50 protein-coding genes, 5 tRNA genes and 1 pseudogene (2 of these 56 only partly in view) are annotated in these 57,671 nt (G+C 52.2%); 42 read left to right on the top strand and 14 right to left on the bottom strand.

What is annotated here, in order from left to right:
• The 3 genes from FCN15_RS06680 to FCN15_RS06670 form a co-directional block, all read right to left on the bottom strand.
• On the bottom strand, positions 1-5 hold the start of the coding sequence (locus FCN15_RS06680; protein WP_138494219.1) for a methyl-accepting chemotaxis protein. The gene continues 2,038 nt to the left of window position 1, outside the view; 5 of the gene's 2,043 nt are visible here — the first part of the coding sequence; it begins with the start codon at positions 3-5; the stop codon falls past the left edge of the window.
• A gap of 188 nt (positions 6-193) precedes the next feature.
• On the bottom strand, positions 194-2,860 hold the full coding sequence (locus FCN15_RS06675; RefSeq protein ID WP_138494218.1) for a DUF4084 domain-containing protein: 2,667 nt from the start codon (positions 2,858-2,860) through the stop codon (positions 194-196).
• A 243-nt stretch (positions 2,861-3,103) separates the two neighbouring features.
• Positions 3,104-8,224 (bottom strand): alpha-amylase family glycosyl hydrolase, encoded by a 5,121-nt coding sequence (locus FCN15_RS06670; protein ID WP_138494217.1) that lies wholly within the window; start codon positions 8,222-8,224, stop codon positions 3,104-3,106.
• 527 nt (positions 8,225-8,751) lie between these two features.
• Here FCN15_RS06670 and FCN15_RS06665 point away from each other — a divergent pair.
• From FCN15_RS06665 to narI, 8 genes are read left to right on the top strand one after another with little or no spacing between them, the layout of a single operon-like run.
• The gene (locus FCN15_RS06665; protein WP_138494216.1) at positions 8,752-10,248 is read left to right on the top strand and encodes a nitrate/nitrite transporter; all 1,497 of its coding nucleotides are present in this window, start codon (positions 8,752-8,754) and stop codon (positions 10,246-10,248) included.
• A 2-nt stretch (positions 10,249-10,250) separates the two neighbouring features.
• The gene (locus FCN15_RS06660) at positions 10,251-10,718 is read left to right on the top strand and encodes a hemerythrin domain-containing protein (protein ID WP_138494215.1); all 468 of its coding nucleotides are present in this window, start codon (positions 10,251-10,253) and stop codon (positions 10,716-10,718) included.
• Positions 10,696-11,049, top strand: coding sequence for a hypothetical protein (locus FCN15_RS06655; RefSeq protein ID WP_138494214.1), 354 nt, complete (start codon positions 10,696-10,698; stop codon positions 11,047-11,049). Before FCN15_RS06660 ends, FCN15_RS06655 begins: the two co-directional genes overlap by 23 nt.
• Positions 11,050-11,061: 12 nt before the next feature.
• Positions 11,062-11,313 carry a hypothetical protein gene (locus FCN15_RS06650; protein ID WP_138494213.1) on the top strand — a complete coding sequence of 84 codons (252 nt, stop codon included), beginning with the start codon at positions 11,062-11,064 and terminating at the stop codon, positions 11,311-11,313.
• 28 nt (positions 11,314-11,341) lie between these two features.
• Positions 11,342-15,025 carry a nitrate reductase subunit alpha gene (locus FCN15_RS06645; RefSeq protein WP_138494212.1) on the top strand — a complete coding sequence of 1,228 codons (3,684 nt, stop codon included), beginning with the start codon at positions 11,342-11,344 and terminating at the stop codon, positions 15,023-15,025.
• Complete coding sequence (narH, locus tag FCN15_RS06640) at positions 15,015-16,514, top strand: nitrate reductase subunit beta (protein WP_138494211.1); 1,500 nt, start codon at positions 15,015-15,017, stop codon at positions 16,512-16,514. Before FCN15_RS06645 ends, narH begins: the two co-directional genes overlap by 11 nt.
• Positions 16,511-17,167 (top strand): nitrate reductase molybdenum cofactor assembly chaperone, encoded by a 657-nt coding sequence (gene narJ / locus FCN15_RS06635; RefSeq protein WP_138494210.1) that lies wholly within the window; start codon positions 16,511-16,513, stop codon positions 17,165-17,167. The genes narH and narJ overlap by 4 nt, the downstream gene beginning before the upstream one ends.
• Before the next feature lie 13 nt (positions 17,168-17,180).
• Positions 17,181-17,879 (top strand): respiratory nitrate reductase subunit gamma, encoded by a 699-nt coding sequence (gene narI, locus FCN15_RS06630; RefSeq protein ID WP_138494209.1) that lies wholly within the window; start codon positions 17,181-17,183, stop codon positions 17,877-17,879.
• A 202-nt stretch (positions 17,880-18,081) separates the two neighbouring features.
• On the opposite strand, the gene FCN15_RS06625 is transcribed toward narI, so the two are convergent.
• The gene (locus FCN15_RS06625) at positions 18,082-18,933 is read right to left on the bottom strand and encodes a sulfurtransferase (protein WP_138494208.1); all 852 of its coding nucleotides are present in this window, start codon (positions 18,931-18,933) and stop codon (positions 18,082-18,084) included.
• A gap of 19 nt (positions 18,934-18,952) precedes the next feature.
• Positions 18,953-19,165 (bottom strand): hypothetical protein, encoded by a 213-nt coding sequence (locus FCN15_RS06620; RefSeq protein ID WP_138494207.1) that lies wholly within the window; start codon positions 19,163-19,165, stop codon positions 18,953-18,955.
• Between the two features lie 261 nt (positions 19,166-19,426).
• Here FCN15_RS06620 and FCN15_RS06615 point away from each other — a divergent pair, with 261 nt between their 5' ends.
• The gene (locus tag FCN15_RS06615) at positions 19,427-20,836 is read left to right on the top strand and encodes a deoxyguanosinetriphosphate triphosphohydrolase family protein (protein WP_138494206.1); all 1,410 of its coding nucleotides are present in this window, start codon (positions 19,427-19,429) and stop codon (positions 20,834-20,836) included.
• A 127-nt stretch (positions 20,837-20,963) separates the two neighbouring features.
• Here the strand turns inward: FCN15_RS06615 and FCN15_RS06610 are convergent, their stop codons facing one another.
• The gene (locus tag FCN15_RS06610; protein WP_138494205.1) at positions 20,964-21,533 is read right to left on the bottom strand and encodes a thymidine kinase; all 570 of its coding nucleotides are present in this window, start codon (positions 21,531-21,533) and stop codon (positions 20,964-20,966) included.
• A gap of 201 nt (positions 21,534-21,734) precedes the next feature.
• Here FCN15_RS06610 and FCN15_RS06605 point away from each other — a divergent pair, with 201 nt between their 5' ends.
• From FCN15_RS06605 to FCN15_RS06575, 7 genes are all read left to right on the top strand, one after another.
• A complete protein-coding gene (locus tag FCN15_RS06605) occupies positions 21,735-23,207 on the top strand; it encodes a carboxylesterase/lipase family protein (protein ID WP_138494204.1) in 1,473 nt (490 codons plus the stop codon).
• A 117-nt stretch (positions 23,208-23,324) separates the two neighbouring features.
• Entirely contained in the window at positions 23,325-24,956 is a 1,632-nt protein-coding gene (locus FCN15_RS06600) for a formate--tetrahydrofolate ligase (RefSeq protein WP_138494203.1), read from the top strand.
• Positions 24,957-25,227: 271 nt separating this feature from the next.
• Complete coding sequence (locus FCN15_RS06595) at positions 25,228-26,310, top strand: outer membrane lipoprotein-sorting protein (RefSeq protein ID WP_138494202.1); 1,083 nt, start codon at positions 25,228-25,230, stop codon at positions 26,308-26,310.
• 209 nt (positions 26,311-26,519) lie between these two features.
• Positions 26,520-27,704: an alanine racemase gene (gene alr / locus FCN15_RS06590; RefSeq protein ID WP_138494201.1), complete on the top strand. Its 1,185-nt coding sequence runs from the start codon at positions 26,520-26,522 to the stop codon at positions 27,702-27,704.
• A 285-nt stretch (positions 27,705-27,989) separates the two neighbouring features.
• Positions 27,990-28,271: a CopG family ribbon-helix-helix protein gene (locus FCN15_RS06585; protein ID WP_138494200.1), complete on the top strand. Its 282-nt coding sequence runs from the start codon at positions 27,990-27,992 to the stop codon at positions 28,269-28,271.
• A gap of 3 nt (positions 28,272-28,274) precedes the next feature.
• Positions 28,275-28,625 carry a type II toxin-antitoxin system PemK/MazF family toxin gene (locus FCN15_RS06580; RefSeq protein ID WP_138494199.1) on the top strand — a complete coding sequence of 117 codons (351 nt, stop codon included), beginning with the start codon at positions 28,275-28,277 and terminating at the stop codon, positions 28,623-28,625.
• Between the two features lie 191 nt (positions 28,626-28,816).
• Positions 28,817-31,060, top strand: coding sequence for a Tex family protein (locus tag FCN15_RS06575; protein ID WP_275259476.1), 2,244 nt, complete (start codon positions 28,817-28,819; stop codon positions 31,058-31,060).
• A gap of 128 nt (positions 31,061-31,188) precedes the next feature.
• Here the strand turns inward: FCN15_RS06575 and cmpA are convergent, their stop codons facing one another.
• Both cmpA and FCN15_RS06565 read right to left on the bottom strand, forming a co-directional pair.
• The gene (gene cmpA / locus FCN15_RS06570; protein WP_138494197.1) at positions 31,189-31,332 is read right to left on the bottom strand and encodes a cortex morphogenetic protein CmpA; all 144 of its coding nucleotides are present in this window, start codon (positions 31,330-31,332) and stop codon (positions 31,189-31,191) included.
• Positions 31,333-31,400: 68 nt separating this feature from the next.
• Positions 31,401-31,778 carry a hydrolase/acyltransferase gene (locus tag FCN15_RS06565; RefSeq protein ID WP_138494196.1) on the bottom strand — a complete coding sequence of 126 codons (378 nt, stop codon included), beginning with the start codon at positions 31,776-31,778 and terminating at the stop codon, positions 31,401-31,403.
• A 101-nt stretch (positions 31,779-31,879) separates the two neighbouring features.
• On the opposite strand from FCN15_RS06565, the gene FCN15_RS06560 reads away from it, so the two are divergent.
• The 4 genes from FCN15_RS06560 to FCN15_RS06545 all read left to right on the top strand — a co-directional run bounded on the left by FCN15_RS06560 (position 31,880) and on the right by FCN15_RS06545 (position 32,864).
• Positions 31,880-32,356, top strand: coding sequence for a SprT family protein (locus FCN15_RS06560; RefSeq protein WP_138494195.1), 477 nt, complete (start codon positions 31,880-31,882; stop codon positions 32,354-32,356).
• 62 nt (positions 32,357-32,418) lie between these two features.
• On the top strand, positions 32,419-32,643 hold the full coding sequence (locus tag FCN15_RS06555) for a hypothetical protein (protein ID WP_138494194.1): 225 nt from the start codon (positions 32,419-32,421) through the stop codon (positions 32,641-32,643).
• A gap of 47 nt (positions 32,644-32,690) precedes the next feature.
• A tRNA-Asn gene (locus FCN15_RS06550) sits at positions 32,691-32,766 on the top strand.
• A gap of 9 nt (positions 32,767-32,775) precedes the next feature.
• Positions 32,776-32,864 (top strand) — tRNA-Ser (locus tag FCN15_RS06545).
• A gap of 111 nt (positions 32,865-32,975) precedes the next feature.
• Here the strand turns inward: FCN15_RS06545 and FCN15_RS06540 are convergent.
• Entirely contained in the window at positions 32,976-33,842 is an 867-nt protein-coding gene (locus FCN15_RS06540; RefSeq protein WP_138494295.1) for a Cof-type HAD-IIB family hydrolase, read from the bottom strand.
• Positions 33,842-34,634: pseudogene (locus FCN15_RS06535) on the bottom strand (DeoR/GlpR family DNA-binding transcription regulator). Before FCN15_RS06535 ends, FCN15_RS06540 begins: the two are co-directional and overlap by 1 nt.
• 229 nt (positions 34,635-34,863) lie before the next feature.
• On the opposite strand from FCN15_RS06535, the gene FCN15_RS06530 reads away from it, so the two are divergent.
• Both FCN15_RS06530 and FCN15_RS06525 read left to right on the top strand, forming a co-directional pair.
• Positions 34,864-34,938 (top strand) — tRNA-Glu (locus tag FCN15_RS06530).
• A 5-nt stretch (positions 34,939-34,943) separates the two neighbouring features.
• Positions 34,944-35,026 (top strand) — tRNA-Leu (locus tag FCN15_RS06525).
• Between the two features lie 169 nt (positions 35,027-35,195).
• Here the strand turns inward: FCN15_RS06525 and FCN15_RS06520 are convergent.
• The gene (locus FCN15_RS06520) at positions 35,196-35,699 is read right to left on the bottom strand and encodes a hypothetical protein (RefSeq protein WP_162515302.1); all 504 of its coding nucleotides are present in this window, start codon (positions 35,697-35,699) and stop codon (positions 35,196-35,198) included.
• Positions 35,700-35,979: 280 nt separating this feature from the next.
• Between FCN15_RS06520 and FCN15_RS06515 the strand changes: the two genes are divergently transcribed.
• Positions 35,980-36,351: a helix-turn-helix domain-containing protein gene (locus FCN15_RS06515; protein WP_138494192.1), complete on the top strand. Its 372-nt coding sequence runs from the start codon at positions 35,980-35,982 to the stop codon at positions 36,349-36,351.
• 94 nt (positions 36,352-36,445) lie between these two features.
• A tRNA-Leu gene (locus tag FCN15_RS06510) sits at positions 36,446-36,528 on the top strand.
• 179 nt (positions 36,529-36,707) lie between these two features.
• Here the strand turns inward: FCN15_RS06510 and FCN15_RS06505 are convergent.
• Positions 36,708-38,057 (bottom strand): Nramp family divalent metal transporter, encoded by a 1,350-nt coding sequence (locus tag FCN15_RS06505; RefSeq protein ID WP_138494191.1) that lies wholly within the window; start codon positions 38,055-38,057, stop codon positions 36,708-36,710.
• Between the two features lie 306 nt (positions 38,058-38,363).
• Here FCN15_RS06505 and FCN15_RS06500 point away from each other — a divergent pair, with 306 nt between their 5' ends.
• From FCN15_RS06500 to FCN15_RS06435, 14 genes are all read left to right on the top strand, one after another.
• On the top strand, positions 38,364-38,786 hold the full coding sequence (locus FCN15_RS06500) for an organic hydroperoxide resistance protein (protein WP_138494190.1): 423 nt from the start codon (positions 38,364-38,366) through the stop codon (positions 38,784-38,786).
• A 176-nt stretch (positions 38,787-38,962) separates the two neighbouring features.
• Positions 38,963-39,244 carry a hypothetical protein gene (locus FCN15_RS06495; RefSeq protein ID WP_138494189.1) on the top strand — a complete coding sequence of 94 codons (282 nt, stop codon included), beginning with the start codon at positions 38,963-38,965 and terminating at the stop codon, positions 39,242-39,244.
• 154 nt (positions 39,245-39,398) lie between these two features.
• The gene (locus FCN15_RS06490) at positions 39,399-39,803 is read left to right on the top strand and encodes a hypothetical protein (RefSeq protein WP_138494188.1); all 405 of its coding nucleotides are present in this window, start codon (positions 39,399-39,401) and stop codon (positions 39,801-39,803) included.
• Positions 39,804-39,827: 24 nt separating this feature from the next.
• Positions 39,828-40,295: a thiol-disulfide oxidoreductase DCC family protein gene (locus FCN15_RS06485; protein ID WP_138494187.1), complete on the top strand. Its 468-nt coding sequence runs from the start codon at positions 39,828-39,830 to the stop codon at positions 40,293-40,295.
• A 152-nt stretch (positions 40,296-40,447) separates the two neighbouring features.
• Positions 40,448-41,614 (top strand): P-loop NTPase family protein, encoded by a 1,167-nt coding sequence (locus tag FCN15_RS06480; protein WP_138494186.1) that lies wholly within the window; start codon positions 40,448-40,450, stop codon positions 41,612-41,614.
• Positions 41,607-42,890, top strand: a complete 1,284-nt coding sequence (locus tag FCN15_RS06475) for a TadA family conjugal transfer-associated ATPase (RefSeq protein WP_138494294.1) — start codon at positions 41,607-41,609, stop codon at positions 42,888-42,890. Before FCN15_RS06480 ends, FCN15_RS06475 begins: the two co-directional genes overlap by 8 nt.
• Positions 42,865-43,695, top strand: coding sequence for a type II secretion system F family protein (locus FCN15_RS06470; protein ID WP_238996539.1), 831 nt, complete (start codon positions 42,865-42,867; stop codon positions 43,693-43,695). The genes FCN15_RS06475 and FCN15_RS06470 overlap by 26 nt, the downstream gene beginning before the upstream one ends.
• An 11-nt stretch (positions 43,696-43,706) precedes the next feature.
• Entirely contained in the window at positions 43,707-44,579 is an 873-nt protein-coding gene (locus FCN15_RS06465) for a type II secretion system F family protein (protein ID WP_138494185.1), read from the top strand.
• Positions 44,580-44,610: 31 nt separating this feature from the next.
• Positions 44,611-44,805: a Flp1 family type IVb pilin gene (locus tag FCN15_RS06460; RefSeq protein WP_138494184.1), complete on the top strand. Its 195-nt coding sequence runs from the start codon at positions 44,611-44,613 to the stop codon at positions 44,803-44,805.
• A complete protein-coding gene (locus tag FCN15_RS06455) occupies positions 44,805-45,467 on the top strand; it encodes a pilus assembly protein (RefSeq protein ID WP_138494183.1) in 663 nt (220 codons plus the stop codon). The genes FCN15_RS06460 and FCN15_RS06455 overlap by 1 nt, the downstream gene beginning before the upstream one ends.
• 97 nt (positions 45,468-45,564) lie before the next feature.
• Complete coding sequence (locus tag FCN15_RS06450) at positions 45,565-47,802, top strand: TadE/TadG family type IV pilus assembly protein (RefSeq protein WP_138494182.1); 2,238 nt, start codon at positions 45,565-45,567, stop codon at positions 47,800-47,802.
• On the top strand, positions 47,771-48,886 hold the full coding sequence (locus FCN15_RS06445) for a pilus assembly protein (RefSeq protein WP_238996538.1): 1,116 nt from the start codon (positions 47,771-47,773) through the stop codon (positions 48,884-48,886). The genes FCN15_RS06450 and FCN15_RS06445 overlap by 32 nt, the downstream gene beginning before the upstream one ends.
• A 45-nt stretch (positions 48,887-48,931) precedes the next feature.
• The gene (locus FCN15_RS06440) at positions 48,932-49,444 is read left to right on the top strand and encodes an A24 family peptidase (RefSeq protein ID WP_138494181.1); all 513 of its coding nucleotides are present in this window, start codon (positions 48,932-48,934) and stop codon (positions 49,442-49,444) included.
• Between the two features lie 11 nt (positions 49,445-49,455).
• The gene (locus FCN15_RS06435; RefSeq protein WP_138494180.1) at positions 49,456-51,228 is read left to right on the top strand and encodes a DUF6382 domain-containing protein; all 1,773 of its coding nucleotides are present in this window, start codon (positions 49,456-49,458) and stop codon (positions 51,226-51,228) included.
• A 42-nt stretch (positions 51,229-51,270) separates the two neighbouring features.
• Here the strand turns inward: FCN15_RS06435 and FCN15_RS06430 are convergent, their stop codons facing one another.
• Positions 51,271-52,176 (bottom strand): TIGR01777 family oxidoreductase, encoded by a 906-nt coding sequence (locus tag FCN15_RS06430; RefSeq protein ID WP_138494179.1) that lies wholly within the window; start codon positions 52,174-52,176, stop codon positions 51,271-51,273.
• 338 nt (positions 52,177-52,514) lie between these two features.
• On the opposite strand from FCN15_RS06430, the gene FCN15_RS06425 reads away from it, so the two are divergent.
• The 4 genes from FCN15_RS06425 to tkt all read left to right on the top strand — a co-directional run bounded on the left by FCN15_RS06425 (position 52,515) and on the right by tkt (position 57,089).
• Positions 52,515-53,624, top strand: a complete 1,110-nt coding sequence (locus tag FCN15_RS06425) for a deoxyribonuclease IV (protein ID WP_138494178.1) — start codon at positions 52,515-52,517, stop codon at positions 53,622-53,624.
• Positions 53,625-53,764: 140 nt separating this feature from the next.
• Positions 53,765-54,748 carry a formyltetrahydrofolate deformylase gene (gene purU, locus FCN15_RS06420; protein WP_275259475.1) on the top strand — a complete coding sequence of 328 codons (984 nt, stop codon included), beginning with the start codon at positions 53,765-53,767 and terminating at the stop codon, positions 54,746-54,748.
• Positions 54,749-54,840: 92 nt separating this feature from the next.
• Positions 54,841-55,068, top strand: coding sequence for a hypothetical protein (locus FCN15_RS19135; protein WP_162515301.1), 228 nt, complete (start codon positions 54,841-54,843; stop codon positions 55,066-55,068).
• The gene (gene tkt, locus FCN15_RS06415) at positions 55,065-57,089 is read left to right on the top strand and encodes a transketolase (RefSeq protein ID WP_138494177.1); all 2,025 of its coding nucleotides are present in this window, start codon (positions 55,065-55,067) and stop codon (positions 57,087-57,089) included. The genes FCN15_RS19135 and tkt overlap by 4 nt, the downstream gene beginning before the upstream one ends.
• A gap of 160 nt (positions 57,090-57,249) precedes the next feature.
• Here the strand turns inward: tkt and FCN15_RS06410 are convergent, their stop codons facing one another.
• A protein-coding gene (locus tag FCN15_RS06410; protein ID WP_138494176.1) for an NAD(P)-dependent oxidoreductase crosses the window boundary here: on the bottom strand, positions 57,250-57,671 show its 3' end. 481 nt of this gene lie beyond the right edge of the window; the window shows 422 of its 903 coding nt (coding positions 482-903); its start codon lies beyond the right edge, outside the window; it ends in the stop codon at positions 57,250-57,252.

Here is a 57,671-nt window from a genome sequence, read left to right as displayed (position 1 = left end):
TTCATTTCTTCGACACGCCTCTCTGTGAAAATGACATATTATTATTTCTTTCGACAAAATTCGAGTATTTGTGTAGAGGAGGAGCCGGGTAAATTATTCCATTTGCTTATTGGATGTTCCGAGGGATGGAATAGGGGACTTTCAGCTGAAAAAAAAGAAAAAAGCCCGCGGCCGGCGCGGACTTTGCATACGTTTAATTGTGGGTCAGCCTGTACTCGAGCTCCTCGGCACTGATTGGTCTTCCAAACAGATAGCCCTGCATTTCGCTGCACTGGATTTGTTTAAGCAGAGCGGCCTGGCGCTCCGTCTCAACCCCTTCAGCGATCACCTCGATATTCAGCTGCGAGGCAAGATAGATGATGGAAGAGACAACGGTCTGACTTGTGACACCCGACTCAATCTTCTGGGCAAATTCAGGGGCTAGCTTCAGCTTGTCCAGGGGAAAGCTCTCCAGATAGGAGAGGCTGGAGAACCCGCTTCCGAAATCGTCAAGCGAAAGCTGAACCCCGTATGCCTTCAGCTTCTTCAGCTTAGGAATGGCATCTGCCTGCATAACTGTAGACTCCGTCAGCTCCAGGCTCAGGAAGGCAGGATCAAGCTCCGTTTCCTGCAAAATAGTCCCGATCATCTCCACCAGATCCTGCTGCCGGAACTGAATCCGCGAGAGGTTCACCGCAATCTTAAGATGATGGTCTTTCGAGTGCCAGATCTTGACCTGTTCACAGGCTGTACGCAGGACCCATTCCCCGATCGGCACGATATACCCCGAGCTTTCGGCCAGCGGAATGAACTCACCAGGGTAGAGCAGGCCGTACTCCGGATGATTCCAGCGGAGAAGAGCCTCCGCACCGGTCATTTTGCCGGTTAGGGCGTCAATCTGAGGCTGATAATGCAGCAGCAGCTCCCGGTTGTCCAAAGCATGGGCCAGATCCCGCTCCAGTCTGAGAAACCGCTGAGCATAGGGATCAATTTCACTGTAAAGCCTGTAGCTGCCCTTGCCGCTGTATTTCACTTCATATAAGGCAATATCCGCCTGCTTCATCAGCGTAACGGGCGTATCCCCATCCAGCGGGTAGAGCGATATACCGATACTTGGCATATTGTTGATTTCTTGGCCCCTGATCCAGTAGGGCTTGCTCAGGACATACAGAATATTTTCCGCGATGGCTTTGACCTCTTTCACTCCAGGGATTCCCTTGATCAGGATGGTGAACTCGTCACCTCCCTGGCGCGCAATGGAGCAGCTGCTGTCTCTCTCTTCGAGGCATTCCCGCAGCCGCTTGGCCACCGAGACAAGCAGGGCATCGCCAAAATCATGTCCAAACGTATCGTTGATCGTCTTGAACCGGTCCAAATCAATGAAGATGACGGCGAACATTTCATGGGCAGCTGCCTGCTCTGCCGCCTCAGTTAACCGGTTCTCGAAGGAAGCGCGGTTAAGCAGTCCGGTCAAAGAATCGTGATAAGCCAGGTATGTAATTTTCTTCTCATTTAATTTGTTTACTGTAATGTCCTTCCCGATCCCGAAAATACCGACAATACGGCCTCTGACTTTAATCGGCACACTGGTCAGGCTGAGCGCATAAGAGGAACCGTCTCTGCTGCGGATGGTAATTTCATCGCTTTGCGGTTCGCCCTGCTTGAGCTTGTCCATCCGGCCCATAAGCTTCGGAAGATCCTGCTCATCAGCAAATTCCCAAATTGAGCTGCCCATCAATTCGTCCAGAGGATAGCCGAGAAGCTGGGTGGTGGCTGAATTTGCGCTTGTGAACCGCCCTTCAAGATCAAGTGAATACACCGCGTCAGGGTTATAGTCGAACAGGGAGCGGTAAAGCTGCTCGCTTGCCTCCAGCTCGTCCGTTTTGGCATACAGGTCGTGAAGCAGGCGGCGGTTCTCCCGGATGATCAGCATCTGGCGCAGAATAATAAAGAGAATAGAGAGTCCGGTACCGATGGAAATGGCGTCCACGCCGTTAGGCTCATCGATCATTAAGACGAACAAGATGATGACACTTAAATAGGGCAGTACAGTCCGGGATAATTCCATCTTCGGCAGCTCAACCTGCTGATTCGTCCCAGCTTCCTCTGCAGCCGGTTCCCAGGCTCTCTCCAGCAGTCCGGCATAACCGATAAGAAGGAGGCAGAGGATAAACAGCGGGTCCACCAGGCTTCCGGAAAAATACTCGTCAACAGACAGCATGTAGAGATACGAGCTGTCCGCACCGGCTTGCAGAATGACGCTGAAGAAGATCAGCATCTGCTGCTTCTTGTAAAAATACGGATTCGCCCCCCAGAAGAGGGCAAAGCCGCACACCAGCAGTCCCAGATCGCTGGCCGGATAAGCCAGATTGATCAGCAGGGTAATGCGATCCGATTCGCCTTCCCCGAGCACCGGGCCGATCAGGTAGTGCCAGCTGAACGTGAAAGCGATTGTCATCGTCGTCAGCAGATCGAAGATCATCTTGTACAGCCTGGATCTGCTGCGCAGTCTGGTGAACATATGGGCAAATGCTGCCAGATAGAAAGCGACTTGAAGCAGGTAGAAGATATCGACCAGATTAGATTCATATCCCTCTGTTCTGAGGATCTGCTCGTTATACCACCAGATCATTTCGGCAATCGTGTACTGGAAGGAGCCGATGGCGAGAAGCGTCCAGAACACTCTTTTGCTGCGCCTGGCGTTCTTCGCTCCGATGGACAGCCATACGGCAGAGATCAGGCTGCCTGAAACGGATAAGAGATCTCCTCCCCACGACGCCATGTGCTCATTATTCCGCCAGACGATGATCCAGACATAATATACGCCCACAAAGGCGATCAGAAAGAGAAAGGGTAACAATCTTCTATTGTACTGTGTCATAGCTGCATTCCATCTCCCATACAAAAAAGCCCGCGGCCAAGCGCGGGCTTTTTGTCCATTACAATTATGGCATTTTCCGCAGTGTAAGCGTCATTCACATGTTGGTTCATGGAACGGAAAAATCAAACCATTCAGGTTATTTTTCTCATTATACACTGGGGTTGTTAAAATATGCTAGACGAATATATCACAGCTCATGTAAATATCCGGCACATCAGATATTGAACCTTTCTCCGTAAAAGCTTATTTCAGCAAACGCGCCAGAACAGCGGCTGCTTCTGCCCGGGTCAGCATAGCTTTAGGAGCCAGCTTGCCTTCGCTGCTGCCGTTCAGGATGCCGGCCTGCAGGGCCGTATTAAAAGCATCTTTGGCCCAGCTGCTGATTTGGGCGTTATCCGCATAAGAGCTGGTGAGATCGGTCTCCGATTGGGAGGCCGCCGCTTTGCCGCTCAGGGTCAGGGCGCGGGCCGTCATGACTGCCATTTCCTCGCGTGTAATCTGCCCGTTAGGGTTAAAGAGATTTCCACTCTGCCCGGTAACCAGCTTCATCGTATAGGCTTGTGCAATGGAGTCCGCATACCAGCTTCCGGCTTTAACGTCTGTGAACGGACTTGCATTCGTAACCTGCACGTCTTGGTTCAGGGCTCTGACGAGCATAGCCGTGAATTCGGCGCGGGTGATGCTGGCGCTTGGATGGAACTGGTTGTTGTCCCCAAGCACGATTTGTTTGGCGGCCAGGCTGCGGATATCGTTATAGGCCCAGAAGCCGGAAGCAACGTCAGTGAAGCTCTTATCATATTCCACAACCGCATAGGTGCTGAAGTGGCGGACTTCACCTGTGATCGTATTTCCGCTGACGGTTCCTTGTACATATTCCACTGATCCGTTATCGGCCAAATAATAGATTCCTGCCAGATTCTTGTCAGCATCCGCATTCACAGCAAGCGTCAAGCTTACCGGCGGGTTGAACTTCGGCAGATTCAGCTGGGTGCCGTCTTTGAGCACAACGGACAAAGCAAACTCGTAGGCTCCGCCCGCAAGCTTCAGATCTGCCGCGGATGAACCGGATGCCTGGTCAAGCAGCGAGTTTATTCTGCTGCTGTCGCCTGGTGTATAGGTGAAGGACAATTGGGCTCCGTCCCTTTGTTCCTGCGGCACCTGGTTTTGCGCAGCGGTCAGAAGACCGGCAGGCAGAAGCAGGGTGAAGCCGTTTGCCTTCAGGGTAAGCGATTTGCCGCTTAGAAGATCAGCTGCGTTAACCGGGAGCAGAACCTTGCCGAGTCCGGAGTTTGCTGCAGTGTCCAGATCCAGCACTGCAGAATCTGCATTGGCTTCGGCAGCCAGCTGGTTCAGCTGGTCTCCGCTTACATTCAGAACCTGGTCTCCGGCAGAATCAGTGGTCGTAGTGGCTGCTGAACTGCTGCCCGAACTTCCTGATCCGCTGTTCCCGTTATTTCCTGAGGAGGCTGCCGTGTTCACGGTCAAAATGGCAGTGCCGCCTTGTTCCCGTGATGGAAGCTGAACGCTGATCTGTTTGTTTGCGTCTACGGTATATACAACATTGTTATACAAATCTTTGATTGTGGAACCAGCGGCATAAGGCACGGACAGAACCGCTGTCTTCTCGGCGGCAGTCGTATTCAAGCCTACATACACGCTGCTGCCATTGTAGCTGCGTTTGAAGACCAGATATCCGTCGCTGTCGCTTCCGGCCACCTTGGTGTGCGTTCCTTTGGCAAAGACCTTCGAATAAGCGGCGCGGATATTCAGCAGCTTCTCATAATGGTCATGAAGCAGCTGTTCTCCGGTTAAACGGTCCCAGCCCATATCGTAACGGTTCAGGTTGCCTGCAGCCGTACCGGACTGTCCAAGCTCTTCACCGTAATAGATGACCGGCTGCCCTTTAACTGTAATTTGCAGGGCGGCTGCAATCATCTGCAGGCTTTCGTCGCCGCCTGCGGCAGTTGCAAGGAATCCGTCCTCGTCATGGCTGCTGAGGAACTGTCCCATCGTAGCTGTGTTGTCCATCTGATCATTGCGATCTTCGAGATAAGACTCGACAGCGTCTATATTGCCATTGATAAAGTCATTGGCTGTGTTCTTAAACTGGAAGTCCAGCAGGGAATCCATTTCACCGCTGCGGAGCTTGCCGCCGGTCGAATCGACGCTTGCCCCGTAGTATTCACCGATCATTTTGAAATCCGGATCGATGGTTGTAAGGGCGTTCTTGAAGGCCTTCCAGGTCGTATCATCGACGTGCTTCACGGTATCGACGCGGAAGTAATCAATCGAATCGCCTCTGTCGGTCTTGGCACTCTTCAGCCAGCCGGCCTGCCAGTCGATGACTTTCTGGCGTACATCTGGATCTTCGGTAATAAAATCCGGAAGTCCTGCGAGCTCGCCTTTGACGACATCCGTGTCGGTGGAGACGCCATCCGTCCGGAGCATGCCGGCAAACCGGTCTTTGTCCTCCTGGGAGACTTCGGTATTGGTATCCGTTTCCTTAAGGCCGTAGCCGGTATGGTTCAGCACGACGTCGACCATAATTTTGATGCCTTTGTCATGGGCGGTATTAATCAGGGTCTTGAAGTCGTCCATGTTGCCCAGGTGCTCGTCGAGCGCCTCGAAATTTTTAGCCCAGTAGCCGTGGTAGCCGTAGGAGTCGCCGGTTGTAGAAACATTGAAATCAATATTATCAACGATAGGCGTAATCCAGATGGTGTTGATTCCAAGCTCTTTGATATAGTCGAGCTTCTCGGTCAAGCCTTTGAAATCGCCGCCGTGGTAAGCATCAACCGCGGATTTATCCACGTTGTAATCATTGCTTGTGTCCCCGTCGTTAAACCGGTCTGTCAGCAGGAAATAAATCCGCGCTTCGTCCCAGTCAAAGTCAAGGCTGCCGGCAGATTGTCTAGTTTTGACTGTTAATTTCACGGTTCCCGTATGCTTATTGCCATATTGATCTACTGCCGTAATTGTCAGCGTCTTGTCGCCGGCTGTTGTCGAGTCGGTTACGGCAAGCGTCGCCTGCATCAGGGCAAGGTCGATCGTCTCCTTGGCTGGTCCGCCGACCGGAGTAAGGTCAACATACAGCTCGCGGTACTGCAGATTCTGTTCTTCAGAAGCCGTCTGTACCGTCAGAACGGTATTCTCATTCGGCATGATGGCTGCCGGGGAGAGGGAGCCTGTAATTTGAACCTGCGGATTATCATAGTCGAAGGAGGAAACACCGTTCTCCGTGTTCTCAGGATCGGTGACTTCCGTCGTTTCACCATTTTTCGTAATCAGGAAAGAATACGTATAATGTCCTTTTTGCAATCCGCTCAGCGTGTAGCTGAAATATTCGTTTGTATCGTCATAAACCATCGGATACTCAGTGCTTTGGCCGTCCAGCGTTACACTAACTTTGGCACTGGTAATTTGATCCATCTGGTCGTTGTTATACAGCTCGTTGTCCCGATAATAGAAGGTAATCTTGCCGTCATTCATTACCGGTCCGGTAACGGAAGGGACGATCTGCAGCTCCTTCTGGCCTTGAACAGCAGTCACCTTGGTGACGGTCTGCTTCAGCGGAGTATCAATATATCGGTCAAAGTCGACATCAGTGGCTTCCCAATTGCCATATTTGACTTTAAAGCCGACGCTTGTGGCGTTCCGTCCGATTTTGATTCTTGCGATGGCGTAACCGTCTTTAACTTCTTCAAACTGCTGTTCGCCGTCTTTGGAGCCTGTATTCCAGAGCCATAGGCTCCAGCCGTCATAGTCCTGATTCGGCCGGAAGTATTTGAATTCGATGTAGCGCTGGGCCGGAGCTTCGGTAATGGCCGCGAGCGCTTCGTCCCGGCTGTAATACACGGTGGTGTCATCCTGAATGATCCAGGCATCGACAGAGGTTCCGGTGGAAACGGTGACCGCATGGGTTAAATCCTGCGAATCCCAGCTGCCCGGCCGCTGAATGACACTAATGGAAGCAGCAGGCATTTTGACCGATACAGTCACAAATCCGTCCTGATCTTCACTGGTAAAAGGATACGCCTTCCCGGCGGCCTGGCCATACCAGATCCAGTTGTCCCAATTGGTATAATTCTGGTCCGCCCGGTAGTAGTGCAGGTTAAACGTGTACATCTTGTCCTGAATAGTAATGCTCTTGCGAGCCGTGTAATTCCCGTTAGCCGCAATTACCGTTACCGTAGAGCCGCTGGCAAGCGTGCTGCTCTCACTCACTTGAAGCGTGCTGCCGGTTAACGTCACTCCATTCGCGCTTCCGTCCAGGGACCAGGCCGGTTGAATGGTGCTGGCGGAGCCGTCCTCGCCGCTGATCAGCTGGGCTGTAAGCTCCATGGAACTGCCTTTGCCAATGTCGCTGCCGGAGGTAATGCTGATTCCGGGCACATAAACGACGGAGTTGCCGTTAGAGGATTTTGAGTTTAAAGGATCGGTAAAGGCGCCGGTCCAGCTTCCCTTATTCGGGATAAACTTGTATCCATAGGTTCCGGCATCAAGCGGCAGGGTGACGGAGAATACGCCGTCCTGTTTGGTCATTTCGATGGCGGTGTTCTCGCTCCAGCCATTCATGTCACCGACCAGATACAGGGTATCACCGCTGTAGGAGACGTTCTTGAACGTAACGGTTCCGTCTCCATTAATAATAGGGCTGGCAAGCGTGCTGCTCAGCACCGTAATATTTTTAGAAATCTCAAGCCCCTCAAAGGAAGCGCTTACCTGAAGGGTCGAACCAATTGCGGCATCCGAAGGAATAGTGACAAGGCCATTATTGACCGCAATATCGGCGTCTGTCAGATTGGCTGTCCATTCGGCATTCTCGTTCAGGTTAACCTCTGAACCGTCCGCCAAAGTCCGGATGGCGTTGATCTGCACCTGGTCGCCCGGTTTGGCTGTGTCTGCATCCGACTGCAGAACCATGGCGGAGACAGCAGAGTTGCCGCCGACTAAAGGAGTGTGGTTCAGCGGGTCTATATAGGAGTTCTCCCAACTGGCTCCCGGCATAAATTTATACTGAATTTGTCCGCCAGTAGAATTAAGCTGCTCATTCGAGAAGGTGTAGGAGAACAGATGATGATCGGCATCCGGGGAAATTTCCTGGGTCATCGGCACAAAAGAGTTCTCATTCCAGTTATTGAAATCCCCGTTTATGTACTGCTCATTGATGGTTGAATCCGTGACACTGTAAACAGTCGCCGTTACGGTATTATTGCTGTCCAGCCTGAAATCCGGGCTTGTAATGGAGGTAAGGGACCCCGTGGTCTCAGAGGAAGCCGAAGCCTTCTGAAGAGCCGGGAAGCTGCCGGTGATCAGAACAAGGACTAGCGCCCAGACCAGCCATTTGTAAGGTTGACGCTGCATAGTTCAGTTATCTCCTTTCAGTACGTAAAGTTTGAGAACGTTCAAGCGGTTGGCAGTTAAAGCGGCATAAGAGGATAATAAAATAATAGAGCAGACACAAGGGAAAACGCCTTCAAAATCACCTCCGACATTTAGTGCAAACGTTTGCAAAACAGGTAATTAAAAAACATCTTCTCCTGATGCTCTTCGAGAGGATGTCAGCGGTTACAGTTGAGGGAAAAAGCTGCCTGTAACGTCATTTGTGCAAACGTTTGAACAATTTAATAATTCGATTATATCACGCGCCCGAGCGGCCTGACAATCCTGATTTGTAGTCTGTAATAGAAAAAGGCAGGCATTCAATGCCGATATGCGGACCTTTTGACCTTATTGACTTTAGTTCATCAATGACTGGCAAACTGCTGATGACTGGCAAACTGCTGACTGGTGAGTAGCAAGCTTACAAAAATGGAATTTCATGTTTAAGGAGTATGAATGAGGGTAATGAAGTTAATAATTTTACCAATATGTCAAGAGGATGTGCATATATGCGTAAATTTCAACTGCCTCTTCAGACGGGGAGTCTTATTGCTTCCTTTATGTGCTGGGTGCTCATTTCTTCCCTAATGGTGTATATCAAGGCAGACATTCCGCTTACTTCCGGGCAGGCGGCATGGGTAACGGCAATTCCTGTCATTCTGGGCTCCGTGCTGCGGATTCCGGTAGGTTTTCTGACCAATCGCTTCGGAGCCAGACTCATGTTTGTCATCAGCTTCCTGGCCCTTCTTCTGCCGATTGGCTACCTTGGCTTTGCCCATTCCTTCTGGGATCTGATCATCAGCGGTTTCTTTCTGGGTATAGGCGGAGCAACATTCTCTATCGGGGTTACCTCCATTCCTAAATATTATCCGAAGGAAAAACACGGCACCGTGAACGGAATCTACGGCATAGGGAATATGGGGACCGCTTTCACTACCTTCGGCGCTCCAATTCTTGCAAATAGCTTTGGCTGGAGATCAGCGGTCTTTGTCTTTCTGATCTGGGTTGCCTTATTCGCCCTGATTAACTTTATAGGCGGTGACCGGCAGGAGCCAAAGGTCCGCGTCTCTATGAAGGGCCAATTTCTCCAAGTCTATAAAAATGAGAAGCTGTGGTTTCTGTGTATTTTTTACTTCATAACCTTCGGCTCTTTTGTTGCTTTCACCATTTATTTGCCGAATTTCTTTGTCAGCCAATTTCATTTGGAGAAGGTGGATGCGGGATTGCGGACAGCCGGATTCATCGTGCTGGCGACCCTCTTGCGGCCAATTGGCGGCGTTCTGTCCGATAAGTTCAATGCTTATGCGGTGCTTATGTTCGTGTTTGGCGGCCTGACCCTTTCAGGCATCCTGCTGTCCTTCACCTTGTCTATGCCGCTCTTTACAGTCGGGTGCCTGGCGGTTGCGGTGTGCGCCGGGACCGGGAACGGAGCGGTATTCAAACTGGTGCCGCTTTATTTTGCCAAGCAGGGAGGGATCGCGAACGGGATCGTGTCTGCTGCCGGGGGACTCGGCGGATTCTTTCCGCCGCTGATGCTGACCATGCTGTACGGCATGACAGGCCATTATTCCATCGGCTTCATGGCCTTGTCCGAAGCGGCTCTGGCCAGTCTCGTGCTCGTATTCTGGCTGTCCTTCCAGTCCCGGGTTCAACTGTACGCCGATATTGTCAGTTCTACAGCGGACGCGGTGATGGTCACGGATAAAGAGAGCAAGATTATTACGGTCAATCATGCGTTTACCCAAGTTACGGGGTATGCAAAACAAGATGTCATTGGCCGCAATCCGTCAATTCTCAGCTCAGGGAAGCATGACCGCAGATTTTACGAGGAATTCTGGGAGTCGCTTAATGATAAGGGGCACTGGCAGGGCGAGATTACTAACAAGCGCGCAGACGGTTCCTTGTACCGCGAGTGGCTGACTGTGAGCACCATTAAGGATGATCAGGATAGGGTGAAGAATTACGTTGCTATATTCAGTGATTTAAGCAAACAAAAGGAGAGATAGCCATGTCTGGACCAGCTCTAAGAAATGTAGACAGCCATTCACTTATTCACGAAGCCGCGCTCGAGGAAGCCAGGGAGCTTACCGGTGTGCTGGAGCACTGCCTTCAGAGCGGGGAACTGCCCAAAGCGCTGGAGGTGGCTTATGTGGCTTTGGAGCACTGGGAGAGCCGGACTCTGCAGCACGCTGCGAGTGAAGAAGAGGGGCTCTATCTGGACGTGCTTGCCCAGCGCCCCGATCTTCAGTCTGTCATTACTTCGCTGATCCGCGACCACCAGCTCATGCGCATTCTTGCCGGCGAGATCAAGGAGCTGCTTATGAGGCAGAACGCCGCTCAGACAGATAACATCAAGCAGGTGCTTCACCGGTTCAATGCTCTAATCCTGATTGATCATCTTCACAACGAAGAAGAGGAACGCATGATTGGACATGAAGTGGGGGGACACGTACATGCTGACGAAGAGGCAATTTGAAGAGGAGCAGGCCGCAGCAATCAGACCGCTGGAATTCGTATCGCCGCAATTGTACCAGATATTGAAAAATGAGCTCGCCCGCCTGCATATCCATCCTTACGATGTCAGAGCCGGCGGTTCCCGCAGCGGAAGCGGCATTCAAGTGGAACTGCTCTACGGGGAGCAGTTTAACCAGCTGAAAAAGGGATTTTTCGAAGATCAGGAAGAGGTTCAGGGGATTGAGCAGGGGATTGAAGGCGGCGCCGGGGAGGCAGCTCTCTTCTTCCGGCAGGCAGCGGAGGAGATCAAGAAAGCGATGATTGCGGACTATTTTAAAATGATGAAGCCATAATGGAGGGATCTTATGTCACTTGAACAAGACGAAGTGTTTCTGAGACAGGACAGAGAGGATCTGTTTGAAATACTGGCCATGAGGTTCGGAGAAATTCCGGAAGGCCTAATCAGGCAAATTGGTCAGTTAACCGATCTGAATCAGCTCCAGCGGCTCATTCTGGTCGCCTGCAATTCGCCTGATCTGAACGTGTTCATGGAGGAATTGGGTGAGCCGGAATCCTCATTCAAGCTGACTGGAGAGAGATTTAATCCGCTGGCATAGGACTAATTCATGAAAGGCAGGGGATCGTGTGGGCAGAAGACAGAACAAGCTGCTTGAATCGCTGAAGCATTTGGCGCGCGGAGAGAAGATCAATGAAGGCTGGACGGAAGAGAGCACAAGAACGAGGAACTGGGAGGATTTGTACCGGGGGCGGTGGCAGCACGACAAGGTTGTCCGGTCGACGCACGGGGTGAACTGTACCGGCTCCTGCAGCTGGAAGGTCTATGTAAAGGACGGCATCATTACCTGGGAGACCCAGCAGACGGACTATCCGACTACCGGAGCCAATTTCCCGGAATATGAGCCGCGGGGCTGCCCCAGAGGAGCAAGCTTCTCCTGGTATACCTACAGCCCTGCCCGGGTGAAATACCCTTACATACGGGGGGCGCTGCTTGAACTTTGGCGGGCTGAACGAGAGCTTGGACATGATCCGGTTACCGCCTGGGCAAATATTATTTCAAACCCGCAGAAACGGGAGCATTATGTGAAAGCCCGGGGCAAGGGAGGGCTGGTCCGTGCCAGCTGGAGCGAGGTCTGCCAGATCATTGCTGCAGCCAGCATCCATACGATCAAGACCTACGGCCCTGACCGGGTGGTCGGCTTCAGCCCGATTCCGGCGATGTCCATGGTCAGCTATGCGGCGGGGACGCGGTTTCTGTCGCTCATAGGCGGGACAATTCTAAGCTTCTATGACTGGTACGCGGATCTTCCGCCCGCATCCCCGCAGATTTGGGGCGAGCAGACCGACGTGCCGGAGAGCGGCGACTGGTACAATGCCAAGTACTTTATCATCTGGGGAACGAATCTCCCGCAGACCCGTACACCGGACGCCCATTTCATGGTCGAGGCAAGATACAACGGAACGAAGGTCGTTGGCGTGAGCCCGGATTATGCGGAATATGAGAAATTCGCGGATTTATGGCTTCCTGCGCGCGTCGGCACAGACGGAGCGCTGGCGATGGCGATGACTCATGTCATTCTGAAGGAATTTTACGCGGATCAGCAGGTTCCTTATTTTCAGGGTTATGTAAAGAAATTTACCGACCTTCCGTTCCTGGTCATGATCAAGGAGGAGGAGTCCGGAAACCGTTCAGACCGCTTCCTTCGGGCGTCCGATCTTCAGGACAATCAGGAGCTGTCAGAGTGGAAAACCCTGGTGTGGGACGAGCTGTCCGATTCGCCGTATGCACCAAACGGAAGCCAGGGCTTCAGGTGGGACCAGGGAAGCAGCTGGAACCTCGACCTGGAAAGACCGGACGGCACACCTGTTGATCCAAGGCTGTCCTTCCTGGATTCCAGTGACGAGATCGTGATGGTGGACTTCCCTTATTTCGCGGAGCGGGAAGGAGAGCTGGTCCGCCGCGGCGTTCCGGTGAAGCAACTGCGGACAGCAGACGGGGGAATCCTGAAGGTCACGACCGTCTATGATCTCATGATGGCCCATGTTGGCGTCGGCAGGAACCTCCCGGGCGATTATCCGGCGGATTATGACGATCCTAAGCCGTATACTCCGGCTTGGCAGGAAGCGATTACTGGAGTGAAGAAGTCCCACGTCATCCAGGTGGCCAGGGAATTCGCCGATAACGCCGCTAAGACCGGCGGCAAATCCATGATTGCCATGGGCGGCGGGACGAACCACTGGTATCACAGCGATCAGATCTACCGCGCCATTCTGAACCTGGTGCTGCTGACAGGCTCGCAAGGCGTTAACGGCGGCGGCTGGGCCCACTATGTCGGGCAGGAGAAAGTCCGGCCGCTGGAAGGCTGGCAGCAGATCGCTTTTGCCGGAGACTGGACAAGGCCGGCACGGCTGCAGAACGGCACTTCGTTCTTCTATTTTGCAACAGAGCAGTTCCGGTATGAATCACGTGTAAATGAGGAGGAGACGACGCCGTGGGGCGGCCGCTACAACAAAATGCACCCCGCAGACGTGAACGCCATGGCTGCGCGGCTCGGCTGGCTTCCTTCCTTCCCGCAATTTACACAGAACTCGATTGACCTGGTGAGGGAAGCACGCGAGAGCGGGGCGCAGTCGGATCAGGAGGCGGCCGATCATATCGCTTCCCGTGCGGCGAAGGATGAGATCCAGTGGGCGATCGAGCATCCGAATGATCCTCGCAACTTCCCGCGCGTGTTCTTTAACTGGCGGTCCAACCTGCTGGGTGACAGCGGGAAGGGACACGAGTATTTTGCCAAGCATCTGATCGGTGCGGAAAATCAAGTGCTGACGGATACAGCCCATTCCTGGCGGCCGGAAGATGTGCATACGGACGACATCCCGCCTGAAGGGAAGACGGATTTGTTCGTGGCGATGGATTTCCGGATGACCAGCTCGGGGCTGTTCTCGGACATTGTGCTGCCAGCTGCGACCTGGTATGAGAAGCATGATTTGAGCAGTACGGATATGCACCCGTTCGTGCACCCGTTTAATCCGGCGATCTCCCCGCCTTGGCAGGCCAAGAGCGACTGGGATACCTTCCGGGAAATTGCAAAAGTGTTCTCCGAGCTCGCTGCGCAGCATCTTCCGAAGACGGAGGATGTCATCATGTCGCCGCTTGCGCATGACACGCCGAACGAGATCGCCCAGGTCCACGGCAAAATCAGGGATTGGCGCAAGGGCGACGTGCTGCCGATTCCGGGCAAGACCATGCCGGTGTTCCAGATTGTAGAGCGCGATTACCCGAACGTCTACGAGAAGATGATCACGGTTGGGCCGAATATCAAGAAGGGCTACGGCTCCAAAGGCGTAAAGATTCCGGGGGAGAAAGTCTACCGGGAACTCGGGGAACGTCTCGGCATTTCCAGAAAGGAAGGCGTCGGCAAAGGCTGCCCGGATCTGTACAGTGACAGACAGGCGATTGAAGCCATTCTGCTGATGTCCGGAGCGACCAATGGACAGCGCGCGGTTGAAGGCTGGAAGTCCATGGAGGCGCAGACCGGCAAGAAGCTGACAGGAATCGCGGAGCCGCGGGAGGAAGATGCCTACACGCTCGCAGATATTACGGCGCAGCCAAGGCAGGCGATTTCTGCCCCGGTATGGAGCGGCCTGGAGAAGGACAACAGGCGCTATTCTCCTTTTACGCTGAATACGGAATACAGCATTCCGTGGCGGACGGTAACCGGCCGGCAGAGCTTCTATCTTGATCATGAGATGATTCTTGACTTTGGAGAGGGACTTCCGCTTTATCTTCCTCCGCTGTTCCATGTGCCGTTCCTGAAGGGAGAGAAGGAAGTCGCCAATTCCGGCAAGTCTCTGACCATCCGGTACCTGACTCCCCATCAGAAGTGGGGGATTCATACAATGTTTACCGAGACGAACCAAATGGCTACCCTGTTCCGGGGCTGGCAGGTTGTCTGGATGAACGAGAAGGACGCCGCTTCCATCGGGGTGAAGGATAACGACTGGATTGAGGTGTACAACCGGAACGGAGTGGTTGTGGCCAGGGCGGTAACGACGTACCGGATACCAGAAGGAATTGCCTACATGTATCATGCCCAGGACCGGACGATGGGGGTGCCGGGAACAAGCATCAATAAGAAACGCGGCGGCACTCACAACAGTGTAACGCGGATTACGCTGAAACCTACCCATATGATCGGAGGTTATTCCCAGCTCAGCTACGGGTTCAACTACTATGGACCGACAGGCAGCCAGAGGGATACCGTAACGATTATCAGACCGCTTAAGGAGGTGGATTGGCTTGAGGATTAAAGCGCAAGTCGCCATGGTGATGAATCTTGACAAATGTATCGGGTGCCATACGTGCTCGGTTACCTGCAAGAACACCTGGACGAACCGTCCGGGAGCGGAATATATGTGGTTCAACAACGTGGAGACCCGTCCAGGCCCGGGTTATCCCAAGTCCTGGGAGGATACCGGGAAATACAAGGGAGGCTGGGTTCTCCGGAACGGGCGCCTGTCGCTGCGGGCAGGCGGGCCGATCACGAAGCTTGCCAATATTTTTTATAACCCTGACATGGCCAAGCTGGATGATTTCTATGAACCCTGGACCTATGACTATGACAGCCTGATTCACAGCCCGAAGCGCAATTCCCTGCCTGTGGCAAGACCGATGTCCATGATTACTGGAGAGTATATCGACAAGCCCGAGTGGGGACCCAACTGGGATGATGACCTTGCCGGCGGCAGCGAAGTGGTTCCTCTGGATCCTAACGTTCAGAAGCTGCAGGAGCATATCGCAATGGAGTATGAGAAGACCTTCATGATGTACCTGCCGCGGATCTGCGAGCACTGCCTGAATCCGTCCTGCGTAGCTTCGTGCCCTTCGGGCGCACTCTACAAACGGGATGAGGACGGCATTGTCCTGGTCGACCAGGATGCCTGCCGGGGCTGGCGGTTCTGCATGAACGGATGCCCGTACCACAAGGTCTATTACAACTGGAACACCCATAAGGCCGAGAAATGCAATTTCTGCTATCCGCGGACGGAAGCGGGCCTTCCGACCATCTGCTCGGAGACCTGTGTAGGCCGGATCCGGTATATCGGTGTGGTTCTGTATGATGCGGATAAAGTCAAAGAAGCCGCGTCTGTAGAGAATCCGCAGGATTTGTATGAATCCCAGCTTGCCGTGTTCAAGGACCCGTTCGATCCCGAGGTCATTGAGGCAGCCCGCCTCTCGGGGATCAATGAATCCTGGATCAGCGCCGCGCAGCAGTCCCCGGTCTATAAGCTGGCGATGAAGTGGAAGGTTGCCCTGCCGCTGCATCCGGAATACCGGACGCTGCCGATGGTCTGGTATGTGCCGCCGCTCAGCCCGATCATGAATCATATTGAGGAAGAGGGGCTTCAGACCGATCACTATATTCCTGCTGTGGACCAGATGCGTATCCCGATGGAATATCTCGCTTCGCTTCTAACAGCGGGAGATACGAGCGTAATCCGCAGGGTCCTGCTGAAGATGACATCCATGCGCGTGCATATGCGGGACAAGTCAGTCGGAGGCATGGATAAGCTGAAGCACAGCCAGCTGCTGGAGGAATCGGGAATGACGGAGGAAGAGATCGAGGAGATGGCCCGGCTGTTCGCAGTGGCGAAATACAATGAACGGTTCGTCATTCCTACCGGCCGCCGTGAGATGGATGACCAGCTTCATTATAAGCAGGGGGCATGCAGCATTGAGGATATTGCCCCGCCGGAAGGTATGTTCCAATATCCTTCCCGAGAGGAGAATAGCATGTGAATGATGACCAGCGTTTCATCTTAGCCGCCGTGTCGAGGGTGCTCAGCTATCCGGGAGATTCCTTCCCGGAAGAGCTGGGTGAGCTGATTGAAGCCGCCGAAGAAGAGACAGACGGGAGCGAAGGCAGCCAGAGGCTTCTTGGCGCCATGATGGAGCTGCAGAAGCGCTCTCTGCAGGAACTGAGGGAAATCTATGTGAATACTTTTGACTGGACGGAAGCAACCGGCTTATACCTGACCGCTCATGAGCTGGGAGACAGCCGTGACCGGGGTCCGGCGCTTATCCTGCTTCAGCACATTATTTCGGATGCAGGCTTCGGGCTGGCTGATGGAGAACTGGCCGATTATCTGCCGGCGCTGTACGAGCTGGTTGCCGCTGCACCGGAAAATGTCCACCTGAAGGCGCTCCGCCGCCGTCTGGCGGTCACAACCAAACGGATTGCCCGGCACCTGCCGGATGAGAATCTTTATGCGCCGTTCTTCGGGCTGCTGGTCAGCGAGGTGTTCGGCGAACCGTCAGCCGAGGATGTCGAGAAGCTGGAGCAAGCCAGAGAGAAGGCCGATCTGGACGATATGCCGTATCCGATTTTATATGGAATGGACGGAATGGCTGCCTCCGACAGGCCGCTAATGGACATGAAAATGTGCAAATGAATGGAGGATTAATATGACCGAGACCTTTTGGTGGGTCATCTTCCCATATATCACAATAACCATCATGGTTGTAGGGCTGCTTTACCGGTTTGCTTTCCGCCAGACCACCTGGGCGGCGCCTTCGACGGAAATTTTTGAGAAGAAATGGCTGAGGATGGGCTCCACGATCTTTCACTATGGAATTATCTTCGCCTTCATCGGCCATGTCATGGGGGTGCTGATTCCCCGGGGGGTTTACGAAGCGATGGGGGTGTCGGACGAACTCTACCACACCTTTGCGATAATAGGCGGCGGATTGGCGGGCGTGATGGTCGTGCTCGGGCTGATCTTCCTGCTGATTAGAAAAATCGCCAACAACCGCGTTCGCATCCATGCTACCTTTGCCGACTTCTTCACGGTAACCCTGCTTCTGATTGTCGCAGGGATGGGAACCTACATGACGCTGGTGTACAATCTCACCGTGGTTACCTATGAGTACCGGACTTCCATCGGCCCTTGGTTCAGAAGCCTGTTTGTGTTCAGGCCGCAGGTTGAGCTGATGCGTGATGTTCCGCTCCTGTTCCAGGTTCATATCATCGCAGCGTTTGTGCTGTTCGCCTCGATCCCGTTCACGAAGCTGGTGCATATGTTCTCGCTTCCGGTAAGGTATCCTGCGCGGGCGCCCCAGCAGTACCGCTCCCGCAGCGGATTTAAACGCAAAACCAAAATTTAGCGGACGAGAGCGGGGAGTGCGTAATTTCTCTTGGGAATCGCTGACGTGAATCGCTGACGTGAATCGCTGCTGGGAATCGCTGCATTGCTACATATAACCGCGTTATTGGCCTAAGGCTTTACGGCTGGAATCCCTGGCCATATCGCCTTAATGGCATGAAAGAAGCCCGCGCACTGCGCGGGCTTTTTACGCTGCTATGGGCTTACTCTCTCCCCACAGCCACAGGATTCTCGTCATAGCTGATCCAATCGGACCAGCTTCCCGAGTACAGCTTCACCTGCGGGTAGCCAAGCAGATGCAGCGCCAGCACGTTCGGTGCTGCGCTGATGCCGGAGCCGCAGTAGACGATTACTTCGCGCTTCTGGCTGAGCGCTTCCGTCACCGGCTCCAGCTGGCTGCGGAGCTCGCTCTCCGCTTTCCAGGCACCGCTGCCGCTCTGGAACAGCTGCTTCCAGAACCGGTTCATGGCGCCCGGGATATGCCCGGCTTTCTTGTCGAGCGGCTCGTGTTCGCCGGCGTAGCGGCTTTCGTCACGGGAGTCGACAAGCAGCACCCGGCCGCTGCCAAGCGACTGCCGGACATCCTGCATCGCGGCGACCATGGACGGCCGGATGTCCGGGACAAAGGAGGCCGGCACGATGATCCGGGTATCAGAGGTTACGGGATACCCGCCATTTTTCCAGGCAGAGAAACCCTCGTCCAGCACAGCCGCGTTATCGTGGCCCAGCCAGCGCAGCAGCCACCAGAGTCGGGCCGCATACATGCCGCCCTGGTCGTCATAAGCGATGACCCGGGACTCATTGCTGATACCGGCTTTGCGGAAGCGGGCCGCGAGCTCCTCTGGATCGGGCAGGGGATGGCGTCCTCCATGCTCGGAGACTGGGGCGGACAAGTCTTGTTCAATATCCAGAAAGACAGCGCCCGGAATATGGCTCTCTTCAAAGCTCCGGCGTCCGGCATCCGGATCGGACAGGTCAAACCGGCAGTCGACAATTACCACGTCAGGTTCATACATGCGTGCAAGCAGCCATTTTTTGGATACAATGAGTTCCATAGGGATTCAAGCGCCTCCTTTATTTGCGGATTTCGTAAAACTGGCATTCCCGGCGCGGATGGTAAGTGACATCGCTGACACCGGTCTGCGTAATGATCGTCTCGTCCGTATAACGGATGACTACCGTATTGGAATCGATCAGATGATCGTCCCGAAACACACGGATGCGCTGCCTGCGCTCGGCCGCTTCCTCGAAGTCGGCATCCGTTAGAAGCTCTCTCGTAATCGGCACGCGGAATCCTCCTCTTTCTGCCGTCGGATCGGATTATTTTTGATTGAATATCGGTTATCTTCCTTATTGTATCGGGATCTGGGCCGGATGAAAACGTTCTATGAAAAATAAGGCTTTATGTTCAGCCGGCGCGCGGCTACAATAGCATAAAGCGAGAACCAGACGGTTAAGGAAGAAACCCAATAAACGGATGCCTGTCAACCAAATTAAGGTTAGAAGCAGCTCTGTACAGAGCTTGGCAAATAAAGAGGAGTGCGGCGCATGAATATTCAGGAATTGAGACAGCACCGGCAGTATCCGGATAATATCGGACAAGAGAACAGCCGGGCGACCTACGAGCGGGACTACTCCCGTTTAATCCATTCTCCGACCTTCAGACGGCTGCAGGGGAAATCACAGGTGTTTGGAGCGGGTACCGGCGATTATTACCGGACAAGGCTGACCCATTCGCTCGAGGTGGCGCAGATTGCGCGGGAAGCGGCGAGAAGCCTGCTGCGGACCTATCCGGAGGTGGAGACGGACAAGGCCGGTCATCCCGGTTTAATCATTGACCCGGAGGTCGTGGAATGCGCAGCGATCTCCCATGATTTCGGACATCCTCCCTTTGGTCATAAAGGGGAAGAGGTGCTGGAGGGCATTCTCCATAACCTCATCGAAGACAAGATCAGGCAGTCGCTGAAGGGACGCAAGGTCTCCCCATCCGAGGCCGAGCATACGAGAGAGGCGATCCGGCGCAAGTACGAGCATTTTGAAGGCAACGCGCATAACTTCAGGCTGATGATGTTCCTGGAGAAAAGGGAGAGCCACGACGGGCTTAACCTGTCCGATGCGGTGCTGCTAGGCACCAACAAATACCCTTACCCGGGCACGGAAAATAAGAAGGGGCTGTATCTTCATGAATGGGAATACATCTCCTTTATTCGGGACCGCTGGGGCATCCCCGCCGGCAAGAAGACGCTCGAAGCCCAGCTGATGGATTTGTGCGATGACATCGCTTATTCGGCACATGATCTGGAGGACGGGATTAAAGCAGGCAAAATCGAAGTGCACGAGCATTTTCTGAAGGACGCCAACATTCAGCGCCTCATTGTCGAGAAGATTATGACCCTGGAGGATCTCTTCTGGAAGGAGTGGAGCCGGGAGCAGGTGCTGGTGAAGGTGGACGAGGTTTTGACCAGCTTCCTGAAGATCTGGAATGCCAAGCTGCCGACCTGCGATCATGACTATTCCCGCACCCGGCGCGAAGTCAAATCCTACTGGGTCAGCCTGTTTGTCGGCAGCCTCGGCGTCATCAGCGACGGGGACTGGAAGAAGGTTACATTTGTCAGAGAAGGCCGGGAAGATGAGGACATGCTCCGTACCGTCAGCGTGCTCAAGAGCTTCGCATGGGTAACGATGATCCGCGATCTCAGAGTGCAGCGGCTGCAGAAGCGCAGCGCGTGGGTGATCAAACGGCTGTGGGACGCCTTTGTCGATCCGGAAACGTCGAAATCGATCATTCCGGGCGACTGGCTGCGGCGTTTTGACCGGGATCAGCAGCGGCCGAATCCGATCTGGACGTGGGAGCATATGATCATTGATTATATCGCGGGCATGACGGATGCTTATGCGGAGAAAATCTATAATGAGCTGTACGGCCTGAAGGTCGGCACCATTTATGACATGGACTAGCGAATAATAAAGCCCGGATCTCCTGTTGTTCAGGAGCCGGGCTGTTTTTGTGCTCAATAGGGCTGGGGATTGGGACGCTGGGCTGTCGTCAGGAAGGTCACTACCCAATCGTATAAAAAGCCGCTGCTTACAGCGGAGGATTGGCGTGGCATTTCCGGCAGACCGGATAATAGGATTCACTGCCGCCAATTTGAATCTGCTCCCCGGTGTACACGGGTCTGCCGTTCTCCACGCGCAGGTTCATCGTCGCTTTACGTTCGCAGAACCAGCAGATCGTTTTCATTTCTTCTATTTTATCCGCATAAATGAGCATCAGGCGGCTGCCTTCGAACAGCTCGTTCTGAAAATCATTTTTCAGACCGAACGCCATGACCGGCACATCCAGCTCATCCACGATCCGGACCAGCTGTCTGATATTCGCCTCGTTCAGGAACTGGCACTCATCCACCAGCACGCAGTATGGCTTCGGATCATGCTCCTTGACTTCTGTATAAATGTCGCTGTCTTCAAAGATTGGAATAGCCTGTCTGCGAAATCCGATCCGGGAGGATACGAAGCCGACCTCGTCGCGGTTGTCCACCGCAGAGGTAAAGATCATCACCGGCTTGTTCTGCTCCTCATAATTGTGGGCCACTTTCAGAATTTCAATCGATTTTCCACTGTTCATAGCTCCATATTTGAAAAATAACTGTGCCAAGATAGGATGTTCCTTTCTCTGTTTAGATCATAAGCCTAAATTACAAACTTCAACTATTCTATCACAATTATCGGACAGGACCAGTTTCTTTTTCGGGTAGATTTTGAAACAGATGGATGACTTTGGTAAGGTAGAGAGGAAAGCCGTTTGTCCGATGGAAGGAATACGTGATCTGTTTTTCTAAAGGGAGGAAAAAGGGTTATGGCACAGCTTACAGTGAACACGAAGTTCGGAAGAGTGGAGGGGATTCTCCAGCAGGGCGTACGGGTATGGAGAGGGCTTCCATACGCCAAGCCGCCGGTCGGAGAGCTGCGGTTTCAGGCGCCTGCAGAGCCGGAAGCCTGGGAAGGCATCCGGAAGGCGGACAAGTTCGGGCCAATCAGCATCCAGCCTGCCAATGAAATGGCCGGATTGTTCGGAGAGGACCCTGCGCCGGAGCCGTCGGAGGACTGCCTGTACCTGAATGTCTGGGCACCCGAAGAGACTGGCGGAACGCCGCTTCCGGTAATGGTGTGGATTCACGGCGGGGCATTTGTCACAGGCTCAGGCAGCATTCCGGTGTATGATGGCAGCAAAATCGCCCGCGAGGGCAGCGTCATCGTAGTCAGCCTGAATTACCGCTTAGGCATTCTGGGCTTCCTGCACACTGGCTTCCTGGGCGAAGGCTTCACCTCCAACGCGGGGCTGCTCGACCAGATCGCTGCGCTTCGCTGGGTGCGCGGGAATATTGCTGCGTTTGGCGGCGATCCGGACCGCGTGACGGTATTCGGCGAATCCGCGGGCAGCATGAGCATCGCTGCGCTGCTGGCCATGCCGGAAGCGAAGGGGCTGTTCCGGCAGGCCATTATGCAGAGCGGCGCCTCCCAAGCGATGCCGGAGCCGATGGCCAGGTCCATCACCGGCGGGCTGCTTGCCCTGCTCGGCATCAAGCCGGAGGAAGCTGGCAGGCTGAAGACCGTGACGGTCCAGCAGCTTGCCGAGGCTGCCGGCGAGCTGCGCAAGCGGTTCGGCGGCAATAATCTGGCGCTGCTCCAGCAGCCGGTCATCGACGGCAACACCCTGCCGCTTGAGCCTCTCGAAGCAATTCGGGCCGGCGCTGCCAAGGATATTCCGCTGCTGATCGGCACCAACCACGATGAAGGCGCGCTGTTTATCGGGCCGGATGCTCCCGTCATGGAGGAGGGAGAGCTGCTTAAGGCGATGGAGATGATGACCGGCGTGGCCGGCGAAGCGGCTGCAGCGGTGGCGCGCCATTATCCGCGCACGGCGGCCGGCCAGGCGCAGATCATGACGGACCTCTATTTCTGGCGCTCCTCCGTGCAGTTTGCCGCGGAGCAAAGCCGGTTCGCCCCGGTATGGATGTACCGGTTTGACTGGACGAACCAGGCGCATCCGCTTCTGATGCAGGCAATTCATGCCGGCGAGATTATGTTCGTATTCGATAATCTGGAGCTTCTCGGGAATCTTGGGGTTCAGGCGGACGATTCGGCCAAAGCGCTTGCCCGGCAGATGCTCGGCGCCTGGACAGCTTTCGCTTCGCACGGCGCACCTGCTGTGGAAGGAAGCGTATGGCCCGCCTATGAGATGCCGGAGCGGGCGACGTTTATTTTTAACAATCACTCAGAAGCAGTCAACGATCCGGATGCTGCCAAACGGACGATGCTCGGGTTATAACAGGATTATTGAAGGATAACAGGATTATTGAAGGATAACAGGATTATTGAAGGATAACAGGATTATTGAAGGATAACAGGATTATTGAAGGATTATTCAGGGGGAACATGGCTGACCATGAAATCAATTAATGAAGTTGCCGCGAAGGCGGGAATAAGTGAAGAGCATTTAGAGCTCTACGGAAAATATAAAGCGAAGCTGAACCCTTCGCTGTTAGAAGAACTTTCCGGCCGTCCGGACGGGAAGCTCGTGCTGGTTACAGCCGTGAATCCGACGCCGGCCGGGGAAGGGAAGACGCTGACGACGATCGGGCTGGTTCAGTCCCTGAACGCCATAGGGCATTCTGCCGTTGCCGCGCTCCGCGAGCCTTCGCTCGGCCCGTGCTTTGGCATGAAGGGCGGCGCGGCGGGCGGCGGCAAAGCGCAGATTCTGCCGGCTGAGGAGATTAATCTTCATTTTACAGGGGATTTCCATGCGATCACCTCCGCGAATAACCTGCTGTCCGCAGTTATTGATAACCATATCTACCATGGGAATGAGCTGGGACTTGATCCGGCCCGTATTGTCTGGAAGAGAGCCGTAGATATGAACGACCGCGGCCTGCGCCAAATCGTAACCGGCTTAGGCCAGGGGAACGGGCCTGTGCGTGAGAGCGGCTTTCTCATTACTTCGGCTTCTGAAGTGATGGCGGTCCTTTGTCTGAGCGAGGATATGCAGGACCTGAAGCGCAGGCTCGGCCGCATATTGGTCGGCTACGACATGCAGGGCCGGCCGGTCACGGCCGACAAGCTGAATGCCGTGGAAGCCATGGCTGTGCTGCTCAAGGAGGCGGTCAAGCCCAATCTGGTGCAGACCTCGGAAGGAACACCGGTGCTGGTGCACGGCGGGCCGTTCGCCAATATCGCCCACGGCTGCAGCAGCGTCATTGCAACGAGGACAGCGCTGAAGCTAGGGGACATTGTGGTGACGGAAGCCGGCTTTGGCGCGGAGCTGGGGGCCGAGAAGTTCTTTGACATCAAATGCCGCCAATCCGGCCTGAAGCCGTCGGCCGCCGTCCTGGTCGTAACGGCGAAGGCGCTGAAATATAACGGGGGCACTGCCAAGGACCAGCTTGAGGCAGAGAACCTGCAGAGCTTACGAAACGGCCTCGGCAACCTGAGGAGACATATCCGGAACCTGCAGCAGTTCGGGGTGCCTGTTCTGGTGGCCGTTAATCATTTTCCGACCGATACAAGTGCTGAAATCGACATCATCCGTATGGAATGTGAAGCTTTGGGCGTTCCGGCGGAGGTGTCCCGCGTATTCGAGCTGGGGAGCGAGGGCGGCAGGGAGCTTGCGCAGAAGCTGGTTGAGCTGCTGGAGAAGGAAACTGCTGATTTCCGGCCGCTGTACGTCTCCTCGCTGGATCTGAAGGGCAAGATTGAAACCATTGTAAAGCAATTGTACGGCGGGGCGGCCGTGTCCTACTCTCCGGCATCCAGCCGGGCTCTGGCCCAGATGGAGAAGCTTGGCTTTGGCAGCCTTCCGGTCTGCATGGCCAAGACGCCGTATTCCTTCTCAGATCAGGCGGACCTGCTCGGGGCGCCGGAAGGTTTTACAGTTAATGTTTCGGGCGTCAGTCTCTCCGCTGGAGCGGGGTTTGTCGTTGTGGAAACCGGGAACACGATGAGAATGCCGGGACTGCCGAAGGTGCCTGCAGCAGAGCGGATGAAGCTTGGAGCAGACGGAACGATTGCCGGCCTGATCTAATACTGATACTGATACTGATACTGATACTGATACTAATCAAATAGTTATACTTTTAACCTGGGAGCACTTGCGCGGCGGATTTGTCCGGCCGGGGTGCTCTTTTTCTTTTTCTAATACTAGTCCGCCCGTTTGTCTTCCACCCTATATCTTCCAGCCTCATAGCTTCCGCCGCGAAACGAAGTGCTTGTCATGCTAGTCTGCATAATTGGCCAAGTACCCACATAGACATGTTATCAGATTGGTAAAACATTGTGCCAAAGGGGATGATTACATGCGTCGGATCACGTGGGTGCTAGCCATCGTGATGTGCTTTTCCATTGTACTGGCCGGATGCGGGAAGAAAGATGAGGCAGGCATTGTCAAAGATCTGAACGAGGTGGTAGGTAAGCTGGACAGCTATGAAGGGTCGGGGGTAATGACGTTACATACCGGAGAAACGCCTCAAATGTACAAAGTACAGGTATGGTACATGAATCCGTCTTATTACCGGATCGCCTTGACCAACGCTCAAAAGGATATTACGCAAATCGTGCTCCGCAACGATCAAGGGGTCTACGTGCTGACGCCAAGTCTGAACAAAAGCTTCCGGTTCCAAAGCGACTGGCCGGACAACCAGGGACAGGTTTATCTGTACCAGACTCTGGTGCGCAGCATTTTGTCGGACAACACCCGCCAGTTTGTGGATGACAAGGACAGCTATGTGTTTGAAGTGGCCGCCAACTACAACACCCAGTCGCTTGTCCGCCAGAAGATCTGGCTGAGCAAGGACGGCTATAAACCGCAGCAGGTTCAGGTATCCGATTCCTCGGCACAGGTCGTTGTAGAGGTGAAATTTGACCAGTTTGAATTCGGCAAGAAATTTGACAAGAAGGACTTTGACATGCAGGAGAATCTGAACACTGCAGCCGGATCCCAGGGCACCATGCTTGAGGTGGATGAGAACGGCCAGCTGGTTGAGAAGACTGCGGACACCCAGACTGCAGACAGCGGCAATGCGGCAAGCGTGCCGGCTCTCAACGAGGACTTTGGCATCATTCTGCCGACTTACTCTCCGGACGGAGTAGAAGAGAAAGCAACCCAGCCGGTAGGCAGCGACAGAAGCTCGGTAATGGTTCAATATGACGGCGAGTATCAGTACACGATCCTCGAATCCCGTTCTCTGGACCGTGCAGTTTCCCTGCAGAAAGGGGATATGATTGACATGGGCTTTACCTTCGGCCAGCTGTCCGGCGACGATCTGCAGACGCTGACCTGGACGCAGGACGGGCTTGATTTCCAAATTACAAGCGCGGATTTGCCGGTCAATGAGATGGTCAAAATCGCCGCTTCTATGCAGGATCAAACGGGTAAATAATAAAGCAAGGCGGATCAAAGGCGTATTTGGCTGCAAAACCAAACCGTCCGGCCATCCGCCTTGTCTTGTTGATTAAGCGGATAACCTCCTCAGTCCGAGCTTTGCGGAACCTGGAAATAAGGGGACCTCTTCATTTGACAGTGGGCGAACAGGACATTAGGATGGATTTATGGCTTCTTGGGCTGACATTGTTAAAGAAGGTGACCTTAGTGCAAGTGAACTATCGACCGACAGTTGCCGAAATCGATCTGGATGCTCTGGAATCCAACTACCTTTCTTTCAGGCAGGCGCTGCCGGAAGGGATGAAACTGCTGGTCTGCGTAAAAGCTAATGCTTATGGACATGGTGCCATTTACATTGCAAAGGAAATGGAACGTTTGGGAGCGGACTATTTAAGTGTCGCGTTTCTGGACGAGGCGCTTGAACTGCGGGCAGCAGGGGTTGCAATGCCGATCCTGGTATTAGGCTATACGCCGCCGGAAGGCATTCAGACCGCATTGGAGCAACATATTACACTTTGCCTGTGTGATGAGGAAGTACTGGAGGCGGCCCGGCTGCTGGAACCATCGGCTTCCGGAGGCAGGCTTAAAGTGCATATCAAAGTGGATACGGGGATGGGACGAATCGGCCTGCTTCCTGATGAAGCGCCTGAGTTTGTCCAACGAGCCGTGTCTGTTCCGGGTATTGAGGTCGAAGGCATATTTACTCATTTTTCCACTGCAGATGAAGAAGATAAATCCTATACACTTGAGCAATACAGACGGTTTCGGGCCGTGACGGACGCGCTGAAGGAACGCCATATTGAGATCCCGATCATACATACGGGCAACAGCGCCACAGCGATCGATCTGCCGGAGCTTTCCTGCGATATGGTACGTATCGGCATAGCCATTTACGGGCTTTATCCATCAGAAGAAGTGCACCGCCAGAACGTGAAACTGACTCCGGTACTCTCGCTCAAAACCAGATTGTCTTATGTTAAACAACTGCCGCCCCATTGGGGAATCAGCTACGGGAAGAAGTACGAAACGGACGGATATGAGGTGATCGGCACACTGCCGGTCGGTTATGCCGACGGATATTCCCGGATGCTCGGCGGTAAAGCACATGTCCTGATCCGTGGACGCCGCGTGCCAGTGGTCGGAACAATCTGTATGGACCAGTGTATGGTATCTCTGCAAAGCTTCGAGGACAACGAGGAACAAATTCAAGTCGGCGAGGAAGCTGTACTGATCGGCCGGCAGCAGGGCGGGGAGATCTCCGCGGATGAGCTGGCCTCCTGGCTGGGAACGATCCACTATGAAGTGATTTGCATGATTGCCCGCCGGGTGCCTAGAGTGTACAAAAAATCCGGGCGCCGGGATGAAGTCGTCAATCCGCTGTTCCACTCTTAAACTTTTATCGAATCTTGAAGGAATTTGAATGCAGTACCCCGAATATATCAGGGAAGACAGCATGCAGGGCTGAGAGTGCTGCCGCCGGGCCTTTTGGCGCGGTAAGTATATAACTAAAATCTTGAAATAAGGCTTGAGCTATATACGCCAAATAGGTTCTAGTTTATAATGAATGCAGCATACTTGATATACGGGAAGCATATATTCCTTTGTATATATTTCCTTAATGAGCGAAATACTGTTTTTAAGGGAAGGGTTTGAAAGGTTTTGTGGGGGTGGAAACAGTTGGCAAATGTGCAGAGCACCAAGAGAATTATGATCAGTTTACCGGATCATCTTCTGCAGGAAGTGGATGGAATTGCCCGGCTGGAGAATTCCAATCGCAGTGAGCTAATCAGACAGGCCATGAAGCTGTATTTGAACGAACGCAAGAAGCGGTTTATTCGGGATTCAATGCAGCGCGGATACATGGAAATGGCCAAAATTAATTTGACCATGGCTGCTGAGGCGTTTCACGCGGAGGAAGATGCAGACAGCACCCTTGACCGCCTGGTTAGCGGGGTGTAGACATTGATTGTAAAGCGCGGTGACGTATTTTTTGCAGATCTCTCTCCTGTGGTGGGTTCCGAGCAGGGCGGGGTCAGACCGGTGCTGATCATCCAGAATGATATCGGGAACCGATTCAGTCCGACTGCGATTGTGGCGGCGATTACGGCCCAGATACAGAAGGCGAAATTGCCGACCCATGTGGAAATTGATGCGGCAGCTCACGGCTTTGACCGTGATTCCGTTATTTTGCTGGAGCAGATCCGAACGATCGACAAACAGCGTCTGACGGACAAGATTACGCATCTGGACGAGGAAACGATGAAGAAGGTTGACGATTCTCTTCTCATCAGTTTAGGTTTGATTGATTTCTAAGTATAGCAAGCATATGCAGATTATATTGTAAGGGGGCGCTCGGCCGGCAGGCGGGCGCCTTTTGCTGTCCAGCGCTCTGAAAGAATGCAGATTGTGGAACGCTGCATGGAATTTTGCCTGAAATTTTGCGATAATAGACAGGAATGTTAAGGAACGCGAATAGGAAAGTTAAGAAGAGAGGGAATCATCCATTGACAGAACAAGATATAAATATCCAAGCTGAAGAGGTATCTGAGCAGCAGAAAGCCGAAGAGCAGGAGCAGATTGTCCGCCAGGTTGCGAAAGAGCTGAATCTCTCGCCCAAACAGGTGCGTACTACAATTTCGCTGCTGGATGAAGGCAATACCATTCCGTTTATCGCCCGTTACCGCAAAGAGATGACGGGAGAGCTCGACGAGAACCAGCTGCGCGGGATTGAGGAGCGCAATACATATCTGCGCGGCCTTGCCGAGCGCAAACGCGAGGTTATCCGGATTATCGACGAGCAGGGCAAGCTGACGAAAGAACTGGCGGAATCCATCCGTCAGGCGGTAAAGCTGCAGGAAGTAGAGGATCTTTACCGTCCATACCGTCAGAAACGGAAGACACGGGCCAGTGTGGCGAAGGAGAAAGGGCTGGAGCCGCTTGCGCAGTGGCTGCTGTCCCAGCCTGCTAAAGGAGACCCTGCCGCAGAAGCCGCTGCTTATATCAGCGAAGACAAAGGGGTTGCTTCAGCCGAAGAGGCTCTGCAGGGCGCAATGGACATTATCGCCGAGCAGCTGGCTGATGATGCTAAGATCCGCGTATGGGTCCGCCGCTATACGATGGATCATGCTCTTATTGTATCCGAAGCGAAGGACACCGAGCAGGAATCCGTGTACGAAATGTATTACAACTACCGCGAATTGGCGAAAAAGATGCCGCCGCACCGGATTCTCGCCATCAACCGCGGCGAACGCGAGGGCGTACTGAAGATCGGTCTGGAGGTTCCGCCCGAGCCTGTCCACACTTTTATGTCGAAACAGGTTATAAAAGGAGCTTCAGTCACCGCAGCCCTGCTGCAGACTGTAATTGAAGATGCCTACAAACGGCTGATTGCGCCGTCGATAGAGCGCGAGCTGCGCGGCGAGCTGACCGAGAAGGCCGAAGCGCAGGCGATCTCCATCTTCTCCGCGAACCTGCGCAGCCTGCTGCTGCAGCCGCCGGTAAAGGGCAAAACCGTACTCGGCGTCGATCCGGCTTACCGGACAGGCTGCAAGCTTGCCGTGGTAGACGATACCGGCAAGCTGCTGGAGGTGGCCGTTACTTATCCGACTCCGCCGAACAACAAGAAGAAAGAAGCCGCCGCCAAGTTCCACGAGCTGATTGACCGGTACGGCATCAACCTGATTTGCATCGGCAACGGCACGGCTTCACGCGAAACGGAGCAGTTCGTTGCGGAAGTCATTGCCGAGCGCAAGAATCAGGAGGAGCTGGCCTACCTGATCGTCAACGAGGCGGGCGCGAGTGTCTATTCCGCCTCCAAGCTGGCGCAGGAGGAGTTCCCGGATCTTGACGTCGCCGAGCGCAGCGCGGCTTCGATCGCCCGCCGGCTGCAGGATCCGCTGGCAGAGTTGGTGAAGATCGAGCCGAAGGCGATCGGCGTCGGCCAATACCAGCATGACGTTTCACAGAAGCATCTGGACGAGAGCCTGAAGGTGGTTGTCGAGTCTGCGGTTAACCATGTCGGCGTGGATGTGAACACGGCTTCTTCGGCGCTGCTGTCTTATGTATCGGGCGTCAACGCGACAATTGCCAAAAATATCGTGAAATTCCGGGAAGAGAACGGCAAATTCACAAGCCGCAAAATGCTCCAGAAGGTGCCGCGGCTCGGTGCCAAAACGTTCGAGCAGTGCGTAGGCTTCATGCGGATTGCGGGCGGGGAGAACCCGCTGGATTATACGCCGATTCACCCGGAATCTTATGACGTGGTGAACCGTTTGTTCGCTGAGCTTGGGCTAACCATGGATCAGCTCGGCACGAAAGAGCTGGCTGACCGGCTTGCTGCGGTCAATCCCGAGGAGCTGGCGTCGAAGCTGGGCGTCGGCGCACCTACGCTGCGGGACATTATGGACAGCCTAGTCCGTCCTGGCCGGGATCCGCGCGAGGAGCTGCCGCCGCCGATCTTCCGCAAGGACGTGCTCAAGCTGGAAGATCTCGTGCCGGGCATGGAGCTGCAGGGTACAGTCCGCAATGTCATTGACTTTGGTGCTTTTGTAGACATCGGCGTCAAAAATGACGGGCTGGTCCATATCTCCCAGCTCAGCAGCGGCTATGTCAAGCATCCGATGGACGTTGTATCTGTCGGCGACAATGTGACGGTGTGGGTGCTGAACGTAGACGAGAAGAAAGGCCGTGTCGGGTTGACGATGCGCCCTCCGGGCAGCAGCGAAGCCGCTTCCGCAGGCCGCAGCTAATAATTAGAAGCTAATCATTATACAAAGGCATTAACAAAGCCGCAGGTTCCAACTGCTAGAAGCAGCGGGCCTGCGGCTTATTGGTTATTGCACGGATTCTTGTGCTGTAGACAAACGCCGGCTGTCTGTTATTCGGCATGGACCTCTTCGGAAGTCCCGGGCTCAGACATGCGGTTATGATAGAAGAACCAGCAGTCGTTGAGCAGCTTGACCTGGCGCCGGTCTTTCTTATAGAAAGCATTTCTCATTTGGTTGCACAGCCACTTCGGCAAGATATTCGCCTCCTCCGTAATCCTGGTAGGATTATCTATATGGAGATCGGGCTGAATGTGTGCGCTTTTTACTGCAGGGCCTCTGCTTCTGCTTCCGCTTCCGCTTCCTCTTCGTACCACTGCTCTAACTGTGCCTGCAGGGCGCGGATTTCAGTCAGCAGGGAGATCAAAGGATAGCTGCTTTCATTAACAGCCGAGAAGGATTTCTCCAGCCGGTTGATGTAATCCAGCCCGCTGACTATTTCATCAGATTCCCTCAACAGGTCCAGGCTGTCACATTCCGCTACAGCTATGGGCAGAACGGGAACATTGTCCGCAGTCAGTTTATCCACTTCTTTATTAAGGCGCAGATTCAGGGCGCTGAGCTGATAGGCATAATCCGCTGGCATTTCTACAAATATAAGTTCGGTTTCCTGCTGCAGAATACAATAACGCATGATAGGCATTGCGGTAATCTCCCTCCGGTGTTCATTACTACTTGACAGTGTAGCCTAAGGGGAAGTTAAAATTCAAGTACAACCTGACGGCAGAGGGGAGGGACACAGGAATGACAGATCAGGAGCTTCAGGTCTGGGTTGAAGCCATTTCTTTGCGCTCGTTCGGCAGAGCCTTCACCCACAGGGCAACCTTTAATTCCAGGCTCCGTTCGACAGGCGGCCGGTATTTTATGAAGAGCCATAATATCGAGATTAACCCGAAGCAGCTTGAGCATTACGGCACAGCGGAGACCGAGAAGATTATCAAACACGAGCTCTGCCATTATCATTTGCACTTGCTCGGACGCGGTTACCAGCACCGGGACGCTGATTTTAAATCCCTCTTGAAAAAGGTCGACGGCAGCCGCTTCTGCCAAAGCCTGCCCGGCGCCCAGAGCCGGCGTCACCTGCCTTACCGCTATGAGCTGGTCTGCCAAAGCTGCGGACAGAAATACCCCCGCAAGAAGAAAGTGGACGTCAAAAGATACCGCTGCGGTAAATGTGCGGGAAAGCTGAAGTTATTTCCCTTGCAGCCTGAAGCCAAATGAATGATATAATAAACAGGGGTTCACCCCGTTTACTTTACTAAATCTTAAGGAGGCACACCGATATGGCTAAATCGACCGCCCGAAAAATCCGCGACAAACGCGTGCGGGAAGGTAAATTCAATCCGGCTGAAGCAAGGAGCCTTTTTGCCGCCGCTGATCTCAGAACGCGAATGACCAAAACCAAACAAGAGGCTTTGCAGCATCAAAGCCGCAAACACAAGAACCTGATCTTGGAGGGAACAAGAGAAGGTTCTTTTTCTTTATCATTTTGCTTAAATCTGTCTTGACATTGACTTCGCTAATATGGTACATTCATTTATGTCACTGATAACGTTCCCTGATAGCTCAGTTGGTAGAGCACTCGACTGTTAATCGAGTTGTCACAGGTTCGAGTCCTGTTCGGGGAGCCATTTTTATTTGGAGAGATACCCAAGTGGCTATAAGGGGACCCTCTGCTAAGGGGTTAGACTGCGTAAGTGGTGCGAGGGTTCGAATCCCTCTCTCTCCGTAGATGAATTAGAATAAGAGCTGAAGCCTTCGCTTCGGCTCTTATTTTTTTGCAAATATTCAGTATTTCAGCATTCTCAACCGGGGGTTCTCCCAGACGTATCGAGGAAGGCTAAACCTGCAGGGAGCTTTCCAGCACCTGACGGATCGCATGGGCGACTCCATTCTCCTGATTGCTCAGCGTCACCTCGCCGCAGGCGTCCTTGATCTGCTGATGCGCGTTGCCCATTGCGACGCTTCGCCCGGCAATCTTCAGCATGGAGAGATCATTATAGCTGTCGCCGACAGCCATTACTTCCGAAAGCGGGATGCCGTGGAGTTCTGCCATCCGGGCAAGAGCCTGGCCTTTGGAGGCCTCCGGATGCTCGACTTCAAAATTATGATCCGCCGAGACGACCAAGGTCAGTTCAGCATCCTGGCGGAAGCGGCTGCGGCCTGCTTCGAGCTTTGGCTCCATAAAGGAAAAGGCCAGAATGTTATAGATTTCGGCATCTAACGGCACGTTCTGATAGGAGGGAATCCGGAGTATCCCGTGCTGGGCGTATTGTTTTTCTGCGGCATGAAGGAGGGTTTGCAGGGACAGATCCGTTCGGCTGCTCAGCACCCGGTCCATTTCAATCGTCATCAGCTCGTGGCCGTTCTGCGGCGAATAAATGGCGCGGTCAGTCATGACTTCATAGTAATATTCCTGCGCTTCCAGCCACTCCAGCACCTCCATGGCTTTGTCCCGCGGCATCGGAACGGAATGCAGAGAGGAGCCGCTTTGATCATGCATCGTTGCTCCGTTTGCGCCGATTACTGGGGTAAGGATGTCTGCCTGTCTGCAAATTTGCTGCACATCATAATAAGCTCTCCCGGTCGCAATCGTAACCAGAATCCCCTGGCTCTGCGCGTCACGGATGGCAGCCGCATTTTCGGGGCTGATTCTGCCTTCATAGTTCAACAGGGTTCCGTCTAAGTCCACCGCAATCATTTTAATCATTCTTCATCAAGCTCCTTTTTCCTGAAATCGCTTGGAGTCAGAACCTCCACGCCATGCTGTTGCAGCTCCTCCAGCAGTTTTGCGTCCGGCAATTCGTCTGTAATCAGAAGATCTACGTCTGACCAGCTGCCAAAACGGTAATAATTTCTTTTGCCCAGTTTGGAATGATCGGCGAGCACAATGACTTGGGAAGCCTGCTCCATCATCCGCTCCTTCACTCTGCCTTCCTCTTCATACACGGCGAACAAGCCGCCCCCCCTCAATACCGCCAGTCCCGATAAAAGCCTTGTCAGCCTGATACCGCGCCAGCGTGTCGGTGACCGAAGACCCGTATACGTAACGGTGCTCCTTCTGCAGCTGTCCGCCCAGGAGGTGGATGGAAACGCCGGGTTTGGACGATAACACATCCGCTTGGTTGATCGAGTTGGTAATGACATGAGTATCGGCTGCCACCCACATCTCCGCGCAGGCCTGGACCGTAGTGGAAGAGTCGAGGATAACCCGTTCTCCGCTGCGCACCAGCTGGGCGGCGATCCGGCCGATCTGCTGTTTCTCTTTAGAGACCGCAAGCAGTCTTTCGTTATAATCCTTAATTATTTCGTAGGGGGCTGCGGGAAGCAGCGCTCCTCCCCGGGTGCGGATAATGGCCTGCTGCTCCTCCAGCTTGACCAGATCCCGGCGTGCGGTATCTCTGGACACCTGAAAGAGGGAACAGATCTCTTCAATAGTTATCCGTTTATGGGCCTGCAGATAATCAACAATGCTGCGCATGCGTTCTTCTTGGTACATGACTTACCTCCGTAAGTTTATATAAGTGATTATAAGTAAATGTAATCAATATTGCAATATATGTGCATCATTTAAGTAATTATAAGTCATTCCATAAAGAAGAGTGCAGAAGAGTTCTCATTGAAATATTTTTCGGAAAAAAATTTAAAATTATGGTTGCCTACTCCCTATATTTTTGATATACTCAATCTTGTCGCTGCGAAAGACGACTTAAGCGACTAAATCGTAAGGCCCGTTGGTCAAGGGGTTAAGACACCTCCCTTTCACGGAGGTAACAGGGGTTCGAATCCCCTACGGGTCACCAAATATGCGGTAGTGGTGGAATGGCAGACACGCTATCTTGAGGGGGTAGTGGGCGTACGCTCGTGGAGGTTCGAGTCCTCTCTACCGCATAATAAGAACGAAAGACGGCTCATAGGAAACATTCCTGTGAGCCGTCTTTTTGTTTTTTTCGAGAGGCTGTTCAAAATTAAATTCCTCGCGATTTTCTGAAAATACTTAAAATATGTTACAATTGAATTCTGGGTAAGAAAATAAGAATGACTTGGGATGGAGGATAGACTACAGTCCGTGAGTGCCTCTTTTACGTTCAACAAGCGAGGCATATTGGGGATACAGCTGTCCGATACATTCCGTACATATATCATGCGTGAATTCGATCTGAAGATGATTCTTAAGGTAGCTTTCAAGGGAATGCCAGTCTTCCTGGTTATCCCGGATTCTCTTGCAAACCGCACACATAGGAAGCAGCCTGCTGATCGGGGAGCTGGAGAGCCGGTTAATGGAGACTGCTGTTGCAGTATGGAGCGAAGAAATATCGTGAACACTGATGAGGATTCCCTGGACCAAGCCCTTGGGATCTCTTAACGGGGAGGAGTCAAGGAGCAGCCACTGAATTCCTGCCGAGCTGTGGTTCACATATTGAATAGGCTCAAAGGAATCAATGCCGTTAAGCAGATCATCCAGCTTAGACAGACAGTATTGGGCGAGCCGGTCGCCGTTATGGCTTCTGCTCTCCGCAATCTGGATAAGATTGACCCCGCGCCAATTAAATCCGGGACTCACATCATTTTGCAATCCAAGTTGCTGCCAGCATTCATTATAATCAATGATACAGCCCTCAAGATCTGTGAACACTATGGCGTATTTGAGGGATCGCACAGCATTTGCCCACTGCAGATTTAAGTTTCTCACTTTGTTTGCTCCTTGTTTGCGCTAGAAAAAATAGCAAATATTACAAGCAGGGGCTTGCGTAGCTTCTATTATATACGAAGTTGCGTATTTTTACAATAATAATAACTTAGTTGCGTAATTTAAGGCTACAGCTTAATGGAGGACAGGCATCATGCATTCAATTTATGAGCGGATTGATCTCTTGATCCGAATGAAGAAAATGACCAAAAAAAGCTTTTGTGAAAAACTCGGCATCAGTACAGGCAATCTTGGCGACTGGAAGAGAGGCAAATCGACGCCGAGCACCAATAAGCTCATTGAAATCGCCGTTTTCTTTGATGTCAGCCTGGATTGGCTGATGCTGGGGAAGGGCGGAGAGAGTCCTGTCGTGAAAGAGCAGGGGAGCAGTTACAGCCAATATTGCTCTGTGCTGGAGGAAGCGGGCGAGGAGATTTCATTGAGCGAGGAAGAGAAGGCCTTTATCCGCGAATACATTGCTTTTATCCGGTACAGGAAAGCCAGGGAGCAGGGAGAAGAGATTTAAGGAGAAGGGAAATAATAACACAAAATCCCTTGCTGTATTTCTCTTTACTTTTGAAGCGAATAGGTGTATATTATTAATGTTCGTTTCAAAATGTGCGGTAGTGGTGGAATGGCAGACACGCTATCTTGAGGGGGTAGTGGGTGTATACCCGTGGAGGTTCGAGTCCTCTCTACCGCATTTATATTTTAGAACTTAGAGGTTTCTGCATGGAGCATGCTGGCTGGTCTTTCTGGCTGCTGTTTAAAGCAGAAACCTCTTTTTTGTGCTTACCCTTAAGCTTGTCATCTTCCTTAAAAATAAAAGGCCGCCTGAACAAGTTCAGACGACCTTCTTGCTGTTTGCAGTTATTCCCGCTGTTAACCTGTAAAGGTTTGAACGAGCAGGAAGATGTTCAGCGCGATGATAATAATGGTAATGGACCAGGCCAGAATGGAGATCCAGAGCTTATTTACAAACTGCCCCATCTTCGTCTTGCTGCTGGTGAATTTGACCAGCGGAACTACGGCGAAAGGCAGCTGGAGAGATAGAATGACCTGGCTGAAGACCAGCAGATCCTGAATGCCGCCTTCACCGTACAGCGCAGTGACGATTACAGCCGGAATAATGGCGATCAGCCGGGTAATCATCCGCCGCAGCCAGGGCTTCATGCGGAAGTTGATGAACCCCTCCATGACGATCTGTCCGGCAAGCGTGCCGGTAAGGGTCGAGTTCTGTCCCGAAGCGAGCAGGGCGATTGCAAAAACAATGCTGCCAAGCGTCGTGCCGACAATTGGCGTCAGCAGGTGGTAGGCATCCCCGATATCGGCCACACTGGTCATGCCGTTCACATGGAAAGTGGCTGCGGATACTATCAGAATGGCCGAGTTGATCAGCAGGGCAAAAGTAAGGGCAATCGTTGAATCCCACGTCATATAGCGGATCGCCTGCCGTTTGCCGAGCTCGGTCTGGTCGTATTTTCGCGTCTGCACGATGGAAGAATGAAGATACAAATTATGCGGCATTACGGTTGCTCCCAGGATTCCTACGGCAATGTAGAGCATAGCGGGATTTGTAACGATCTCTGCCTTTGGAACATACCCCGTCAGAACCTTCCCCATATCCGGATTGGCCAGAAACAAGTCCACGCCAAAGCAGATGCCGATCGTCAGGATCAGGATAATCACAAAAATTTCCAGAGAACGGAAGCCTTTGTTCTGCAGCAGTAAGATGATCAGGACATCGACGGCTGTAATTAACACCCCGTACAGCAGCGGAATGCCAAACAGCAGATTTAAGGCAATGGCTGAGCCGATGACTTCGGCAAGATCACAGGCGGCGATGGCAAGTTCGCAAAGGACCCACAGGGCATAGGAGACCGGTTTGGAAAAATGGTCCCGGCACGCCTGGGCAAGGTCGCGGCCTGTCACAATTCCCAGTTTGCCCGACAGGTGCTGAAGCAGGACCGCCATCAAATTGGACAGCAGAATGACCGCGAGCAGCGAATAGCCGAACCTTGAGCCGCCTTCAATATCGGTTGCCCAGTTGCCTGGGTCCATGTACCCTACGGCTACAAGGTACCCCGGGCCGGCGAAGGCCAGAAATTTCTTCAAATAGGATCCGGATTTTGGTATATGCATCGAACGATGAGATTCAGCTAAAGAGGGACTGGAGGGTGCCGATTTCCATCCCTTCAAGGGAGGATTTTCATTTTCATAAGTGTTACTCATGGAATTTGATCACCCTTTTCACTTCAAAATGGTTTGGTTATCATTCATTGTACTCCTACAATAGTTTTTGTCTAGGGAAACTTTTTGGCGCAAACGCTTTATTTGTTGATTTGGCGAAGAAAACGGGCTGAAGCCTATTTATATAGGCTGCTGTAAACCTAATGTATGCAATTTTACGGTTTTTGACATCCTAACTTTCAGAGGCCTGAGCTTGTCCATGCGGATGAAGCGCCTAGATTCACAAGATTCAAATGAAGGGACAGGTTTAATATTATAAGGAAGCAGAAAATGAAGGAGTGACCAGATATGGATGCTTTGTATACAGCTGAAGTTAAAGTTCTCGGCGGCCGTGAAGGATCGATTGAATCCTCCGACGGTAATTTGAAGCATAAACTTACAATGCCTAAGGAACTGGGCGGCGCAGGCGGTGAAGGGACAAATCCGGAGCAGCTGTTTGCGGCTGGTTACGGGGCCTGTTTTGAGAGTGCGCTTGCCAATGTAGCCCGTAAGGAAAAGGTGAAGCTGGAAGGCGTGGAAGTGAACAGCCAGGTGACGATCGGCAAAGATGAGGCGGACGGAGGTTTTCAGCTTTCCGTACAGCTTGATGTTAAAATTCCGAATCTGGACAAGAGCCAGGCGCAGGAACTGCTCCATAAAGCGCATGAGTTCTGTCCATATTCCAAAGCGACACGCGGGAATATCGTTGTGAAGCTGAACGCGGTGGATTGAACCATTTTGAATAAAATAGCATTGCCCGGCCCTTCGCCCCAAGGCGGAGGGTTTCTGTTTGCGCTTCCGGCCGGCTTGTCTGATGCACAAGTTGACATTGGGATTAAAATTCTTTAATATGTCTAAGTGCTTGAAAGGATTTTCAATATAAATAAAATATAACGGGTGATGAAAAGATGTCCTCTTACAAACCTAGCGTAGATAACGTCATTTTGGCCAGCAGCAATGAGAAAGACGGCCTGTACGAATTTATAGTTCATATGGTCGATGGAACGGAATGCCGTGTGTTCTATAACCGTACTCCGGAATGGGAGCTGACCAACATCAGCCGACTGCAGAAGACGCCTTGTCCGGTTTGCCGCAAAGATTTTATTTGCAAATGCATGGACAGCTATACAGGCGAAATCAACCGTCAGATGGAAGAAGGTCAATGGCTGGAGAAGCTTACGGCCAAATAACTTTAAGTATACAAAGCCAGATAGAGACAGACGCAGGAGCGCGAGCGAATCCCCATGCGGCAGACCGGAGAAGTAACTTGGTTACTGTGTCTGCTGTATAGGGGATTTTTCATTATCCATATCTTTATTAATTCAGAAAGCAGGGGAGATGGCGATGTTGAAATTTTTGCCTCCCGCAAAAAGTAACCAGTGGTTTCTTTGGTATCTGATCTATGCGGCGGTTGTAACGATTGCCTTATCATTCTACCGGTTTGTGCGGCTTGGAGACCCTTTTGATGCGGGGCTGGTCGGGCGTTTTGCTCTCTTATCGCTGGCCTTATCTGGTGTGCTGCATATCTGCGGCTGGTTTGGCGGCAAGCTGGTGTGGCTGATTACGACTGCCGGGCTGATCGTCGGCTTCTATTCTATGTTCCGCTACACAAAGCATGAACTGTCCGGCTGGGAGGATCTGGCGACATTTTTCTCCTTCCTGATTGTTATTGCGGGCGCGTTCGTACTCGGTTTGGTTGTTGAAGGGGCCGTCCGGCTGTACCGGCATTACCGGTATTCCCAGGATTAGTCTCGGATTGAACAGGCCTAAGAGATGAAAAAACCAGCCGAGCATCCGATTGTGCTGATCGACGGCGTATGTCATTTATGCCAAGGCGCTGCCAAGTTCATTATCCGGCGTGACCCGAAGGGATATTTCCGGTTCGCTTCTCTGCAGTCTGAAACGGGCAGAATGCTGCTGAGTGAATACGGGATTTCTGTGCCTGAGTCTGAACATGGCGAAGCCGAGGTTGATACGGTTGTTCTTATTGAGCATGGAAAATACTATATCCGGTCCGATGCGGCGCTCCGGATCGCGGCAAGGCTGAAATTCCCCTGGAGCCTTCTGCGGGTTATGCGGCTGATTCCCCGACCTATGCGGGACGGTATATACCGGCTTATTGCCAAGCGGCGGTACCGCTGGTTTGGCAAAGATGAAGCCTGTATGGTTCCAACACCGGAGCTGGCTGAGAGATTTGTAGTTGAAGCGCGGCATAAGGATGAACAGTCGAATGAACAGTAATAAGGGATTTCAGTTAATTCCAGTGCTTGCCAAATAGGAGACTCTATGATATTCTGACTGTAAATAAATAGGAACGGACGGAAGCACCGTCAAGAACCGGTTATCGGTTTTTGGCGGTGCTTTTTTTGCGTTCCTGGAAGGAGGGAACAGAAGTGAAAATCCATATGGTGCTGGCGGTGGAGGATCAAAGTTATGTGGAAGCTTTCCTGGAATACGTCCGGGGCAGTGAATATGGCCGCCAGGTCCAGATCACGGCCTTCAGCAGGCCGGACGCCTTCCGGAGATTTTGGCTGGAGACGCAAGCCGAAGTTAAGCCCGACTTTGCTGCCGCCGAGCCGGCATTTGTTGAGGGCTGGCCGGAGAAGGAGGCTGCCGGGCTGGATCTTCCCTGGGTTTGTCTAAGCAATACAGGCATGGAGGAGGTTCAGGCTCCTGTGCTGTCCAAATTCCGTCCGCTGCCGGAGCTGCTGGAGAATCTGCTGGAGCATGGCTGCAGGCGCCATCCAGGGAGCCTTCAGCTTCAAAGCGCCGAAATTCCGAAGGTTCCGGTTGTTGGCATTTATTCAGCGGCTGGCGGCACCGGGAAGACCACGGTAGGACTTCATCTTATGAAGCAGCTCGCATCCGGGGGCAAGAGAGGCTTCTATTTGAATCTCAAAACGTTTGCTCTGCCTTCTTCTTCTGCCTTCAGGCAGGCCGGCAGCCGCGGGCTGGCTGAACTGCTGTATGAGCTGGAAGCAGCTGCCGAGCATGGCCAAATGCCGGATGTTCCTATATCGGGTTATATTGTCCGGCATCCGCTTGTCCAGGGGGACATGTTTGGGCAGGCGGCTAATTTACGGGAATTAATTGAAATGGACAAAGCGGAAACGGTCAGGCTGATTGATTATGTGGCCTCCAGCGGCAGTTATGATTTTGTAGTTGTGGTTTGTGATGCTCATCCGGATGGCCGGGCCGAGGGCTTAATGGAGCGGTGTGATTATTTGATCTGGCTGCTGCTGGATGATGAGGAGGTATTGTGGAGAACGGCGGCTTCTATGGAATATTACGAGAAGTCCAATCCGGAAGCCTATTCCAGGCTGCTTGCCAAAACCCAGTTTGTGTTCAACCGTTTCTCGGGAACTTCATTATTTCCTTCCCCGCGGCCGGAACTAATTCCGTCTATTACACTGCCGGAAATTCCGGACTGGCGGCATTCGTCTAAAGCCAGAGTGCTGGCGGATGCTCCAGCCTTTCAGCGTGACCTGCTGAGATTATGCAGATTGCTTAGAAATGGAGAACACGGAGGGAACTATGGCAGTGCACCTTGGCATGACTGAGGAGCGCATGGCCGAGCTGAGACGGGAGCTGCGCGCCGGGATTGATATGACAGCACCGTTCAGCGATGGAGAGCTGCTCCGCTACATAGAACGCCGTATGCTTCAGGCTGCAGAAATGGAAAGCTGCACCGCTTCGGAGAAGCGGAAGCTGATCCGGAGGATGTTCGATTCGTTCCGCGGGCTGGATGTCCTCCAGCCGCTGGTGGATGACAGAAGCGTTACAGAAATCATGATTAACAGCCATACCGAAATTTTTATCGAACAGAATGGACAGATCAAGCAGGCTCCGCTTCGGTTCGAATCAAGGGAGAGGCTTGAGGATATTATTCAAACCATTGTATCCGGCGTAAATAGGGTCGTTAACGAATCATCGCCGATTGTAGACGCCAGATTGAAGGACGGCTCGCGTGTCAACATTGTACTGCCTCCTGTTGCGCTTAAAGGCCCGACGATGACCATCCGGAAATTTCCGGAGAAGCCGATGAGCATGGAGGACCTCGTTCAGCTGGGCAGCTTGACCGAGGATGCAGCCGTATTCTTGCAGCAGCTGGTCCGCAGTAAATACAACTTGTTTATCAGTGGGGGAACAGGCTCGGGCAAAACAACCTTCCTGAATGCCTTGTCCCAATATATTCCGGCTGATGAGCGGATCATCACCATTGAAGACTCTGCCGAGCTTCAGATTGTGACCGTCCCCAACCTGGTTTCCCTGGAGACGCGCAATGCCAATACAGAGGGGCGGGGAGAAATTACAATCCGGGACCTGATCCGATCTTCCCTCAGGATGAGGCCGAACCGGATTGTCGTGGGGGAGGTGCGCGGAGCGGAGGCACTCGATATGCTGCAGGCGATGAATACCGGGCACGACGGCTCGTTATCAACTGGCCACGCTAACAGTACGGTAGACATGCTCAGCCGGCTCGAGACGATGGTCTTGAGCGGAGCAGAGCTGCCGGTATCCGTGGTTCGCAAGCAGATTGGATCAGCAATTGATATATTTGTACATTTGTCCCGGCTGAGGGACCGGACACGGCGGGTAACGGAAATAGCCGAAGTAGCCGGATTTCAAGATGGTGAAATTGTGCTTCGTCCTTTGTACCTGTTCCGGGAGGAAGGAGAGCAGGACGGTAAAGTGATCGGAAGGCTGGTACGCACAGCGAACAAGCTGCTGCATACCGACAAGCTTTTGATGGCCGGTATTCACCACCTGGATCAATATGGGAAAGAGGAGCGGGGTGGCAGTCAAACCGATGAAAATGGTGGCAGTTCTAAGTGACCGTCTCAGACGAATAAATAAACCGGCACCAAACCCAGCGCAGAATGCTGCGGAGCGGAATGCGCTGCCGGATTACAGCAAGTATCCGTTAAGCTTCATCCAGAAAGCCGCCAGTACGGCGGTTTGCGGAATCGGGCTCTGGGGAGCAGGGTATTTATTTTTCCATAATTGGGTTCTGGCTCTGATGGTCAGCCTCGCTGCTGGTTTTGCCCCCAGGTTGTGGGGTGCTTATCTGCTGGACAGGCGGCGTAATATGCTGGGCATTCAGTTTAAGCAGATGCTTTATTCTTTATCCAGCTCGCTGGCAGCCGGCCGCTCGGTTGAGAACGGGTTCCGCGAAGCGGTGAAAGACCTGCAGTTTCTGTATCCGGACGGAAATACAGACATGATCCGCGAGCTTCGCATTCTTTGTGCAAGGCTGGAATATGGCCAGCCCATTGAAGAAGCGCTGCAGGATTTGAGCAGGCGTGCCGGCCATGAAGACATTACAAACTTTGCGGATGTATTTTCGGTCTGTAAACGGACAGGCGGGGATCTGGTCGAGGTGATCCGGCGGACTTCAACCTTAATTGGGGAGAAAATGGAGATCAGTATGGAGATTAACGTCCTGCTTGCGCAGAAGAAGCTGGAGTCCAATCTGCTCCTGGCCGCACCGGTCTGTTTCCTGGCCTTTATGAATCTCTCCTCTCCGGATTACATGAGCCCGCTGTACAGCGGAGCGGGATTAATGATTTCCGCAGCAGCACTGCTGCTCTACGGGTTCTGCGGCTGGATCACTCGGAAGATCATGAATATTCGGGTATAGGAGGTGGCGTATTGGCTGCGGCCTGGGGTTTGGTTGGTGCAGTAATGCTATTGCTCTGGGGAGGACTCTATCTAAAGGTAAAAGGGAAATACGGAAAGCTGCTCTCCGTCCAGATGAACGGGTTAAAGCTCAAGCAGGCGGCACCGCCGATGCTGTATTGTCTGCAGCTCATTAAGGCCGGCGAACGGTTTCCCGGTTTGATCTTTAAGCTGGGCGGTCTGCTGAGGCGGTTATATGGAGAAACGGCCGGTGGAGAAGCGACGCTGCTGTTTCTAGCGGAAATGATGTCTTATTTTTATTTTTTGGCGGCAGGAGGGTGTTTGCTTTCCTTTCTTATGGGAGGAGACAGCACAGGCATCGTGATCGGTGCTCTGCTGGCGGTGCTGGTCCCGGCGGCCTTAGTCAGCGACCTGCGGAGCAAAGTGAAGCAAAGAGAGCAGGAGATGCTGATCGAGCTGCCTGAGCTGCTGAGCAAAATCATTCTCTTGGTGGGAGCGGGAGAAATTGTGCAGCAGGCTTTCCGGCATTGCATGAATCAGAAGAAAGGATCCGGGCAGCCGCTTTATCAAGAATTGGAAAGAATGCTTGCTGAATGTGACAGCGGCTATTCCTTTGCGCAGGCCTTGGAGAGCTTCAGCAGGAGGTGTGCGGTTCAGGAGGTAGCCTCCTTCTCCACAGCTGTAATGCTGAATTACCGGAGAGGAGGAAGTGATTTTACACTGGCGCTTCGTGAGCTGTCCCATTCTCTATGGGAGAAACGGAAATCAGTTAGCCGGACCCGGGGGGAGCAGGCTTCGTCAAAGCTCCTGTTTCCCATGCTGCTGCTGTTTGTTGTTGTTTTAATGCTGGTGGGGACTCCGGCGTTTGTGATGATGAGCTTTTAAGACTTTTTTCACTAAAGAGGGAGGCGTTTATATGTTAACTGCAATTAGAGAGAAATTTGATTTGCTCAGAGAGGATGAAGAGGGGCTTGGGATGCTTGAGATGATCTTGATCATCGCTGTCATCGTGATTCTGGCTATAATTTTCCGGGACAAGCTGAAGGATATTCTTGAAAGCCTGCTCGGCAAAGCCAAGACGAAAACCGACGATTTTATGGATAACGAGTAATGAAGAGCCTGCTCCGGAAGGAAGAGGGGGCCTTCACGCTGGAGGCCTCCCTGCTGCTTCCAACTGTTTTCCTGACGGTGCTGATCCTGATGTTCTTCTGCCTGTATTTGTATCAAAATGCATTATCCGGGCAGGCGGCAGCCATTGCTGCCGAGCGGGCAGCTTTCTCATGGAGCAACAGCAGCAAAGATCCGCGTACAGGCGCTTATCAGGAAGGAAAGAACGATTCATTATACTGGCGCTTAACGGATGATGCGCTGCTTCAATCTATTTTTGGCTGGGGCTCTTCGGAAAATAAGGTAGCCGCCGGGCTGCCTTTAGATCAATCAGCAGGAACAGCCTCTTTAGCTTTGAAGAAGCTGACTAACACAGGGAGTGAAGTTCCCTCTTCCATTACTGGCCGTTTGGTCTATTCGCATGATGTGCTGAAGCGGAAGATTGAAGCCGATTTTGCCAGAGAGCTGCCCCTATCGCCCTTAAACAAAGCCTTTGGCGGGGAGTGGGGGGTAAGAAGCCGCGCCTCATCGTATATCGTGGAGCCGGCCGAAGGCATCCGTACGGTTGAACTAGCCAGGTACTACACGGCAAAATTCCGCAGAGAAGGAAATTCCGCCTCCAGGCAGGCAGAAGCGGGGAAAGCTTTAACATTATTTGCGAAGTAAGTATTTGGAGGGACGAAGGGATTTTTTTCGGGGGGCGAGAATCGGAATCTCGCAGTTTTGCAAAACCTGGAATCGTAGACTCAGAGAGGAGGAAGTAATGTTCAGGAAGGCAGATCGTGAGCAGGGGGCAGTGAGTGCTTTTCTAATGATGATCTTTGCGGTTATGTTTGCTTTTGTTGCTTTGTTTATCGACTACAGCAGAATGGCGGCTCTCCAAGCCCAAAGCGAGACGGCGCTTCATGCAGCCGTGCGATCTGTTCTGTCATCGTATGATCTCGAATTGCTCGAGCAATATGGATTATTTGCCGTAGGTTCAACTGACAGCTCCTATGTGATGTCGAAAGTGCTCCAGGAGGATTTTAGTTACTCTGAGCGGAGGGATAAGCTCACCCTTATGGGAGCTAAGCTGGATTCTTCCGATTTAACGCTGTCAAGGCCATTGGGAACCTATCCAGTGTTTAAACAGCAAATCCGCGAGCAGATGAAGTATAAAGCACCAATCAATCTGGTCCTGGATCTGCTTAATAAGCTGAAGCCGGCCTCAAACGTGATGAAAGAAGCTTCAAATACAATGGATGTACTGAAGAAGCTTCAAAATCTTTATGATCAAAGAGAGAAGTGGATCGATAAGGTGTATGACGCCCAGAAGAACGGGTTAAGCGAGGTGAGAACTTTAAGTAAATCCGTTAAATCTGAGGGGGATTCATCCGGAAATATGGAGCTGGGCGAAAGTATGTCTACGCTTGAGGATGCGGCTTCCCAATACGGCGAATATCAAAGCAAGCTTGAAGAAGACCGGGGACGCGAGCCTGAAGATAAGAAGTACACCCTTAAATTATTCCGATACAGATCGGGGATATCCAGAATATTTTCACAAGCAAACAAGGAACTTGCCCTATCCCAGTCCACGCACCGGGATTTGCTGGCGGATAGCGAACGCTGGATTAAGCAGGCAAAGGCTTTAAATCAGCAGATGGAAGAGGTCATTCAGGAAGCCGAGCAGCGTTCTGCCGGTGCTGACTATGATGCTGTTGGCAGCAGTCCGGATACGGGCGGAGCAAACCGCTCACAGGCGGAAGGCGGAGGGGAAATCAAGCAGATAAGGGAGCAAACTCGTTCCTTGCTTCGCGAAGCAAGCTTCTTCGATGGGCTGACCGGATTTGTCCGCAATCAGGCGGAGGCTTTTGATAAAGTGCAAAGCAAGACTTCCGGACTGATTGGCCTGAAAGGCCAAGTCGCTGCCGGCACTGCCGGGATGGCTGAATTCTCCGCATCCGTTTCCGCAGCCGGAGCAGCCATTGACCGTTATGTGACCCAGGTCTCGGGCGACCTTACTAGGGAAGAGGCTCAAATTAAGCAGCAGCGCGCGCATGAGGCGGAAGTCAAAACGGCGGAAGAGGCAGCCAAAGGTCAGCTGAAGAAGGCGCGGAGCCTGATTTCAAAATTATCTGATCTTAAGGACAGCTATACCGAGCAGCAAGCCTTGTTCAATACACTTGAAGATTACTACAAATATAATCTGGATTTTAATAAGGAAACCCAGAATAACGGCGATTCCCGGAATAGTGAAACAGAAGATAATTATGAAACGGAAGATAATTATGAAACGGAAGATATTTACGAAACGGGTGACAAGTCCATGAAAGGGATGGATCAGCTGTATGGAAGCCTGTCCTCAATGCTGGAGCATATGTCGGATGCTGGATTTGAGACGGAATATGCGGCTGATTATTTTCAGGAGTTTGATGTAACCCTGCTGAAGTCTTTGTTTGAAGGCGGAGATTCGGCATTGGATGCAGACGTATTTGGGCCAAAGCAGCAGGAGATGGAATACCTTTTATATGGATTTCATAACCCTGGAGGCAATTTAGCAGCTGCGATGGGTGAGATTTTTGCGGTGCGTTTGGCCATTCGTACTATGGAAGGCTTTATCGTCAATGCGAACAAAGGGCACCCCCTTCTGATATTGGCATCAGCCCTGCTGTATGGAGCCGAGCAGGCTGTGGCCGACATGCTTACGCTTGTCCGCACATGCAGTGTGAAGCTTAGCAAGTACATAGATGTTTCGCTCAGCTATAAGGATTATCTGCGGCTGTTCATGCTTGTTCATGGAGGCAGCGATGCCGCACTCTCCAGGATGCTGGCGCTGATCCGTCTGAATACGGGCATTTCAACAGAGGAAAGGGCGACCTATGCCGAAGGAGAAGCGCGTACAGCGATCCCCCTTCTTTTCCTCCCGGGAATTTCCAGTGCCATGAATACTGTGTATTCGGGTCAAGGCGGGATAGAGGGGAGCAGTTATTTTGCGGTTAAACATGCGGCGGATTCCTATTGAGAAGGCGGAAACGGGGCAGGAACAGGAGCAGGAACAGGAGCAGGATCAGGAGCAGGATCAGGAGCTTACGTACGTTTCTGAGTACGGGCGTGAGCAGCATCGACAGAAGAAGGGCTTCAAGCAGTCCGGCGAGGGGGGGATGGTGCTTGAAGCCTCGCTGGTCCTGCCGCTGTTTATCATTTTTATTTTCTTCTTCAGCTATATGGTGCAGATGACGCTGACCTCAACCAGGATGCAGGCGGCTGTGGAAAATGCAGTGAAGCAGGTAACCGCCAATATATATCCGGTTTATTTAGCGGTTCAGTCCACGCAGAAGGAGAGCGGAAATGCCGGAGAAGCTGTGAACAGCAATGATGCCGATTCATCGGGTGGCCGGGAGTCTTTACTGTCTATAAAGGATTTTGCAGATTCCTTCAGTACAAAGCTTCCGTCTCCTTTATCCGATTGGCTGGTCAGTGCGGCTGAGCAGGGGAAAGTGCCGATTGAGCAGCTGCAAACCGAAGCGGCAGAGGCGGTTTTGGATCCCCTCATTAAACCGATATTAGAACCATTTCTCAAGGAATCGGGCTTAAACCCGGAAAGGGCTCATGTTTCTAAAGTGGTTGTTCCGGATTTGAAGACAGGAAAAACGCCATATTTCGGGATTGAAATCAGTTATGAACTGCCGATCCATGTCCCTTTTACCCAAGAGAAGCTGTTTCTTCAATCGAAAGCTTATGAACGTCTTTGGATTGGAGACACAAACGAGCTTAAGGAAGGGATGGGATCAGATGGGGAGAGCACAGCTGCTCAGCCGCTTGTCCTGGAGAAGCCGAACCCTGCATTTGCAGGCAGAAGAGCTTCTATCCAAGCCAAGATCAGCCCAGGGGGTACTGCCAATCTAACCATCTACTACAAGAGCGGCAAGAGTACCGCCAAATATTTGGGTACGGCTGCTGCGGATGAGAACGGGGTTGTGGAGTGGACTTGGCTTGTTGGCGGGAATACGACTCCGGGAACCTGGACTTTTGTCATTGAAACGCCTGAAGGCGGCAGGACAGAAGCGGTGTTTGCTGTCGAGAGCCCGAATAAATCAAATAAATAAAACCAGAAAAACTAGGGCGTACACGCCGTAGAAGGGAGAATTGTCATGAATATGATCTGGCCGTTTGCCGGCTGTCTGATTTTTTTGGCTGCCGCCTTTTACACGGATATCAAAACAATGAAGATCCCCAACAAAATTACAATGGCTTTCATCATTACGGGAATAGCCTATCAGCTTGCTGCAAGAGGATTGGAAGGGCTGCTGTTCGGATTAAAGGGCTTTGCTGCAGGGTTTGGATTAATGTATCTCTTATATTGCTGCAGGGCAGTCGGAGGCGGGGACGTGAAGCTGTTCGGGGGAATCGGCGTATGGACGGGAATCTTTTTTACACTTTCAAGCCTTATGTATTCGGTGCTTGCTGCTGGAGTAATTGGATTCCTAATTCTGCTCTTTCGGGGTGAGATCTTCAGCAGATTTGCCGGAGTCTGGCGCAGCGTATATGGAGCTGTAATTCTGCGCAGCACCGGGCCTTTGAAGGACTCCCGCCGGAATATGATCAGGTTTCCCTTTATGGTCGCTGTGCTGCCGGGAACTGTTCTGGCTTATTTGTATATGTAGGAGGTCAAGCGGTGAATTCCCTTAAGACAGATTTTACAGATAACAACGGTACATATATGGTGCTGACGGCTGAAAGCCTCCATTCGAGCAATATGAACCGAAATCAATGCAGCATGCTCGCTTCCAACCGCATTCCTCACCTTCTGGATCTTAGAATTCAGGAGGTGGATTTTGAGGTGAAGCTGCATTATGAAATTACAGGCAAGCGGATGCTGTCCCATGTTTTGAAAAGTGAAAGCATGAGCCAATCCGAATTCTACGGGCTCCTTTTGCAAATTACTTCCGCACTAGCCGACAGCAGCAAATATATGCTTCAGCCATCCCAATATCTGCTCGAGGAGGCTTATATTTTTATTGACGGCAGTCTCGCTTCCGGAACGGTTTATTTAACTTATTTGCCGGTGAAGAACAGCCAAACAAGTGGGCAAGTTATAGAACAGCAGTCCGACCCGGTTGCCAAATTTCTGAATTTAATGATGTCGCTCCTTCCAAGTGTGACCGGCTTTGAGGGAGCCGGTGTTCAGCAGATTACGAAGCTTTGCCGGGAGCGGGAGGCTTTTACCTTTGGACATCTAAAGTCCTTGCTCCTACAGCTGCTGGAAGGGACAGAAGGGGAAAGACCGGAGCACTTGACGGCAAACCGCGTATTAAAAATGGAGCATGCATCAGCGGAGAGTACCTCAGCGGAGCGTATCTCAACGGAGCGTGCGTCAATGAAGCGCGCGTCCGCCTCGTTTAGCGAGGGCTCAGCGCCGCCAGCGTTCAGGCATCTTATTGAGCCGGATCAAAAAGGAAAAGGATTCCCGCTGACAGACCGGCTAAATGGATACCCAGCTTTGGCTCAAATGGATAAATTCTCTCCTGAAGGTGAATTAGATCCGCAGGCTGAAGAGGTGGTAAAGACGCCGTCCAGCAGGCGCACGGTGATTGTTTCGGCCGCAGTGCTGCTCGTGGCGCTGTCATGGAAATTTGTATATCTTGATGCACCGGATCAGAGCCGATTAATTCTTGCTTCTGTACTTACCGCGGCAGTTATCGGTTTGGCTGTTGTACTACTTAGAAGAAAACCTTTGTCAGGAACGGCGAAAGCCTATGCGAATAATGCGGATGAAGCTGATGAAGCGAATGAAGCGAATGAAGCAGACAACGCGATTAAAACGCTTGGAGTTCCGCCTATAAAAATAAAACATGTAGATAGTACTCAAATGGCGTCAGACTCCCAATTTCCTTATCTGAAGGAAGAGAAGCAGGCAGGACAAAGCCAGTCTCTAGAAGATTTATTGGGAACAGACAAGCGGCAGACTCGTCAAATTCATCAAACGTCTCAGAGCCGTCAAGCGCCGCAGATTCATGAAACGCCGCAGATTCATCAAACGCCTCAGGTCCATCAGGCACCGCCGACTCATCAAGCGCCGCAAACCCAGCAAGCTACTGTTCTGCTCAGCCGGGATCAGATTTCTGAACATGCACAAATCGGGCGGCTCGGGGTGCTGGAACGGAGAGAGAAAGGGAATCAAACTCTTCAAAGAATAGAACTTACGCCTGGAAGCTTTGTGATCGGCCGGACCCCTGAGGTTGCTCAATGTATTGAATCCAGTCCGGGGACTTCCAGGGCGCATATTGAAATTATGGTGAATGAGCAAAATTGGAGGATCAAAGATTTGGGCTCGAAAAACGGCTCCATACTAAACGGCGAAAACATGGTGCCCTATAAGGATTATCCGTTATTCCCGGGTGATGAATTCCGCATTGCCGGGGTGAGCTACACGCTCAGTCCCATGTAATGAAGATGAAGCTTGTGTCAGACAGAAGCTTAGCCCGGCGGGTTAGCGCCGCTGCTTTAAATTTGCCAAGGCATCATCCAGTTCAGGGTAGATAAAGGTAAACCCTGCTGCTAATGCTTTATTCGGCAGCACCTTTTGTCCGTCTAGCAGCAGGGTGGATCTTTCACCTAAAGCAGCTTTGAGCAGAAACCCGGGCAGGGGCAGCCAATAAGGCCTGTGATACTGCCGGGCTATGGTATGTCCGAAGCTTTTATTCGTGACAGGTGAAGGGGCAACCGCGTTTACGGGACCTGATAAACCGTCATTGGTAATTGAAAAAGCAATCAGTCTCACCAGATCTTCGAGATGGATCCAGGAAAGCCACTGCTTTCCGCTGCCGACCGCTCCTCCTGCTCCAAACATGAAGGGCAGCTTCATTAATGGAAATGCTCCGCCTGAATTGCCAAGCACAACGCCTGTCCTTAATTTAACCAGCCTGATACCTTGCCGGTCTATGTCTTCGGCGGCCTGCTCCCAATTGATTGTGACTCTGGACAGAAAGTCGTCTCCGGCCGGCTCGGATGATTCATCAAAGGTTTGATCCGTTGAAGTGCCGTAAATACCAACCGCCGAGCTCTGCACCACAACTTCAGGCTTGTGGGTTAAACCTCTGACCAGCTCTGCAACCTGCTGAACAGTTATCAGTCTGCTTTCGAGAATCTGCTGCTTGGCTTTCTGCGTCCAAGGCTGGTTCAGCGAAGCACCTGCAAGGTTGACGATGGCATCCAGCGGCCCTAAAGCATCCGGGTTGCCGAGTGCTTCCTGCCAGCCAAGCAGCCGTATTTTCGGATCCTCCATTCCGCCTTCAGGGGAGCGCGTAATAATAAGAACCTCATGCCCCTGGCGGCTCAGCCGGTTAACCAGGGCCCGTCCTATAAATCCTGTTCCTCCGGCGACAGCAATTCGCATCCTTCCACCTCCTTGTTATAAGGATAAGTGGACAGCTTTGCTAAAAGCAATAAGGCTGGCTATATACCCCGGTTATATACCCCGGTAATAAAAGAAACCTTATAATAAGCCCTCAGCATTTTCTAACGTCTTCCACTGTCTTCCAATGTCATTCAACGTTCTTCAACGCTCTCCAGCGCTCTCCAGCGCTCTCCAGCGCTCTCCAGCGCTCTCCAAAGTCCACCAACACCCTCCAACGACTACTAATTAGACGCTTCTGGCATTATTTTGGCATTCACGCTAAAATAGGGGGAAATCCTGAATGGACAAAGCCAGCGATTCCCGAAAGGAGCATTCAAATGTTAAAAATAGGTTCACACGTATCCTTTTCAGATAAAGGACTGATTACTGCAACAAAAGAAGCTGCCTCATACGGGTCCAGCACTTTTATGATCTATACGGGAGCCCCGCAGAATACACGCCGCAAACCGATTGAAACGATGAACATTGAAGAGGGCAGGGCGCTGATGAAGGAAGCGGGCATAGATGAGATTGTTGTCCATGCTCCTTATATCGTTAACTTAGGCTCATATAAATCCAATACGTACCAGCTTGCAGTAGATTTTCTGCAGGAGGAGATTCACCGGACCCATGCGCTCGGCGTAACGCAAATTGTGCTTCATCCGGGTGCTTATACCGATAAGGATGCTGAATACGGCATTGACCGGATTGCGGAAGGGCTTAATGAGGTCTTGAGCGGCACGGGCGAGACAGAGGTCAATATTGCGCTGGAGACGATGGCTGGCAAGGGAACTGAAATGGGCCGCAGCTTTGAGGAGCTTGCCCGCATTATGGATAAAGTGACGCACAATGAACGTCTTACGGTAACGATGGATACCTGCCACATTCATGATGCCGGTTATGATATTGTCCATGATCTGGACGGGGTATTAAGCGAGTTTGACCGTCTGGTCGGATTGGACCGGATTAAGGTCATGCATATCAACGACAGCAAGAATCCTGCAGGCGCGCGAAAAGACAGACACACGCCGCTCGGAAGCGGGTATATCGGTTTTGAGGCAATCAAGCGTTTTACCCGGCATGAAGCGCTGAAGCATCTGCCGTTCATTCTTGAAACGCCTTGGATTGGCAAAGACGCGAAGACGCTCCGGCCGATGTATGAAATTGAAATTGCCCTTCTCCGCGGCAACGTGGCCGAACGGTTCGGAGAAGATTTTCTGCAGGATGTGGAGACGCTTAAAGACTTTTTTGCGAAGCAGGATATTAAGTCGCGTGCTTTCGTTCTGGATACCTGGAATCTGCTGAAGAATGACGCCAAAGCCAAAAAAGCGGATCCTCGTGAACCGTTGGAGCGCTTGTTTGACAGGGTTGCAGAAGCCAATTTATTTAAAGATTTGAGCGAGGAAGGAATTAACCAGCGTTTGATTGCGTGGCTTGCCGAAGAATAAGGATAGGGCACATTTCATTAGGCGCTTGCTAGGAACTTGAAAGGAACTTGATAGGTGCTTAATCAGAATAATCAATCAGAATAATCAACGCTGTTAGATTTACTAGACAGATATTATCGGCGGAAGGGGCATTAACGGAAATGATGGAGAAAGAGATGGACAAGCCATTCGATACACAAACGGGAACAGAAGCGGTGGAGAGACCCGGCCGGCACAATGAACAGCATATTAATCCCCATTTGAATACAGGCAGCACAGCAGGACAAGCCCGCAGCAACCGGGCCAGAATGCTGATTTCCTGTCCTGACGGGCCGGGAATCGTTGCAGCGGTGTCCAAGTTTTTGTATGACCATGGCGCAAATATTGTACAGTCTGACCAGTATACGATGGATCCGGAGGGCGGCATGTTTTTTATGCGGGTTGAGTTTGATCTGGCTCAGCTGTCCGAGCGTCTTGATGCGCTGGAATCCGATTTTGCAGAGGTGGCCCGGAGCTTTGAAATGAATTGGTCCATTCATCCTCTCAGCCGCCGGAAGAGGCTGGCGATCTTTGTATCCAAGGAGGATCACTGTCTGGTAGAGCTGCTTTGGCAGTGGCAGGCTGGTGATTTGGACGCCGATATTGCGATGGTAATCAGCAATCATCCTGACATGGGAGATTATGTCCGCTCCTTTGGAATTCCTTATCATCACATCCCTGTAACGCCTGAAACGAAGAAACAGGCCGAGCAGCGGCAGCTTGAGCTGGTGAGCGGATCAGCAGATGTAATCATTCTGGCCAGATACATGCAAATTATCAGCCCTTCATTAATCGAACCTTTCAGAAATCGTCTAATTAATATTCATCATTCTTTCTTGCCGGCATTTGTGGGAGGCAAACCATACGCACAGGCTTATGACCGCGGAGTAAAAATCATCGGGGCCACCGCCCACTACGTTACTGAAGAGCTGGACGGCGGACCGATTATCGAGCAGGACGTCCAGCGTGTCAGCCATAGAGACGATGTAGCCGAGCTGAAGCGGATCGGCCGGACGATCGAACGAGTGGTTCTGGCCCGGGCCGTCAAGTGGCATATTGAGGACCGGATTCTTGTGCATCAGAATAAAACGGTAGTTTTTAATTAGAGATCGTCCCTTATGTCAAATCAGTACTTTCCTGCAGGGCGCTGAACCTTTCGGAAAGTGCTGATTTTTTTACATAAAAGTGTATAAGCTGTTTGGATTTAGGGGTAATGTATGGGGTAAGGGGAACTGTGTCCTTCCCATGCATTCTGCTGCACAGCCGGAATATCGAAAGCTGTAGAAAAAAGGTTAGAAAAAAGGCCGTTAGATATGATACAATATCAGGAGATATAAAAAGTCATTTTGACTTTTTCAAAATGACGATATCAATAATAAACCCATTCATATTCCGGGAAGGAATAGAGGAGGAAACCATTTCATGAGTTCAATCGAACAGAACAAAGAAATCGAAGCCTTGTCCATTACCACTATCCGTACATTGGCTATCGACGCTATCGAGAAAGCGAAATCCGGACATCCAGGGATGCCTATGGGTTCCGCTCCTATGGGCTATCAGCTTTTTGCTAAAACAATGAATCACAATCCGGCAAATCCGACTTGGATTAACCGTGACCGCTTCGTATTGTCCGCTGGACACGGATCTATGCTCCTGTACAGCCTGCTTCACCTGAGCGGCTATGATCTTTCCCTTGATGATCTGAAGCAGTTCCGTCAATGGGGAAGTAAAACTCCAGGCCACCCTGAGTTCGGTCACACTGCAGGTGTTGACGCAACTACGGGTCCGCTTGGCCAAGGTATCGCTATGGCTGTTGGTATGGCAATGGCTGAACAGCAGCTGGCTGCTACTTACAACAAAGGCGACTTTAAAGTAGTCGACCACTTCACATACGGCATTTGCGGCGACGGCGACTTGATGGAAGGCGTTTCTGCAGAAGCTGCTTCTCTCGCTGGACACCTGAAACTCGGCAAATTGATTTTCCTCTATGATTCCAACGATATCACATTGGACGGCAAAGCAAACCTGAGCTTCTCCGAGAACGTAAGACAACGTTTTGACGCTTACGGCTGGCAAACTCTGTTTGTTGAAGACGGCAACGATCTGGATGCCATCGGGGCAGCAATTGAAGAAGCGAAGAAAGATACGGCTCGCCCTACGCTGATCGAAGTTAAGACGGTTATCGGCTACGGCAGCCCGAACAAACAAGGTATCGGCGGCCACGGCGGTACTCACGGTTCCCCGCTGGGTGCTGATGAAGCTAAATTGACTAAAGAGTTCTACAAATGGGTCTATGAAGAAGATTTCTATGTACCGCAAGAAGTCCGCGATCATTTCGCTCAAGTTAAAGAAAGAGGCGAATCGGTTAACAAGACTTGGGATGAGCAATTTGCGAAATACAAAGCCGAGTTCCCTGAACTGGCTGAGCAGTTTGAGCTGGCTATTTCCGGCAAGCTGCCTGAAGGCTGGGATAAAGACCTGCCTAAATACTCCAAAGACGACAAAGCCGTTTCCACACGTGTGGCTTCCGGTAACGCTTTGAACGGCCTTGCTCCAAACGTGCCTAACCTGTCCGGCGGTTCCGCTGACTTGGAAAGCTCTACAATGACTCACCTGAATGGCCTTACGGCTTATGCTCCAGGAAGCTATGACGGCCGCAACATCTATTTCGGTGTCCGCGAGTTCGGTATGGCTGCAGCAATGAACGGTATTGCGCTGCATTCCGGCGTTAAAGTATTCGGCGGTACATTCTTCGTATTTACCGACTACCTGCGTCCGGCTGTCCGTCTGGCTTCAATCATGAAGCTGCCTGTAACTTATGTATTGACTCACGATAGTATTGCGGTTGGTGAAGACGGTCCTACACACGAACCAATTGAACAATTGGCTTCCCTGCGCATTATCCCTGGTCTGACTGTTCTTCGTCCTGCTGACGGCAACGAAACTTCCGCTGCATGGGCTTATGCAGTTGAAAATACATCGAACCCGGTTGCATTGGTGCTGACTCGTCAAAACCTGCCAATTCTTGAGAACACTGCTGAGCAGGCTCGTGAAGGCATCAAACGCGGCGGCTATGTCGTATCTGACGCTAAAGACGGCAAACCGGTTGCACAGCTGATCGCAACAGGTTCCGAAGTTCAATTGGCTGTTAAAGCACAAGCTAAACTGGCTGAAGAAGGCATTCAAGTCCGTGTCATCAGCTTGCCAAGCTTTGATCTGTTTGAGAAGCAGGATAAAGCATACAAGGATTCCGTTATTCTGCCGGACGTTAAAGCTCGCGTAGCCATCGAAATGGCTTCCCCATTCGGATGGGAGCGTTATGCAGGCGAAAGCGGCAAAATCCTCGGTATCGACACATTCGGTGCTTCCGCTCCTGGCGACAAAGTCATCGCTGAGTATGGATTTACTGTTGAAAATGTAGTGAAGCTGGTTAAAGAACAGCTGTAATAACATAGTGCAAGCGCTGCGGACAGTCCGCAGCGCTTGCCTTTCTATGCCCGCATTCGGGCTTCAATAAACATAATAAAGGCTTTACCGCCTATGGCGGTAAAGCCCATATTTTCTAATCAGAAATTACAAGTTACAAATTACAGCCAGCGTGCCAAGCCTATTCCGTCTTCTGGCTGTCAGCAATCCGGTGCCCGATCCACTGCTCGTACACTTTAACAACTGCAGACAAATCCTCGTCGCCATAGCCCTGTGTTTGTCCGGCCTGGAACAGGGATTTGGCCAAATTGAGCATTGGAGAAGGAAGGCCGGCGCCGTCATTCAGCGAAGAGGCCAGCTTCAAATCCTTCAGCATCAAAGCCAGGGAGAACTGGTTCTCGAAATTGTGCTCGATAATTTTGAGGCCTTTCAAATCAGCGGCTTTGCTGCCTGCGGAACCAAGCTGTACCAGCTCCAGGAACGTCTCAACCGGCAGACCGGCTTTGGAAGCCATGGCGAAGCCTTCGGCCAAAGCCAGGTTGTTGATGCCGACAATCGTATTGTGAGCGAGCTTCGCGATGGAGCCAGTACCATTTTCACCCA

This window comes from Paenibacillus pinistramenti, assembly GCF_005869875.1.
Classification (GTDB): Bacteria; Bacillota; Bacilli; order Paenibacillales; family Paenibacillaceae; genus Fontibacillus; species Fontibacillus pinistramenti.
The sequence above is the reverse complement of the archived record's forward strand: the minus strand, read 5'-3'. Positions and strand labels throughout refer to the sequence as shown.

Bases quoted from the DNA above. Each gene is read 5' to 3' on its own strand.
- FCN15_RS06665 (WP_138494216.1), top strand. From the start codon at position 8,752: ATGCGTAAATTTCAACTGCCTCTTCAGACGGGGAGTCTTATTGCTTCC.
- FCN15_RS06650 (WP_138494213.1), top strand. From the start codon at position 11,062: ATGTCACTTGAACAAGACGAAGTGTTTCTGAGACAGGACAGAGAGGAT.
- FCN15_RS06425 (WP_138494178.1), top strand. From the start codon at position 52,515: ATGTTAAAAATAGGTTCACACGTATCCTTTTCAGATAAAGGACTGATT.
- FCN15_RS06495 (WP_138494189.1), top strand. From the start codon at position 38,963: ATGTCCTCTTACAAACCTAGCGTAGATAACGTCATTTTGGCCAGCAGC.
- FCN15_RS06555 (WP_138494194.1), top strand. From the start codon at position 32,419: ATGGCTAAATCGACCGCCCGAAAAATCCGCGACAAACGCGTGCGGGAA.
- FCN15_RS06505 (WP_138494191.1), bottom strand. From the start codon at position 38,057: ATGAGTAACACTTATGAAAATGAAAATCCTCCCTTGAAGGGATGGAAA.
- FCN15_RS06565 (WP_138494196.1), bottom strand. From the start codon at position 31,778: ATGCCTATCATGCGTTATTGTATTCTGCAGCAGGAAACCGAACTTATA.
- FCN15_RS06470 (WP_238996539.1), top strand. From the start codon at position 42,865: ATGAAAATGGTGGCAGTTCTAAGTGACCGTCTCAGACGAATAAATAAA.
- FCN15_RS06675 (WP_138494218.1), bottom strand. From the start codon at position 2,860: ATGACACAGTACAATAGAAGATTGTTACCCTTTCTCTTTCTGATCGCC.
- FCN15_RS06455 (WP_138494183.1), top strand. From the start codon at position 44,805: ATGAAGAGCCTGCTCCGGAAGGAAGAGGGGGCCTTCACGCTGGAGGCC.
- FCN15_RS06615 (WP_138494206.1), top strand. From the start codon at position 19,427: ATGAATATTCAGGAATTGAGACAGCACCGGCAGTATCCGGATAATATC.
- FCN15_RS06430 (WP_138494179.1), bottom strand. From the start codon at position 52,176: ATGCGAATTGCTGTCGCCGGAGGAACAGGATTTATAGGACGGGCCCTG.
- purU (WP_275259475.1), top strand. From the start codon at position 53,765: ATGATGGAGAAAGAGATGGACAAGCCATTCGATACACAAACGGGAACA.
- FCN15_RS06605 (WP_138494204.1), top strand. From the start codon at position 21,735: ATGGCACAGCTTACAGTGAACACGAAGTTCGGAAGAGTGGAGGGGATT.
- FCN15_RS06450 (WP_138494182.1), top strand. From the start codon at position 45,565: ATGTTCAGGAAGGCAGATCGTGAGCAGGGGGCAGTGAGTGCTTTTCTA.
- FCN15_RS06485 (WP_138494187.1), top strand. From the start codon at position 39,828: ATGAAAAAACCAGCCGAGCATCCGATTGTGCTGATCGACGGCGTATGT.
- FCN15_RS06660 (WP_138494215.1), top strand. From the start codon at position 10,251: ATGTCTGGACCAGCTCTAAGAAATGTAGACAGCCATTCACTTATTCAC.
- FCN15_RS06440 (WP_138494181.1), top strand. From the start codon at position 48,932: ATGAATATGATCTGGCCGTTTGCCGGCTGTCTGATTTTTTTGGCTGCC.
- FCN15_RS06560 (WP_138494195.1), top strand. From the start codon at position 31,880: ATGACAGATCAGGAGCTTCAGGTCTGGGTTGAAGCCATTTCTTTGCGC.
- narI (WP_138494209.1), top strand. From the start codon at position 17,181: ATGACCGAGACCTTTTGGTGGGTCATCTTCCCATATATCACAATAACC.
- FCN15_RS06655 (WP_138494214.1), top strand. From the start codon at position 10,696: ATGCTGACGAAGAGGCAATTTGAAGAGGAGCAGGCCGCAGCAATCAGA.
- FCN15_RS06500 (WP_138494190.1), top strand. From the start codon at position 38,364: ATGGATGCTTTGTATACAGCTGAAGTTAAAGTTCTCGGCGGCCGTGAA.
- FCN15_RS06670 (WP_138494217.1), bottom strand. From the start codon at position 8,224: ATGCAGCGTCAACCTTACAAATGGCTGGTCTGGGCGCTAGTCCTTGTT.
- FCN15_RS06600 (WP_138494203.1), top strand. From the start codon at position 23,325: ATGAAATCAATTAATGAAGTTGCCGCGAAGGCGGGAATAAGTGAAGAG.
- FCN15_RS06475 (WP_138494294.1), top strand. From the start codon at position 41,607: ATGACTGAGGAGCGCATGGCCGAGCTGAGACGGGAGCTGCGCGCCGGG.
- FCN15_RS06490 (WP_138494188.1), top strand. From the start codon at position 39,399: ATGTTGAAATTTTTGCCTCCCGCAAAAAGTAACCAGTGGTTTCTTTGG.
- tkt (WP_138494177.1), top strand. From the start codon at position 55,065: ATGAGTTCAATCGAACAGAACAAAGAAATCGAAGCCTTGTCCATTACC.
- FCN15_RS06625 (WP_138494208.1), bottom strand. From the start codon at position 18,933: ATGGAACTCATTGTATCCAAAAAATGGCTGCTTGCACGCATGTATGAA.
- FCN15_RS06460 (WP_138494184.1), top strand. From the start codon at position 44,611: ATGTTAACTGCAATTAGAGAGAAATTTGATTTGCTCAGAGAGGATGAA.
- FCN15_RS06515 (WP_138494192.1), top strand. From the start codon at position 35,980: ATGCATTCAATTTATGAGCGGATTGATCTCTTGATCCGAATGAAGAAA.
- FCN15_RS06595 (WP_138494202.1), top strand. From the start codon at position 25,228: ATGCGTCGGATCACGTGGGTGCTAGCCATCGTGATGTGCTTTTCCATT.